The 57,671-nt window shown below is 44.8% G+C and carries 58 protein-coding genes and 1 riboswitch (1 of these 59 running past the window's edge); of the genes, 33 read left to right on the top strand and 25 right to left on the bottom strand.

Annotated features, from left to right (window positions below; translation table 11 throughout):
* Both J7E38_RS11695 and J7E38_RS11690 read left to right on the top strand, forming a co-directional pair.
* Positions 1–540: the 3' portion of a 5-oxoprolinase subunit C family protein gene (locus J7E38_RS11695; RefSeq protein ID WP_214707492.1), read on the top strand. The gene continues 396 nt to the left of window position 1, outside the view; 540 of the gene's 936 nt are visible here — the last part of the coding sequence; its start codon lies off the left edge, out of view; it ends in the stop codon at positions 538–540.
* A 109-nt stretch (positions 541–649) separates the two neighbouring features.
* Complete coding sequence (locus tag J7E38_RS11690; protein WP_214707490.1) at positions 650–1,165, top strand: CBO0543 family protein; 516 nt, start codon at positions 650–652, stop codon at positions 1,163–1,165.
* 220 nt (positions 1,166–1,385) lie between these two features.
* Here the strand turns inward: J7E38_RS11690 and J7E38_RS11685 are convergent, their stop codons facing one another.
* From J7E38_RS11685 to rluF, 6 genes are all read right to left on the bottom strand, one after another.
* Positions 1,386–2,588, bottom strand: a complete 1,203-nt coding sequence (locus J7E38_RS11685; protein WP_214707488.1) for an MFS transporter — start codon at positions 2,586–2,588, stop codon at positions 1,386–1,388.
* A gap of 14 nt (positions 2,589–2,602) precedes the next feature.
* Positions 2,603–3,049 carry a MarR family winged helix-turn-helix transcriptional regulator gene (locus J7E38_RS11680; protein WP_214707486.1) on the bottom strand — a complete coding sequence of 149 codons (447 nt, stop codon included), beginning with the start codon at positions 3,047–3,049 and terminating at the stop codon, positions 2,603–2,605.
* Positions 3,050–3,176: 127 nt separating this feature from the next.
* The gene (locus tag J7E38_RS11675; RefSeq protein ID WP_214707484.1) at positions 3,177–3,938 is read right to left on the bottom strand and encodes an RQC-minor-1 family DNA-binding protein; all 762 of its coding nucleotides are present in this window, start codon (positions 3,936–3,938) and stop codon (positions 3,177–3,179) included.
* A 91-nt stretch (positions 3,939–4,029) separates the two neighbouring features.
* Positions 4,030–4,926: an ABC transporter permease gene (locus J7E38_RS11670; protein WP_214707482.1), complete on the bottom strand. Its 897-nt coding sequence runs from the start codon at positions 4,924–4,926 to the stop codon at positions 4,030–4,032.
* Between the two features lie 12 nt (positions 4,927–4,938).
* On the bottom strand, positions 4,939–5,847 hold the full coding sequence (locus J7E38_RS11665; RefSeq protein ID WP_214707480.1) for an ABC transporter permease subunit: 909 nt from the start codon (positions 5,845–5,847) through the stop codon (positions 4,939–4,941).
* Positions 5,848–6,006: 159 nt separating this feature from the next.
* Positions 6,007–6,735 carry a 23S rRNA pseudouridine(2604) synthase RluF gene (gene rluF / locus J7E38_RS11660; RefSeq protein ID WP_214707961.1) on the bottom strand — a complete coding sequence of 243 codons (729 nt, stop codon included), beginning with the start codon at positions 6,733–6,735 and terminating at the stop codon, positions 6,007–6,009.
* Positions 6,736–6,900: 165 nt separating this feature from the next.
* Here rluF and J7E38_RS11655 point away from each other — a divergent pair, with 165 nt between their 5' ends.
* From J7E38_RS11655 to J7E38_RS11645, 3 genes are all read left to right on the top strand, one after another.
* A complete protein-coding gene (locus tag J7E38_RS11655; protein WP_214707478.1) occupies positions 6,901–8,205 on the top strand; it encodes a DUF2254 domain-containing protein in 1,305 nt (434 codons plus the stop codon).
* Positions 8,206–8,347: 142 nt separating this feature from the next.
* Positions 8,348–8,800: a DUF1259 domain-containing protein gene (locus J7E38_RS11650; protein ID WP_251030305.1), complete on the top strand. Its 453-nt coding sequence runs from the start codon at positions 8,348–8,350 to the stop codon at positions 8,798–8,800.
* Positions 8,801–8,927: 127 nt separating this feature from the next.
* Positions 8,928–10,052, top strand: coding sequence for an NADH-dependent flavin oxidoreductase (locus J7E38_RS11645; RefSeq protein ID WP_214707474.1), 1,125 nt, complete (start codon positions 8,928–8,930; stop codon positions 10,050–10,052).
* A 242-nt stretch (positions 10,053–10,294) separates the two neighbouring features.
* Here the strand turns inward: J7E38_RS11645 and J7E38_RS11640 are convergent, their stop codons facing one another.
* Entirely contained in the window at positions 10,295–11,281 is a 987-nt protein-coding gene (locus J7E38_RS11640) for an IS3 family transposase (RefSeq protein WP_214707959.1), read from the bottom strand.
* Between the two features lie 504 nt (positions 11,282–11,785).
* Between J7E38_RS11640 and J7E38_RS11635 the strand changes: the two genes are divergently transcribed.
* The 3 genes from J7E38_RS11635 to buk are packed head-to-tail and all read left to right on the top strand — an operon-like array spanning position 11,786 to position 14,877.
* Positions 11,786–12,862, top strand: a complete 1,077-nt coding sequence (locus J7E38_RS11635) for a Glu/Leu/Phe/Val family dehydrogenase (protein ID WP_214707957.1) — start codon at positions 11,786–11,788, stop codon at positions 12,860–12,862.
* 18 nt (positions 12,863–12,880) lie between these two features.
* On the top strand, positions 12,881–13,801 hold the full coding sequence (locus J7E38_RS11630) for a bifunctional enoyl-CoA hydratase/phosphate acetyltransferase (protein WP_214707472.1): 921 nt from the start codon (positions 12,881–12,883) through the stop codon (positions 13,799–13,801).
* 17 nt (positions 13,802–13,818) lie between these two features.
* A complete protein-coding gene (buk, locus tag J7E38_RS11625) occupies positions 13,819–14,877 on the top strand; it encodes a butyrate kinase (RefSeq protein WP_214707470.1) in 1,059 nt (352 codons plus the stop codon).
* A gap of 61 nt (positions 14,878–14,938) precedes the next feature.
* Here buk and J7E38_RS11620 read toward each other — a convergent pair whose 3' ends face one another.
* From J7E38_RS11620 to pepT, 8 genes are all read right to left on the bottom strand, one after another.
* A complete protein-coding gene (locus J7E38_RS11620) occupies positions 14,939–15,862 on the bottom strand; it encodes a ketopantoate reductase family protein (RefSeq protein ID WP_214707468.1) in 924 nt (307 codons plus the stop codon).
* Between the two features lie 61 nt (positions 15,863–15,923).
* Entirely contained in the window at positions 15,924–16,079 is a 156-nt protein-coding gene (locus J7E38_RS11615) for a hypothetical protein (RefSeq protein ID WP_214707465.1), read from the bottom strand.
* A 2-nt stretch (positions 16,080–16,081) separates the two neighbouring features.
* Positions 16,082–17,533, bottom strand: a complete 1,452-nt coding sequence (locus J7E38_RS11610) for a carbon starvation CstA family protein (RefSeq protein WP_214707463.1) — start codon at positions 17,531–17,533, stop codon at positions 16,082–16,084.
* Between the two features lie 189 nt (positions 17,534–17,722).
* Positions 17,723–18,454, bottom strand: a complete 732-nt coding sequence (locus tag J7E38_RS11605) for a LytR/AlgR family response regulator transcription factor (RefSeq protein ID WP_214707461.1) — start codon at positions 18,452–18,454, stop codon at positions 17,723–17,725.
* Positions 18,455–20,191 carry a sensor histidine kinase gene (locus tag J7E38_RS11600; RefSeq protein ID WP_214707460.1) on the bottom strand — a complete coding sequence of 579 codons (1,737 nt, stop codon included), beginning with the start codon at positions 20,189–20,191 and terminating at the stop codon, positions 18,455–18,457.
* A 134-nt stretch (positions 20,192–20,325) separates the two neighbouring features.
* Positions 20,326–21,012, bottom strand: a complete 687-nt coding sequence (locus J7E38_RS11595) for a DUF421 domain-containing protein (RefSeq protein ID WP_214707458.1) — start codon at positions 21,010–21,012, stop codon at positions 20,326–20,328.
* 301 nt (positions 21,013–21,313) lie between these two features.
* A complete protein-coding gene (gene liaG, locus J7E38_RS11590; RefSeq protein ID WP_214707456.1) occupies positions 21,314–22,177 on the bottom strand; it encodes a LiaG family protein in 864 nt (287 codons plus the stop codon).
* A 177-nt stretch (positions 22,178–22,354) separates the two neighbouring features.
* Positions 22,355–23,587: a peptidase T gene (gene pepT, locus J7E38_RS11585; protein WP_214707454.1), complete on the bottom strand. Its 1,233-nt coding sequence runs from the start codon at positions 23,585–23,587 to the stop codon at positions 22,355–22,357.
* 133 nt (positions 23,588–23,720) lie between these two features.
* Between pepT and J7E38_RS11580 the strand changes: the two genes are divergently transcribed.
* The 9 genes from J7E38_RS11580 to J7E38_RS11540 all read left to right on the top strand — a co-directional run bounded on the left by J7E38_RS11580 (position 23,721) and on the right by J7E38_RS11540 (position 30,288).
* Positions 23,721–23,858, top strand: a complete 138-nt coding sequence (locus J7E38_RS11580) for a hypothetical protein (RefSeq protein ID WP_214707452.1) — start codon at positions 23,721–23,723, stop codon at positions 23,856–23,858.
* Entirely contained in the window at positions 23,851–24,006 is a 156-nt protein-coding gene (locus J7E38_RS11575) for a hypothetical protein (RefSeq protein WP_214707450.1), read from the top strand. The genes J7E38_RS11580 and J7E38_RS11575 overlap by 8 nt, the downstream gene beginning before the upstream one ends.
* Before the next feature lie 57 nt (positions 24,007–24,063).
* Positions 24,064–24,173: riboswitch (TPP riboswitch) on the top strand.
* Between the two features lie 74 nt (positions 24,174–24,247).
* The gene (locus J7E38_RS11570) at positions 24,248–25,009 is read left to right on the top strand and encodes a 3-oxoacyl-ACP reductase (RefSeq protein WP_214707448.1); all 762 of its coding nucleotides are present in this window, start codon (positions 24,248–24,250) and stop codon (positions 25,007–25,009) included.
* A gap of 90 nt (positions 25,010–25,099) precedes the next feature.
* Complete coding sequence (gene thiM / locus J7E38_RS11565) at positions 25,100–25,909, top strand: hydroxyethylthiazole kinase (protein WP_214707446.1); 810 nt, start codon at positions 25,100–25,102, stop codon at positions 25,907–25,909.
* Entirely contained in the window at positions 25,910–26,752 is an 843-nt protein-coding gene (gene thiD, locus J7E38_RS11560) for a bifunctional hydroxymethylpyrimidine kinase/phosphomethylpyrimidine kinase (RefSeq protein WP_215038493.1), read from the top strand.
* Positions 26,725–27,375 carry a thiamine phosphate synthase gene (gene thiE, locus J7E38_RS11555; protein WP_214707442.1) on the top strand — a complete coding sequence of 217 codons (651 nt, stop codon included), beginning with the start codon at positions 26,725–26,727 and terminating at the stop codon, positions 27,373–27,375. Before thiD ends, thiE begins: the two co-directional genes overlap by 28 nt.
* A 3-nt stretch (positions 27,376–27,378) precedes the next feature.
* On the top strand, positions 27,379–27,882 hold the full coding sequence (gene thiW / locus J7E38_RS11550; protein ID WP_214707440.1) for an energy coupling factor transporter S component ThiW: 504 nt from the start codon (positions 27,379–27,381) through the stop codon (positions 27,880–27,882).
* 103 nt (positions 27,883–27,985) lie between these two features.
* Positions 27,986–28,600: an exonuclease domain-containing protein gene (locus tag J7E38_RS11545; protein WP_144475109.1), complete on the top strand. Its 615-nt coding sequence runs from the start codon at positions 27,986–27,988 to the stop codon at positions 28,598–28,600.
* 296 nt (positions 28,601–28,896) lie between these two features.
* Positions 28,897–30,288, top strand: coding sequence for an amino acid permease (locus tag J7E38_RS11540; protein WP_214707438.1), 1,392 nt, complete (start codon positions 28,897–28,899; stop codon positions 30,286–30,288).
* 260 nt (positions 30,289–30,548) lie between these two features.
* On the opposite strand, the gene trhA is transcribed toward J7E38_RS11540, so the two are convergent.
* A complete protein-coding gene (trhA, locus tag J7E38_RS11535) occupies positions 30,549–31,196 on the bottom strand; it encodes a PAQR family membrane homeostasis protein TrhA (RefSeq protein ID WP_214707436.1) in 648 nt (215 codons plus the stop codon).
* 133 nt (positions 31,197–31,329) lie between these two features.
* Here trhA and J7E38_RS11530 point away from each other — a divergent pair, with 133 nt between their 5' ends.
* Positions 31,330–31,914 (top strand): DUF1836 domain-containing protein, encoded by a 585-nt coding sequence (locus J7E38_RS11530; RefSeq protein ID WP_214707434.1) that lies wholly within the window; start codon positions 31,330–31,332, stop codon positions 31,912–31,914.
* A gap of 6 nt (positions 31,915–31,920) precedes the next feature.
* Positions 31,921–32,151: an excisionase family DNA-binding protein gene (locus tag J7E38_RS11525; protein ID WP_214707432.1), complete on the top strand. Its 231-nt coding sequence runs from the start codon at positions 31,921–31,923 to the stop codon at positions 32,149–32,151.
* A gap of 34 nt (positions 32,152–32,185) precedes the next feature.
* Here the strand turns inward: J7E38_RS11525 and J7E38_RS11520 are convergent, their stop codons facing one another.
* A complete protein-coding gene (locus tag J7E38_RS11520) occupies positions 32,186–33,847 on the bottom strand; it encodes a PAS domain-containing sensor histidine kinase (protein WP_214707430.1) in 1,662 nt (553 codons plus the stop codon).
* 171 nt (positions 33,848–34,018) lie between these two features.
* Positions 34,019–34,390: a hypothetical protein gene (locus J7E38_RS11515; RefSeq protein WP_214707428.1), complete on the bottom strand. Its 372-nt coding sequence runs from the start codon at positions 34,388–34,390 to the stop codon at positions 34,019–34,021.
* Between the two features lie 135 nt (positions 34,391–34,525).
* On the opposite strand from J7E38_RS11515, the gene J7E38_RS11510 reads away from it, so the two are divergent.
* On the top strand, positions 34,526–35,020 hold the full coding sequence (locus J7E38_RS11510; protein ID WP_214707426.1) for an NUDIX hydrolase: 495 nt from the start codon (positions 34,526–34,528) through the stop codon (positions 35,018–35,020).
* 43 nt (positions 35,021–35,063) lie between these two features.
* On the opposite strand, the gene J7E38_RS11505 is transcribed toward J7E38_RS11510, so the two are convergent.
* Positions 35,064–36,008 carry a Gfo/Idh/MocA family protein gene (locus J7E38_RS11505; protein ID WP_214707424.1) on the bottom strand — a complete coding sequence of 315 codons (945 nt, stop codon included), beginning with the start codon at positions 36,006–36,008 and terminating at the stop codon, positions 35,064–35,066.
* 298 nt (positions 36,009–36,306) lie between these two features.
* On the opposite strand from J7E38_RS11505, the gene J7E38_RS11500 reads away from it, so the two are divergent.
* On the top strand, positions 36,307–38,637 hold the full coding sequence (locus J7E38_RS11500; RefSeq protein WP_215038524.1) for an immune inhibitor A domain-containing protein: 2,331 nt from the start codon (positions 36,307–36,309) through the stop codon (positions 38,635–38,637).
* A 45-nt stretch (positions 38,638–38,682) separates the two neighbouring features.
* On the opposite strand, the gene J7E38_RS11495 is transcribed toward J7E38_RS11500, so the two are convergent.
* The 5 genes from J7E38_RS11495 to J7E38_RS11475 form a co-directional block, all read right to left on the bottom strand.
* Positions 38,683–39,033, bottom strand: coding sequence for a hypothetical protein (locus J7E38_RS11495; RefSeq protein ID WP_214707420.1), 351 nt, complete (start codon positions 39,031–39,033; stop codon positions 38,683–38,685).
* Positions 39,034–39,120: 87 nt separating this feature from the next.
* Positions 39,121–39,618, bottom strand: coding sequence for a GNAT family N-acetyltransferase (locus tag J7E38_RS11490; protein WP_214707418.1), 498 nt, complete (start codon positions 39,616–39,618; stop codon positions 39,121–39,123).
* A 1,084-nt stretch (positions 39,619–40,702) separates the two neighbouring features.
* On the bottom strand, positions 40,703–42,361 hold the full coding sequence (locus J7E38_RS11485; RefSeq protein ID WP_214707417.1) for a glutamine--tRNA ligase/YqeY domain fusion protein: 1,659 nt from the start codon (positions 42,359–42,361) through the stop codon (positions 40,703–40,705).
* Between the two features lie 159 nt (positions 42,362–42,520).
* A complete protein-coding gene (locus J7E38_RS11480; RefSeq protein ID WP_214707415.1) occupies positions 42,521–44,173 on the bottom strand; it encodes a M20/M25/M40 family metallo-hydrolase in 1,653 nt (550 codons plus the stop codon).
* Between the two features lie 148 nt (positions 44,174–44,321).
* A complete protein-coding gene (locus tag J7E38_RS11475) occupies positions 44,322–45,653 on the bottom strand; it encodes a S8 family serine peptidase (RefSeq protein WP_214707413.1) in 1,332 nt (443 codons plus the stop codon).
* A gap of 268 nt (positions 45,654–45,921) precedes the next feature.
* Between J7E38_RS11475 and J7E38_RS11470 the strand changes: the two genes are divergently transcribed.
* From J7E38_RS11470 to J7E38_RS11450, 5 genes are all read left to right on the top strand, one after another.
* Entirely contained in the window at positions 45,922–46,521 is a 600-nt protein-coding gene (locus J7E38_RS11470; RefSeq protein ID WP_214707411.1) for a DUF421 domain-containing protein, read from the top strand.
* 334 nt (positions 46,522–46,855) lie between these two features.
* On the top strand, positions 46,856–48,007 hold the full coding sequence (locus tag J7E38_RS11465; RefSeq protein ID WP_215038522.1) for an MFS transporter: 1,152 nt from the start codon (positions 46,856–46,858) through the stop codon (positions 48,005–48,007).
* Between the two features lie 113 nt (positions 48,008–48,120).
* Positions 48,121–48,879 (top strand): threonine/serine exporter family protein, encoded by a 759-nt coding sequence (locus J7E38_RS11460; protein ID WP_214707407.1) that lies wholly within the window; start codon positions 48,121–48,123, stop codon positions 48,877–48,879.
* A 15-nt stretch (positions 48,880–48,894) separates the two neighbouring features.
* Positions 48,895–49,338: a threonine/serine exporter family protein gene (locus J7E38_RS11455; RefSeq protein WP_214707405.1), complete on the top strand. Its 444-nt coding sequence runs from the start codon at positions 48,895–48,897 to the stop codon at positions 49,336–49,338.
* A 112-nt stretch (positions 49,339–49,450) separates the two neighbouring features.
* The gene (locus J7E38_RS11450; RefSeq protein ID WP_214707403.1) at positions 49,451–50,080 is read left to right on the top strand and encodes a histidine phosphatase family protein; all 630 of its coding nucleotides are present in this window, start codon (positions 49,451–49,453) and stop codon (positions 50,078–50,080) included.
* A gap of 170 nt (positions 50,081–50,250) precedes the next feature.
* On the opposite strand, the gene J7E38_RS11445 is transcribed toward J7E38_RS11450, so the two are convergent.
* Entirely contained in the window at positions 50,251–51,240 is a 990-nt protein-coding gene (locus tag J7E38_RS11445; RefSeq protein WP_214707401.1) for an NADPH:quinone oxidoreductase family protein, read from the bottom strand.
* Between the two features lie 471 nt (positions 51,241–51,711).
* On the opposite strand from J7E38_RS11445, the gene J7E38_RS11440 reads away from it, so the two are divergent.
* The 7 genes from J7E38_RS11440 to J7E38_RS11410 all read left to right on the top strand — a co-directional run bounded on the left by J7E38_RS11440 (position 51,712) and on the right by J7E38_RS11410 (position 57,657).
* On the top strand, positions 51,712–52,881 hold the full coding sequence (locus J7E38_RS11440) for a hypothetical protein (protein WP_214707399.1): 1,170 nt from the start codon (positions 51,712–51,714) through the stop codon (positions 52,879–52,881).
* Positions 52,862–54,991, top strand: coding sequence for a formate dehydrogenase subunit alpha (fdhF, locus tag J7E38_RS11435; RefSeq protein ID WP_214707397.1), 2,130 nt, complete (start codon positions 52,862–52,864; stop codon positions 54,989–54,991). Before J7E38_RS11440 ends, fdhF begins: the two co-directional genes overlap by 20 nt.
* A gap of 14 nt (positions 54,992–55,005) precedes the next feature.
* The gene (locus J7E38_RS11430; RefSeq protein WP_144475087.1) at positions 55,006–55,557 is read left to right on the top strand and encodes a 4Fe-4S dicluster domain-containing protein; all 552 of its coding nucleotides are present in this window, start codon (positions 55,006–55,008) and stop codon (positions 55,555–55,557) included.
* Between the two features lie 275 nt (positions 55,558–55,832).
* Positions 55,833–56,573, top strand: a complete 741-nt coding sequence (locus J7E38_RS11425) for an Mrp/NBP35 family ATP-binding protein (protein ID WP_214707395.1) — start codon at positions 55,833–55,835, stop codon at positions 56,571–56,573.
* An 18-nt stretch (positions 56,574–56,591) separates the two neighbouring features.
* Entirely contained in the window at positions 56,592–57,119 is a 528-nt protein-coding gene (locus J7E38_RS11420; RefSeq protein WP_214707393.1) for a Rieske 2Fe-2S domain-containing protein, read from the top strand.
* Positions 57,112–57,309: a hypothetical protein gene (locus J7E38_RS11415; RefSeq protein ID WP_214707391.1), complete on the top strand. Its 198-nt coding sequence runs from the start codon at positions 57,112–57,114 to the stop codon at positions 57,307–57,309. The genes J7E38_RS11420 and J7E38_RS11415 overlap by 8 nt, the downstream gene beginning before the upstream one ends.
* A 54-nt stretch (positions 57,310–57,363) precedes the next feature.
* Positions 57,364–57,657: a hypothetical protein gene (locus J7E38_RS11410; RefSeq protein ID WP_214707389.1), complete on the top strand. Its 294-nt coding sequence runs from the start codon at positions 57,364–57,366 to the stop codon at positions 57,655–57,657.
* Positions 57,658–57,671 lie beyond the last annotated feature (14 nt).

Raw genomic sequence — 57,671 nt, 5'->3', positions numbered from 1 at the left:
TCTACCTTTATCAATGGTCAGCTCGGCGGTTTTCACGGCCGGGCATTGGAAGCGGGTGATTTATTATCTGGGACCCCGTTTGTCAGGCAAAAACGGTTTTTACATAAAGATTTAATCCCTTCATACCAAAAACAGCTGGACATAAGAGTGATTCTTGGGCCTCATCTTGGTAAATTCACTCAAAAGACCATGAATCAATTTTTAGCCAGCGAGTATACAATGTCAAGCCAATCCAATAGGATGGGATACCGGCTTGAGGGGCCGAAGCTGGAGACAATTGGCGGCTCCGATATTATTTCCGATGCCATCCCGCTCGGAGGCATCCAGGTGCCATCTAACGGGCAGCCAATCATCCTGCTGTCAGAACGTCAGACGACCGGGGGCTATGCCCGTATTGCCACTGTTATTTCTGTTGATATTCCACTTCTCGCCCAGGCATTGCCAAGGACAAAAATCCGCTTCCAGGAAATCACGATCGAAGAAGCGCAAAAAGAATACCAGAAACAGAAAAGACTGTTTAAGTTTTTGTTTATCAATTGAATATCCAATCGCGTGACCTGCTCATTTTATGGTGCAGGTCTTTTTTTGTATAAAAAACTGTCCACCGGAAATAACTGATAAAATCAGGATTCACGGGGAGAGAAGCAATATGTATCTATTATTAGTCATAGCAGTCTGGATTTTTTTCGCTTATAAGTTTGTTGATTGGTCCCAATGGAAGAAGCAGTACTCGACGATTCTTTTTTTTATGATGATTAATCTGCTCTACAATACGCTGTATTATAATTACACTTTATGGGCTTTCCGCGGAATTACCGCTGAGTGGCTGAACCACTCGATCATTAATATCGCATTCACGTTTTTCATATGTCCGGTCGGATTGATGATCTATCTTCAGCGGTTTCCGTCAACAAGGAGAAATCAGCTGATCTACCTGGGAACCTGGGTGGTCTTTTACTCCATTATAGAAGCATTATTTGCCCATAAAGGGATGTTCGTGTACGACAATGGCTGGAATAGCTGGCATAATATTTGGCTCAACCTGATTTTATTTGTTTTCATATGGGTTCATTACCGAAAACCAGTCATCGCCTGGATCATTGCCATACCGGTTGCCGTGATCTTCTACTTATTATTTCCGTTCCCACTGGATAGCCTAAAGTAAAAGAGGTGGATGAATTTGTTGATCCAGAATGTATTATCTGTGCCGGTATTCCTTGTTCTGCTCTTTTTGACCTATATCTCGATGTGGATTTATATCCGCAGGCATGAGGTCAGGAATGGGGATAGGGATTAAACAGCAGGACCTAAAGCCCGCTTTCAGAAAATCAGATATGAATCCCATGAAAGCCAAAAACACGGTGGAAATGATTCCACCGTGTTTTTTAAAAGCCAATTTCTTCTGTTGTTTCAGCAAATTGTTTCTTATGTTTCTTTTTCATCACGAAAATCAAGGTATAGGCAAGCATGAGCCCAGCTAGAAAGATAACCGAGAATCCGTATATGAAGTGATAGCTCGTGTAGGAAGCAAGCAGGCCAAGCCCGGCCGACCCGAGAGCCATGCCCAAATCCATTGAGGAAAAGTACATCGCATTTGCGGTACCTTGTTTCTCTTTTGATACTGAGCTTACCGCAATTGCCTGAAGTGTAGGTGCTACCGTCCCATATGCAGTACCGTAAAAAACGGCCGCGACTAAAAGGGTTAATGTATTTTGAGTGACAGCTAAAAGTGTCAATCCAATGATCCCTGAAGCGACTGCAGGGTAGATGATAAATTTATGTCCGTATTTATCGTACATTCTTCCTGATACCGGCCTGATGACGACCATCACAATCGTCAGGACAAGAAAGAACAGGGAGATGGTTGCCCCGAGGTTAGCCTCTTTGCCTAGTTCCCTTAGGAAGCTTACGACTCCGCCAAGCGTAATCGAAAAGAAAGCGGTCAGGATTGCCGGCGTAAAGGCGTCCTTGTCAAAGGCATGCTCACGGAAATTGATTTTCTGTGGCTTTGCTGGGACAGGTTTTCGAGGGCTTTTTACAAAGATATTCAAGATCATGATCAGCAGGGTCAATCCGACTGAAATCGCGATCAGTATATTAAAAGAAAAAACCTGGAGCAGGGCCAGTGCCAGCATCGGTCCGAGACTTGTCCCTACACTTGTTGCCATCCCATAATAGCCGATTCCTTCACCGAGACGGTGGGCAGGGATGATATTGGTGGCCATAGTCGAAAAGATCGTTGTAATGATCCCAAAACCAATTCCATGAAAAACTCTTAATAAAAGCAATAATGCGACTGAATCCTGGCCGAAGCTTAGGGCAACTGTAATGGCTGTCAGACCGAGAGAAATGAGGCTCAACTTCCTGTAATCCATCTTCTGCATCAAGGAAGCGACAAAGAAACGGGTGACGATGGCCGCAACCATGAATACCGTTGTCATCAAACCGCCCTGCGCCGGATTGTTTTTAATGTCGGTAATGAAAGCAGGGAAGCCCGCAGTCAAAAGCTGCAGGCAAATAAAAAATAAAAAAGCCATCAAAAGAATGGCCATAAACTTTGCTGTCCACAACTTGGATGTAGTGTTCATTATATTCCTTCTTTCTAATTGTTTTCCTCCAGGAGTCCTGCAATATTGTCTTCCAGATTGGATAAAACTTCTTTGAAAATATCAAGATGGGCTGCATCAATACCATGGGTGATCTTCACGTAGATTTCCTCGATATAAGGAGTCACTTCCTCGACAAGCTTTGTGCCCTTTGGAGTGATTTCCACCAGAAAAGAACGCCGGTCCTGTGGATTAGGGACCCTTTCAACATTTTCCTGTTTTACAAGGAGATCAAGGATTTTAGTCAGTGTTGCCTGGTCCTTGTCTGACCTGATCGATAATTCTTTTTGTGAAATCTTATCAGACTCGTTCAGTGTGCGCAGGACACTCCACTGTTCAGTCGTAATATGGTAAGGCTTCAAATGATGATTGATGATTCGTGTGAGCTTCTTGCTTAACCGAACCGAAGCTGAGCCGATTGCTTTATCCAAAGACATATTCATGAGCGTGACCTCCTCAATTACCTTAAATCATTTTAGCACGATAAATATTTTGTGTAAATATAATTTGTATACAAACTATATTTCGGCCAAAAAGAAACCTGGCATCTTATAAGCCAGGTGACCGGAATTAATCTATTACTCTTGCCACATCATTGCCGCAGTTCTTGCATTTTCCTTCGAGTATAACTGTGTCATTGAACTCCTTGATCACATATTTCTCGATTTGAACCGGGCCGCGGCAATGTCCACAAAAAACGTTCCGGACAAGCATCTGCCGGATATCCTGAGGAATAGCCAGCCATTTTTTATTGGCTGCAAAAGAGAGAATGCCACTTTGTGCCTGAGGAGCGGTGGAATCTTCTTTAGTCAGTCCCTGGACCACTTCTTTGATTCTTTCAGGAACAGGTTTGAAGGTTTCAAGCTCCAGCCATTCCATCAGCGTGTCGATTAGTTCCTTATCCTTTCTCTCCTCAATGAGATCGAGTAAGTCCATCTTTAATTCTGGATCCTGATTGAGGATAACCTGAACATACTCATATCTGCCGTACTCAGCAGCGAGGGAGAGATCTGTATAAAGCACTTCCGCAAGTTCATCTTTAATAAGGTTCCAGCCTTTGTCTGTGTAAATAAGGAGGGAGAGCTTTTCATCAGCTGAAAGGTAGCCGTTGGCCATCACCCATTCTACCTTTTCCATGATCTCCTTTTGTTTTATGTCTGCGAATGAGCCGTAAAAAGGGGAGAGGTGAAGGTCGCCTGTATAAATCCTTTTGTCTTTTGAACCAGCGAGAATCTTGCCCAGCAGGCCCTTCCCTCCGTACATAATAATTTCGTTTGCAGCGAGCAAAATGATCTTCAGTTCGTCCTGGCTTACCGGGTTTGTCGTATTCATGACTTTAAATAGCTCCTAACTTATAGAACGTTGATATAAGTTATTACAACACAAATTCTTTGTCCGCACCAGCACGCATACCTGCGAATGGTTATAAATTTGAAGACTCTCCTTTTTCAAAATAACGCCGAAGCCCTTCACCCAGTATATTGAATGTCAGAATCATGTACGTGATCGCACTTGCGGTGAAAAAAGGGATCCAAAAGGCTTTTAACAAATCTCCTCTTGCTTCACCCAGAAGTGTTGGCCAATTAAGACTTGTATTTCTCAATTCTCCAAATCCGTAGCTTGTCTGGACAAATACTTGGGTCACAAAAATACTGAAAATTCCCAGCTGGCCGAGCAATAAAGCGACCCTGCCCAGGTCAATGCAAAAGTTGACGATGATTTCGGGCAAAAGACTAGGAACATAGTAATTTTTAAAAAAGCGAAACGGTCCATTTCCGATTGTAATCCCAGCCTCGACAAAAGGAGTCTTGGAGATCGACAGGACTTTCTGCTTCATGATATAGCTGACTCTCCCAACTTCAATGAGCGCGAGGATGAAAATGACCCAGACGATCCGATTTGGACTAAAGGTGAAGATGGGGAGAGTAATGAATAAGATTGCGGCAAAAATGATTGGGAGGCCTGCGGAAAGCTGATTCCACCAGTTGATCAGCCAGGTGAATGGCTTTTTCCAAATGAACGCCAATAAAACCAGTACCAGTGAGAAAAGGTATCTGATGATAGTGATGGCGAAGACTAATAAAATGGTATCCTTTGCCCCGGCTATAAGGATGCTTAATAAATCACGGCCGTCATGGTCGGTGCCGAGAAGGTGTTTGGATGAGGGAGCAAAGGGAGCCCTTTGAAATTTGCCATCTTCCATAACCATCCGATTTTCCTCAATACCGCCCTTTACAAATGAAAAATGCGGACCGATAAAGGCAACCAATATAAAAATCGATAACAACATTGTTCCGGTGATGAAATGCCAATTCCTCAATTCGCAAACCTCCTAACGCGGATCAAGCCGGCTGCTGAGCAGATGACTGCAGATTTGGGCAAACAAGACAATGGCCATGAAGCATATCCCAAAGGAAATGATCACGCTCGGTTCATAGAACGACTCTCTGCCAATAAAGATGCGCGGTTCAAAATCAAGCGCCAGCCATAGGCGGTATGCTGCCCCTTTATAGTCGAGCAGATACTCTAAAAATAGTAAATTTGATAATATGTAAATCATCATCGTCGGCACATAATTCAGGATGGTACCACCACAATTTTTTAGGATATGTCGATAGAGGATGTAGTTTTCATTAAACCCCTTGGCTTTCGCGACCTGGACATATTGTTTCCCCGCCTCACTGGAAACCGCACCTGCAGTAATCCTGCTGATGTACATCGCGGGATAGATTGCTGCCAGCAGCGAAGGGATGAAGAAATTGAACCACTGCTCATGGCCAAAGATATCAATCCAATTCACATAGAAGATGATGATCCACTGGAACAGCAGGATGATGAGAAAATCTGGAATGGACAGAAGGAGCCATGTGCTCCAATTTCCCAAAATACTTTTTCGTTTCGTGGAGTTCTTGAAATCATAGATCCCTTTCAGGACTCCTGCTGCTAAACTAAGGAAAAACGCCGTAACGATTATTTTTAAACTGCGGGGGAAATAGATGGCGACTTCCTCCTCGACCGGCTTATGATACCTGGTTTCGCCAAAGCTGCCATTCTTAATGAAACTTTCGGCGAAATGGATAATATTTCCCATATATTCCTCCCAGGAAAAATCGTAGGTATATACGACCTTTACAGCCCGTCCTTCTCCAGTCACCATCGCTTCCCTCGGGAACAAAGTGATTAAAATCAAGCAGATGCTAACAACGATGAAGAAAACAATTTTATTCAGGATGTTTCTCAAAGATTTTGCACCTCTCTGAAAAATTTCATTTGTTTCCCAATTCTATTTTCATATTTTGAAAAAAAGTACTTATTCATTAATTTTTAGTGACAGAGGAAAGAAGCTAATTACTTATAAAAAACGGCCAATAAAAAGGATGAGCCATAAATGCTCATCCTTTTACCATTGCTTCGGTTCGTAATTCAAATCGCTGAAAAGCTGCTGTTTCTCCTTTTTGGTCAAGTCGCGCCATTGGCCGATTGGAAGGCTGCCAAGATGGATATTCATGATCCGGATGCGCTGCAGTCTGAGGACTTCATAGCCAAGAGCTTCACACATGCGGCGGATTTGCCTGTTCAATCCTTGTGTAAGAATGATATTGAATTCGTATTTTGAAAGCTGGACGACTTTTGCCGGCAATGTTTTCGTCCCAAGGATCCTGACGCCTTCAGACATCGCCTTGACGAATTCTGGAGTAATTGGCTTGTCCACGGATACAATATACTCTTTTTCATGCTTGTTCTCAGCCCTGAGGATTTCATTAACGATATCTCCGTCGTTCGTGAGCAGGATCAGGCCTTCTGAATCCTTATCGAGCCGCCCGATGTTGAAAATCCTTAGCGGATGATTGACAAGATCGATGATGTTGCCCTTCACATGTCTTTCCGTCGTACTTGTGATGCCGACCGGTTTATTCAAGGCAATATAAACATAGTTCTGCGACACCCTGATTTCTTCGCCATTGAGCTTGACGACATCGCCAGGCTCGACCTGGCTGCCGATTTTTGCAACCTTGCCGTTGATTGTCACTCGTCCTTCCTCAATGAGGCGGTCAGCGCCCCGTCTTGACGTTTTTCCTGTTTCGCTGATGAATTTATTGATACGCAGGTTAATCCCACCCTTAAACATTTGAAGTATACAATTAAGAATATTCCACTGTGGGTTTATTTTCAAGCCTCGTAACACCCTGTCTTTTTAAAGAGGTAAAACCAGACTGGTAAGGTTAATGATTAAACACGTCCTATTTGGTCTAAATAAATAAGGAAAGAGTTGGCAGCTAAGGAGTTGGAGAGATTGTTGAGAAAAATGGCTTTAAGGATAAGGGAAAGTATGTGGCTGAGACCCGTTATTTATAGTGTGCTCGCATTCCTGCTGGCATTGATTGTGATTTATGTTGACCACAACGGACTGTCTCAGGAGGTCGTTCCATCATTCATGCTTACCAGCGTCGACCTTGCCCAGACGATTTTGGGTTCGCTTTCCGGGGCACTTTTAACGATGACGACGATTACATTCTCGACAATCATGGTTGTATTGACTACATATTCATCACAATTCTCTCCGCGAACGCTGAATAATTTCGTTGAAGATCCTTTGACAATGCGGGTGCTTGGAATCTTTATGGGAGGGTTTGTCTATTCAGTCCTGTCTTTACTCTTCATGAGTGAAAACTGGTACGAAAGTGAGGTGATTTCTGCATCAGTTGGGGTGGTGATCGCGTTCATCTGCCTTGGTGTTTTCGCCTATTTTATCCATAATGTGGCTACGTCCATTCAGGTCAGTACGCTGATCCGAGAAATAACTGAGGGCAGTATGAAGGTCATCAAAAGGCAGGAAGAGACGCTGGAAAGCAAATTTACTAATGTGATTGATGACAGGAAAGATGCCGATTTCACTTATGAATTCGTCAGGGATGTAAAATGCAGGGGATATGGCTATGTACAGCTGACAGACTATCACGGTCTTTTGAAATATGCATCCCAGCATAGAATCGGGGTTGAGGCGAATTTTTTGAATGGAGATTTTCTTACCGAGGACAGTATTGCGTTCAGGGTCCATCATAGTGGTGAACTGGACGAGGACATAGATGGTGTGCTGAATCAGTACTTGAAGCTTGGGAAGGAACGTTCATCGATTCAGGATCCGGAATTCGCCCTGCAGAAAATCGTCGAAGTGGCATTAAGGGCTATATCACCTGCGGTCAACGACCCGAATACAGCAAGAGTCTGTATCTCGTATCTGGGCATGGCGTTGTCACATCTTTGCCGGATTCGTTCGAATGGCCGCTATATCGCCTATTATGACGAAGAGATGCAGCCAAGAATCATTGGCAAACAAAAAAGGACTATGGATATCTTATATTTATCCTTTTATCAAATCATCCATTATGGCAGCGAGGATTTTTCGATTCTAACAGCTCTGATCGATGCGTATCTGTTAATCGGAAGATCAGCAGATGAATCATTGAAGAAAAGCATCTGGGAACTTTATATTTACAATATGGAAAAATTTAATAAAGACGAACTGAAGGAATTGGACCAGCTCTATTTGAATGAGAAGAAACAAGAACTTTCAACCGTATTGGGAATAGCACTTTAGGATGGAAGCGTGCTTTTCCATGTGGGGCAGCATGAAAAAGGCATTCTGCTGAGGCAGAGTGTCTTTTTAATATAGTGCAGGAATATTGAAAAAAGGAAATAGGGATGCTAAAGGAAAAAAAGGAGTGCCTGACGTGAAAAGAATGACGATGGCAGTTTTGTTGGTTTTTTCATTATTTTTACCTGCTGCAGCACAGGCTCAGGGAAATACAGATTGTGAAAAGCTGAAGAATGTTTTCAATACAGATGTTGAATCCGTAAATGGTGTCTGCAAGGTGGAAATCATCCGTGAACATATTAAACAAGCGACGTTTATGGGTAAAAAACTGTCCATGGAAATGATGGAACTAGCCTTCCATTTCAGTTTTGAAAAGGTTGATGGGCAAACAGCCGTGATGGGAGAACTCGCTTTGCTACAGGATGAAGTAAACCCTGTCCTGGAGGAATTGGCAAAGGGGAAGCTGGAAGTCTCCGCTTTGCACAACCATATGCTGTTTGAGAAACCGAGAATCATGTATCTCCATTTTCAGGGAATTGGCGATATGGAGCAGCAGGCAGAGACCATCAAGGCAGCAATCGAAAAGACAAGCAAGTAATGGATGACAGCGGAAAAATAATTTCCCGCTGTTTTTTTCAGGAAAGATACAAATAATAACTGAGATGTTTAGCTAGCAGCAGTTTAGGTAAAATCTTTCGTATATCGAAAAAGGAGGTACATAGTTAATGAACGAAAAATATAAACCGTTATTCGATTCTTTTTCATTCCCCAATGGAGTCAGCCTGAAGAATAGACTGGTCATGGCACCGATGACAAACTTCTCATCCAATGAGGATGGAACCGTGACAGACGCAGAGGTAAAGTATTATGCCCGCCGCTCAAAAGATGTAAGCATGGTAGTGACGGCGTGTACATACGTGACCAGAGATGGGAAAGGCTTCAAAGGTGAGTTTGGCGCAGATACAGATGACATGATTCCAAGTTTGCGTAAGCTGGCTTCAGCTATTAAAGCGGAAGGCGCTAAAGCAGTGCTGCAAATTTTCCATGGTGGCCGCGAATGTCCGCCGGAACTTGTGCCGGATGGAGACATTGTCAGCGCAAGTGCCGTTCAGTCAGAGCGGAACAGTGCAAAGGCACCGCGTGAATTGACAGGAGAAGAAATTGAGAAGATCATTTCTGCCTTTGGCGAGACCACCCGCCGGGCAATACAGGCAGGCTTTGATGGAGTCGAAATCCATGGAGCCAATGGCTATTTGATTCAGCAATTCTTCTCCCCACATTCAAACAGGCGTGAAGATCAATGGGGTGGCTCACTGGAAAAAAGGATGGCCTTTCCGCTGGCGGTTGTCGATGAGGTGAAGAAGGTAACAGCTGAGCATGCCAAAGAACCGTTCATCGTCGGATACAGATTCTCCCCCGAAGAGCCGGAGGAGCCGGGTATTACGATGGCAGACACCCTTGAATTGATTGATGCCCTTGCAGAAAAGAATCTTGATTACCTGCACGTATCATTGAATGATTTCTGGTCAAAGCCAAGAAGGGGTGTGGATGATGACCGTTCACGGATGGAAATCATCCACGAACGAGTCGGAAATAAAGTACCTGTCATTGGTGTGGGATCACTTTACAGTGCGGAAGATGTGATCAAGGCATTCGGAACAGGAGTGCCTCTGCTTGCGCTTGGACGTGAACTGATCATTGATCCAGATTGGGTAGAAAAAGTCGAAACCGGCCGTGAAAATGAAATTGAAACGAAGCTTGATACAGGTGCGCAGGCCCGACTAGTCGTTCCGGATCCATTATGGCAGGCAATCGTCAATACACCAGGCTGGTTTCCGGGTGTACAATAAAAAATTGCTTTTAGAAGAACCAAAGCAGCTGCGCTTTGGTTCTTTTTTTGAGGGAATTTTGTTTTATTGGCGGAGTTCACAATTTTATTGGCGAAAATTTATTTTTAATGGCGATTTCTGGACTTCTGTCAATAAAATAGATTATTTTATGCCAGGGATTGGCGTATTTTTTATTCCGCACTCCGTTTACACTTCGTTTGGATGCCTCAGCCTAAAGGAAAAATCAAAAACCGATTATTCCATTAGGCTGAGGGCAACTCTTTTTTATTGGCGTCTTCTCTTTGCGCCTTTTCGAACGCCAATTCACACTCAACTGGAGTGGCGTATTCAAGTGTGGAATGAATCCGTTTCCTGTTATAAAATTGCACATAAAACTCGACAGCTGCTACCGCGGCTGCCTTTGTGGGAAATACAAATTTATAAAGGTATTCTTTTTTCAATGAAGCAAAAAAGGACTCTACACAGGCATTATCATAAGGAGTCGCTTTCCTGCTCATACTGATTGTGGCTTTAGCTGTCTTAAGGGTTTCGATATAATTGTTCGAACAATATTGTGATCCACGATCTGAATGGTGGATCCAACCCTCTTCGGGGTTTCGTAATGCAATAGCTTCATTTAAGGCACGGAGTGGCAGAGTATGCTCCATATTATCGTCAATGGCGTAGCTTATAACCCGGCGTGAAAATAAGTCAATAACAGGGTTCATGTAAATAAAACCTTCTCCTGTATGGATATAGGTAATATCAGTTACCCATACTTTATTAGGCGCCTTGGGGTTGAAGTTACGGTCTAGTACATTTGGATATGTTCTCTTGTCATGGTTTGAATCGGTAGTATGAACATATTTTTTCGGTGGCGTCGCATAGAGGCTAAGCGCTCTCATACGATTGGCTACTTTCTTTTGTGAGACCTTTATATTATTCTCTGTCAAAAGCTTTTTGTGGATCCTAGGACTACCAAATGTAGAAAGGTTCTCATAAAAGTGAGAAATGATGAGTTCATCCAACTGTCTGTCTTGTTTCTGCTTTTCTGTTTCACCCTGTTCCTGACGCTTTAGCCATGCATAATAACCTGAAGTAGTAACACCTAGTACTTTGCACATCCTCACGATGGTGTGCTCATCCCTCTCTGAATGGATGAAAGCAAACTTTACTTCTTTTCTTGCGTGAAGATGTGCATCGCCTTTTTTAAGATTGTATTTTCCTCCTCCAGTTCCAACTTTCTTAATCTTTCTGCTTCATATAATTTTTTGTATTCTGAAGCGGTTAATAAGCGGTTCTGACGGTCTTTCTCTGCATCCTGTTGTCTTTTCCGATAGGCAGCTACCCATTTCTGTAGGGTGTCATATGAAATTAAATTCTATAGGATATTTCTTATACTTTTCCGCCATGTTTACACGTCCCTTTTATTGTTGGTTATGATTAAAACATGACGCCAATGCCTGTGTCCACTTTTTATACTAACTTCATTTCAACAAGTATTTTGGCGAAAAAAACATTTTATTTGCGATGTTCACAACTTTATTGGCGACCTGGAAATTTTCCTTGGTTTTTTCCAGTTGCTTTGCCACAGAAGTGTAAGATATATCACCGTTAGCGAAAGCGAAACTCTTTATAATGTAACTGTGTAAGGGCTTACATTTTAAGATCTGGATACATCCTGCAGATAAACACAGCTTTGCCAGGTCCGATTACGGGAGGGGATGTTTGTGTTGCTAACGGAGGAACAGAAAATGGTGCTTGATCTTTTTGAAGAAATGAAGAATCAGGGCCATGAACAGGTGATTTTCAATTATGACAAAGCCACCGGTCTAAAATCGATTGTTGCGATCCACGATACGACTCTTGGCCCGGCACTGGGCGGCTGCCGGATGTGGGATTATGAGTCGACCGATGAAGCACTGCGGGATGTACTGCGTCTTTCTAAAGGGATGACCTATAAATGCGGTGTTTCAGGAGTGACCTACGGGGGCGGGAAGGCTGTCATCATCGGCGATCCCAAGTCCGAAAAATCGGATGAGCTTTTCCAGGCTTTTGGCTCGTTCGTCGAAACATTGAAGGGACGTTTTTACACCGGGACAGATGTGGGAACAGTTGGCATGGATTTCGTGTCTGCTTCAAAGCAAACTTCCTATCTGGTTGGCCTGCCGGAAGAATATGGCGGCAGCGGCAACTCTGCCATCATCACGGCCTATGGAGTGTGGAAGGCAATCAAAGCGACCGCAAAAGAGATCTTCGGTACAGATTCACTGGCGGGGCGCAAAATTGCCGTGCAGGGACTTGGCAAGGTTGGTCGCTTCCTGGTGGGGCATCTTCATGGAGAAGGAGCAAACCTGGTCGTCACAGATATTTTTGAGGAAAATGTAAAAGAAGTTTTAGAGCAATATCCGGATATTGAGACAGTTGAACCTTTGGACATTTACACCGTTGAATGCGATGTTTTTTCGCCGAATGCTCTTGGTGCTGTGATCAATGACATCACGATTCCAAAGCTGAAATGCCTGGGAGTCGCCGGTGCTGCGAACAATGTACTGGCGGAAGAACGGCACGGCGACATGCTGCATCATAAGGGAATCCTGTATGCACCCGACTATGTCGCAAATGCTGGCGGGCTGATCCAGGTTGCGGATGAATTGCATGAGTACAGCAAGGACCGTGCATTCAAGAATGCAAGCATGATCTATGACATCCTCGGGAAAATCTACAAAATCGCCAAAAATCACGATATACCAACGTATAAAGCTGCAAATATATTAGTAGAAGAGAAGATTGAAAAGATCAGCAGGATCCAGAGCAAATACAGAGGATAAGCAACAGGAGGTGAGAAGATGCGCTATCGAAGCTTTAAGGAGGTCATTGCCGCAGCACAGACAAGACCGCCGGTAAAAATGAGCATCGCGGCTGCCCATGACAGCGATGTGCTAGTCGCTGTCAAGGAGGCCTTCGAGCTGGGAATCATTGAACCATACCTCGTCGGCGACCCGCAAAAAATCTTTGAGCTGGCAAGGGAACTTGATTTTTCAGTAGAGGACTTTCCTGTCTATCCTGCCTATACAGAAAAGGAGAATGCCTACATCGCTGCTAAGCAGGCGAGCGATGGGCATGTTCAGGCAATCATGAAAGGGTTTTTGAACAGTACGCCATTTTTAAAAGGAGTGCTGGACAAGGGTCTCCATTTAAAAACAGACCGAGTGATCAGCCATCTTTCAGTGTTTGATATACCGGGAAGTGAAAGGTTGATTTGCATGACAGATGGCGGCATCAATATAGCCCCAAATTTTCAGCAAAAAAAGCAGATCATCCTGAATGGAGTCGAGTTTCTCGCGAGGATTGGCGTGGACCAGCCGCGTGTTGCCATTCTGGCAGCGAATGAACGTGTCAGCGAGACAATGCCTGTTACCGTGGAGGCAGACGAACTGGCCATCCTGATAAAAAAAGAATCCAGCCAGCCGCTGCTGATCGAAGGACCGCTTCCATTGGACCTGGCGATCAGCAGGGAATCACTTTTGCACAAAAAGCTGGACAGTGAACTTGGCGGGAGGGCAGACTTGCTGATTGTACCAACCATTGAGGCGGGCAATTTCCTTGGAAAGGCGATAACGTATTTCGCCAGGGGAACGATGGCGGGAATCGTACTTGGCGCCAGGGTGCCATTGGTCTTGAACTCACGGTCAGATTCAGCTGAGGCAAAATTAGCTTCTATTGCCCTGGCAGTTGTTGCTGCTTCAAATTCAACGGTCAGCGTATGAAGGATAGGTGAAGATCAATGAATGTTTTAGGTATTAACCCTGGATCGACCTCTACGAAACTGGCTGTTTATGAATATGAAAAATTGCAGTTTGTGGAGAATATTCGGCATGACGATGCTGAACTCATGAAGCTGGCGGATCTGACAGCGCAGCTTCCATATCGGCTTGAAGCCATTATGAGGGTACTGGGAAAACGGGATTTCAAGCTTTCCTCACTGGACGCTGTCGTTGGCCGGGGAGGAATGCTGAAGCCGATGAGCAGCGGGACCTATCTTGTGGATGATAACCTGTTGGAAGATGCGCGTTCAGGAAAATATGGCAATCATGCATCCAATCTCGGGGCCATCATCGCTGCTGAAATAGCCAGAGAATATCATCTGCCCGCCTTTATCGTCGACCCTGTCGGAGTGGATGAATTGATTGATGAAGCGAGGGTTTCCGGTCTTGCAGATATTGAAAGAAAGAGCCACGTCCATGCGCTCAACATCAAGGCAGCATCACGCAAAATTGCAGCTGGGCTAGGGAAGGAATTAGCTGATACAAGTTTTATTGCCGCGCATCTCGGCGGTGGCATATCGGTTGCAGCGTTAAAGGGCGGCAGGATGATCGATGTGAACAATGCTGAAAACGAGGGTCCATTCTCTCCGGAGCGGGCTGGCGGACTGCCGGCAAAGCAGCTTGTCCAGCTTTGTTTTTCAGGGAAATACAGTGAAAAGGAACTGATCCAGCGGATGACCAAGCAGGGCGGGATTTTTTCCTATCTGGGTACAAAAAACGTCATTGAAATACAAGAGCGAATACAGACAGGGGATCCGGAAGCGAAACTTGTATTGAAGGCAATGGTCCATCAGATCGGCAAAGAAATCGGGGCAATGGCAACCGTTTTGGATGGGAAGGTAGACGGCATCATTCTTACAGGAGGCATCTCCCAATCAGGAATGATCACAGATTGGATCCGCGAGAAAGTGAGTTTCATAGGTGAAGTATTTGTCATCCCGGGTGAAGCAGAAATGGAAGCCCTGGCATTGGGTGCCTTGAGAGTGCTGACAGGGCATGAAAAAGCAAAGATATATTAAAAAAATGCCTGAATCTATGAAGTTACCAGGGGAAACTCATAGATTCAGGCATTTATGTTTTTCATGAGGTGAGCATACTATCGTAAATATCAACATTCGCATAAACAGCAGCCAGTGTAGGTGCGTCCATCCGAAGCTCGGCTGCCTTCTTCAGCAAAAAGCCAAACAGGTGGTCTCCTTCTGTCGGGAGTGATTTTTCCATATCACGCTGTAGGGAGGACTTCATGCCGTGGCCAATTTCGTTCAGCCTGTTCCATGTCGCATCCGTAGCCCCTTCTGAAAGTGGGGCACCAATCGCTGTCATAATTTCGACCGTCTCATGCAGCAGGCGTTTGACCGTTTCCGCTCCCTGCGTTTGATCTCGAATGGGGCCGATCGGGGACCTGAAAAGTGAGGTAATGCCGCTTAACGATGTGATGAATAAATATTTCTGCCACATTTCCTGTTCGATTTTTTCAGAAAGACGGAAGTTAGCCTTCGTGCCATCAAAAGCAGCATGGAGCTGTAAGATTCTTTCTGAACGCTCCCCATTTCGTTCCCCAAAAACCAAATCCTGAATCGGGCTGGTTTGAATCACCTTGCCGCTTTCATCCAGCGTTGTTTCGATAAAACATAGCCCTCCGATCACCTTTTCCGGTCCGAAAGCTTCGGTTAAAGCTTCAAGATGGGCAATTCCGTTCAGCAAAGGGAGAATCATCGTCCTGTCGCCAACAAATGGACGAATGCTTTCAATCGCGCCACCCAAATGATAGGACTTGGTTGAAACGAGAATGACATCATACGGCTCAGCTTGCGATTCTGATCCAATTGTCTGCGGGTCAGGAAAATGCAGATCGCCGTGGATGCTGGAAACAACCAGACCGTTTTCCTTAAGCTGCTTCTGCCTTCTTTCACGCACAAGAAATGTCACGTCTGCTCCTTTTTCAAGGAGCCTTCCGCCGAAATAGCCGCCGATTGCGCCTGCACCAACAATTAATATTTTCATATTTTTTAACCTCCTGACTAAATAAAAGTGCACGCCTAATGTAAGCGTGCACTTTTTTGACCTAATTTGCAAGGATGGCTGCCAGCAGACCTCCTGCAATAATAAGGACAATGATGATTTTGGCAATAAGGGGAAGCTGTTCTTTCCCTTTACTGTTGACTTGTTCTTCTTTCTCATTGACTGTCTTGCGGTATTCAGGACTGCAGCATCCGCTCATCGTTACGCCACCCTGTTATAGTTGGAGATGTCTTCATCAAGCGGGATGTTCTTAGCTCGTGCTTTTTTCGCAGCGTTGAAGAACATGACCGTGATGACAGCTGTGACGATTAGCGCACCGATATTGGAAATTGTCAGAGACAGACCGAATCCGATTTGTGCATTAAGGATATAAGATGTGACAGCCGCTGTCATGAACATGCCAGGAATCATTGCGATCCAGTAGTTCTTCTTGGCGATGAACAGGTACATGGCACCAACCCACAGCGCGATGACTGCAGTTGACTGGTTAGCCCAGGAGAAGTATCTCCATAGTATTGTGAAATCTACTTTTGTCAGTGCGAAAGAGATAACGAATAACGGAACAGCGATCCAAAGACGGCTAGTGAATTTCTTTTGAGAAAAATTAAAGTAGTCAGCAATGATCATACGTGCACTTCGGAATGCAGTATCACCAGAAGTGATAGGCAGTACGATTACACCTAGTACAGCAAGTGTTCCGCCGATTGCGCCAAGCATCAATGTGGAAGCTTCGCTTACGATCGCAGCAGGTCCGCCGTTTGCCAACATATCGTTCAGGCCATTGTAGCCATCGAACAAGCTCATTGCAGCAGCAGCCCAGATCATCGCGATCACACCTTCAGCGATCATCATGCCGTAGAAAATCTTGCGTCCTTGTTTTTCATTTTGTGTAGTACGTGAAATGATTGGTGTTTGTGTTGCATGGAAACCTGACAGCGCTCCGCAAGAGATTGTTAAAAATAACAGCGGGAAAATCGCTGCATTATCAGGATGGAAATTCGTTAATGATAATTCAGGAATTGGTGCACCTGTAATCACCAGCATGGCGCCTACTCCAACCGCACTGATCAAAAGCAATGCGCCGAAGATTGGATACAAGCGGCCAATGATTTTATCTACAGGAAGCAAAGTCGCTAAAATATAGTAAACAAAAATTGCAGCAACGATGATACCCATTGTTACCTTACCGTCCATCAAAGTATGAAGCAAACCAGCAGGAGCTGTGACGAACACGGTACCAACCAAAAGCAAAAGAAGCACCGCGAATGCATTGACAACGTGTTTCATCACCTTGCCAAGGAATTTTCCTGCAAGTTCAGGAAGGTGGGCACCTCGGTTGCGGATGGAAATCATCCCTGTGAGGTAGTCATGGACAGCACCGGCGAAGATTGCGCCAAGAACGATCCAAAGGAAAGCGACCGGTCCATATAAAGCACCCATGATCGGTCCGAAAATCGGTCCGACACCAGCGATGTTGAGAAGTTGGATCAGTGAGTTCTTTGCTGTCGACATTGGCACATAGTCAACATCATCCTTATGTGTATAAGCCGGAGTGGAACGACCCTCGTTCACGCCGAAAACCTTTTCTACAAACTTTCCATACGTAAAATATCCAATGATTAAAAGTGCAATACCAGCTAGAAAGGTATACATAGGAAACCTCCTTGAGTTTTAATGTATGCGTTTGCAATCATTATAAAAGAAAACGGTTTCATGTGGCGGTTTTGTGAACAAGATGCAGGAATATGGGCTTGAAGTGCAGAATTTGTCGATTTAGATGCATCCTGATTCTATTAAAATGCAAAAAAGCATCTGATCTGATGCTTTTTGAACAGTGCGTGTTTATAGTTCAAGCTGGGTCCTTAATGCCTTAACATAATTCCGGCTCACTGACAGCATTTCATTCCGGCCCTTGATTTCAAGCTGATAGGCGCCGTTGAACCAGGGGGTGAGCCGGGTGACATATTCCAGGTTCACAAGATAGCTTTTATGGATACGGAAAAAGGAATAGGGAAGGAGCCGGCTTTCAAGATCCTTTAATGGAGTCTTTGTTTCATACTCTTTTGCTTCCGTTACGATTTTTGAAAATTTCTCTTCCCGGGAAATATAAAGGATATCTTTTGGCTCAAGATAAAAAATTTCGCCATCTCCTTCAACGGCGAGCTTGCCAGATGGTTTTCCTGCCTCTTGCCCGGTCGGCTGGAGGAAATGCTTCTCGATTCTGAGGATGGTTTCGTTCAGCTGGTTCTCGTCATACGGCTTCAGCAAGTAATCAACCGCTTCATATCGAAACGCCTCAGCGGCAAATTGCGGATATGCGGTAGCAAAAACGATCAATGGCGCTTTTTTTAAAGCCATCAGCGATTTAGCGGCTTCCATTCCGGTCATCTTTGGCATTTCAACATCAAGGAATACCACATCGGGGTGGAGGTGCAGGGCTTTGACGACTGCGGCTTCACCGGTCTCTGCTTCTCCGACAACCTGGATGGAAGGAAAGGACTTCAGTAAATGCTTCAGTTCATCCCGGCTGTACATTTCATCATCTGCTATCAATGTCCGAATACTATTGTCCATCTATCGTTCCTCCACTTGTGGAATCGTAAAAGAAATCTTTGTGCCTTTTCCAGGTTCGCTGGCGATCCTCAAGGAGGATTCTTCCCCAAAGTTCATCGCAAGCCTTCTATTGACGTTGAAAAGGGCAATCCCGCTTCCTGTATCAGATTCAATCATCCGCTTTCCCAGTTGCTCCATTCGTTCCTTGTCCATTCCCTGCCCATTATCTTCAACAGACACAATTGTCCCATTCTGCCCTTTTTGGATGGAGATATGGATGTGGCAATCCTGGTCCATATTTTTTATGCCGTGCTTCACTGCGTTTTCGACGATCGGCTGCAATGTCAGCGGCGGGATTTTTACAAGCAGGGCGTCATCCTCAATATCATAAGTAACCTTCAGCTTTTCCACAAAACGAGCCTCTTCAATGGATAGATAGGCTTTCACATGACGCAATTCCTGTTCAAGTGTGGTCGTCGTGACTGTGGTGGCATTCAGGTTCTGACGCAGGAAATGGGAAAGCGAAACAAGAAGCGTCCTCGCTTTATTCGGGTCAATCCTGATCAGCGAAGTTATGACATTCATTGAGTTGAAAAGGAAGTGCGGGCTGATTTGGGCCTGAAGGGCCTTTACCTCGGCTTCCTTGGCAAGCTGATAAGCTTTTTCCGCTTCGGCGGATTCGAGCTGGTTGCTGAGCAGGTTGCTCAGTCCGGAAATCAATTCAATGACAACATTGGTGATTTCTTTTTCCGATTTAAAATAAAACTTAAGGGTGCCAATCGTTTCATCACGATGCTTCAACGGGGCAATCACCGCCGCGCCAAGCGGGCAGCTCTGATCCCGGCAGTGGATCGTCTCATCATTGGCAACGACCATTTTTCCGCTTTTCAGCACATCTCGGGTAATCTGGGTCTGAATCGGGCTGGTTGAACGGTGATGGTCATCCGCCAGGCCGATATGGGCCAGAATTTCCGTCTTATTCGTCATCGCAACCGCGCTTGTCTGGACTTCATTATGTAGTATCTGGCAGACTGCCCGGGCTGAATCCGGATTGATGCCCTTGCGTAAGTACGCAAGTGTCTGATCAGCAATCCGCAGCGTTTTCTGGGCAAGCAACGCTCCTGTCTTTTCTTCTTCGGAAACAACATTCTTTATGACCATTAAAAATAGGGCAGAGCCAAGTCCATTCGCCAGGATCATCGGGACACCAATGATTTCAACGAGAGTTTGCGCCTGATGATAAGGCTTCGCGATCAAGAGGATGATCATCATTTGCACCGTCTCGGCAATGGCCCCGACAAGGAAGGCTGTTCTCAGGTTGATATTGTTTTTCTTTTTTTGAAAACGGCCGGAAATGACGCCGGCAACGATTGCCGCAAGTCCGCAGGCAAGAGCAGTAAAGCCGCCAAGCGTAAAACGATGCAGCCCTGCAATAAGCCCCGCGCCAATCCCAACCTTGTAGCCGCCAAGCAATCCGGCGATGACAATGCCGATGACACGCGAATTGGCAATCGCCTCATCTGAAGCAAGATCCGCAGCCCATGGGTTGAACTGCAGGTTATCAGTAGAGAAGCTCATGCCTGAATATGTACCAATGATTCCGAAAAATCCAAAGAAGATAATCGCAAAATATTGCTGCCGGCGGTTCAGCGAATCATGGTAAATCAAACCCCGGAAAAAGCGGAATCTTGTTAAAATGAAGGCGATTGTCACAATGATGCCGAGACGCTCGAGCATTGTGATGAGTAATTCAAACATACCCGCTCTCCTTGAAAAGTTAATATGATATCTGAACTCATTTTAATAGAAAGAGATGTAAAGTAAAAGAGTATGAGCTTACACGGAACAAAGGCATAGTAAAATAAAAAACCTCCCATCACGTGATGGGATGGTTATTTAGAGCGTTGTTCTGCAACTACTGTTCCATCACTCTCGAGCTCAGCATAAAAGACATCCTCCAGCCGATTGATCCCTTTCTTTTTTAATTCATTTGCCAGCCAGTCTTCACTCAAGCTTAACTCCTTCAGATTCTTTTTAACGATACGGCCGTCGACAACTAATTCCGAAGGCAAGAATGTTCGTGGTGTAAGGGGGATACCAGCATTTTTATTAATAACGTTTTCAAATTCCACTTTCTTTAAAACACTGATTTGTCCATTTGGTTCAAGGATTGCATAATCGACTTCTTTTATCGAAAATACATTTTTGATTCTTAGCAGCATGGTAAGGTCATCCATATTTAGCTTATTGGACTTCATTGCTTTTTCATTTATTTTTCCCTGTTTGATAATGATGGTCGGTTCACCGTCCAGCAAAATTCTCGCTTTAGGCGATTTAAGAGCGATGTATTCAATGGTCAGCGTTAAAAAGGCCCAGAGCGCCAAACCAGTAACACCATCAATTAATTTAATATCTCTATGCACTACCATATCACCGGCTATATTTCCCAGAGCAATTCCGGTGATATAAGTAAAAAAGGTCATCTGGCTGAGCTGCTTTTTGCCAAGTACACGGGTAAGAAGGAATAATACACCAAAGCCTAAAAGGGTTCTCAAAATGGTAGTCAATATGGTTTCCATGATACTCCTTAAAAAAGGTATTTTTGATTATTTTGCCTCTTTTAATGGAAAAAATGTTCTATATGTCAGTTTTGTAAATAGTTAAGGAAAAAATTGAAGAAATGAGGTGGGGAAACCCATATCAATCTGGATATGGTCAGAGTAGGGAATTTTTTTTGGCGAAAAAACTATTTTATTGGCGGAGTTCACAATTTTATTGGCGAAATTTTTTTTTTTGGCGATATCACCTGATTTATTGGCGAAAATGAAAATTTATTGGCGAACTGGTAATTATGATTGTTTTTTTCCAGTTCGCCAATGGTTACTTTATTTTGATATTCCCGCTTGAAACATCAGCGTTGATTTGGAATTTCCCGCTTCCGTATTTCCCGCGAATTCGGTTTTTGGATGCCTCTTTATTTTTGAGCGAAAAATCGCTTGATAGGTTGCCACTGCTTATTTTTCCGTCCAAAGTAAAATCTGCTTCATTAGGCAAATCCAATTCGATATAACCGGAACTGACGTTCAAGTCAACATCATCGATCAACTGCTTCATCTGGATGTCTAGTTCACCGGATGATACGTCTGCATCAAGCTTTCCAGAATAGTTTTTGACATGGACGCTTCCGGAGCTGACATCAAAAGAACCGCTGCTGGCAGAAATCGAATCCATGCTAACCTCTCCGGATGAACTCTGGTGCTCCAGATTTTCAACATCGAAATTTTCCAGGGTCATGCTGCCTGAACCAATATTGATTGCCAGGTTTCTCAGTTTCACAGGTTGGTCGGCTGAGTTGCCTTTAAAAGCAATCTTCCCGGAACCGAGCTCGATGTCCATATCTTTTTCATAATCTTCCGGGATATAGATGGTAAGTGAAGTCTGATCCATCTCAAACCAGTTGAACCAGAAGAAGCCTTTTCGCTTAACAGTTACCTGGATTTCATCTCCGTGACGCATAACTTTTACCGAGCCTTTGCCTTCCAGTTCAGCGTGGACATCATTTCGGTCCTCTTGCACAATCTTCGACGCGACACTCGAAACATCGACCGTGATTTTTTCCGTACCATTGCTTACCTTTACAGAATCTTCCGCTCTTGCAAAGTTAAGTCCATCTCCGTCGAACCAATAATTCCAACCGATATAAGCCCCGGTAATCACCAGGAAAATAACTAAAATCCGCTGCATTATAAAAAATCTCCCTTCCAACTCTTTCTATATTCAGAATAAGGCAAATCATTCCTCTTCCCAATGCACCACGGGTTTAAATCATGATGCGACCTGAGGCTGATTTCGGTGTAAGTCGCTCATGAAAAAAAGCCAGATTCCTTTTAGTTTGGGAATCTGGCTTCATGGTGTAATTAATTAAGCTTTTGCTTCAAAAAGTTTCGCGATTTCCACGATGGTTTCAACAGATTTCATCATGTTATCCACAGAGATATATTCGAACCTCCCGTGGAAGTTCTCTCCGCCGGTAAAAATGTTCGGAGTCGGCAATCCCATATAGCTAAGCTGTGAGCCGTCGGTGCCGCCGCGGATTGGTTTAACGATCGGCTTGATGCCGAGGTTTTCCATAGCCTCATAAGCGATGTCGACGATTTCTTTCACAGGCTCGATTTTATCTTTCATATTGTAGTACTGGTCGTTCATTTCAAGTTCAACGCGGGTTTCGCCGTAAGTAAGCTTCAGTTCATTGGTGATTTTCTGCATCAATTCCTTGCGTGCCTGGAAGCTGTCACGGTCAAAATCACGGATGATATAGCTCAGCGTCGTTTCCTCGACATCCCCATTAATCGAGCTGAGGTGGAAGAAACCTTCATATCCTGCAGTGTGCTCAGGCGCTTCTTCTGCAGGGAGCTTGCTGTTGAATTCCATCGCGATTTTGGCGGAGTTCACCATTTTGCCCTTTGCCGTGCCGGGGTGAACGTTCTTTCCTTTAAAAGTCACTTTAGCGCTGGCTGCGTTAAAGCTTTCATACTCCAGCTCGCCAAGCGGGCCGCCGTCCACAGTGTAGGCGAATTTTGCATTGAACGCTTCAACATCGAATTTATGAGGCCCTCTGCCGATTTCCTCATCCGGAGTGAAAGCAACACGGATCTTACCATGCTCGATCTCCGGATGCTTGATCAAATAAGCCATTGCTGTCATGATTTCAGCTATCCCTGCTTTGTTGTCAGCGCCGAGAAGAGTCGTTCCATCTGTCGTAATCAAAGTGTGGCCTTTATATTGAGGAAGTTCAGGGAAATCAGCTGGCGACAGAATAATATTCTGCTCCTTATTCAGGATGATTTCGTTGCCATCGAAGTTTTCCACTATCTGCGGATTAACATTTTTGCCGGTAAAATCAGTAGCTGTATCAACGTGGGCAAGGAAACCGATGGTTGGGACATCCTTATCGATATTGGCAGGAAGTGTCGCCATCACATAACCATTCTCATCAATCGTGACGTCTTCCATTCCGATTGTTTTCAACTCTTCGACAAGCATATTGGCAAGGGTGAGCTGCCCTTCTGTCGATGGAGTGGTTTCACTGTTTTCATTCGATTGAGTATCAACTTTTACATAAGAAGTGAATCTTTCGATAATCTCGTTTTTCATGTCCTTTCATCTCCTATTACTATGTATATTTTCATATTAGCACAGATCGTCTGGAACACCATTTTAAAAAGAATGAAAATTCCATTTTTTGTATTGGGATTATTGTTTAATAAATAGAAGGAGGCTGGTCATTATGGGATATGTTTTCACGTTCGTTGTATTGTTTGTCGTGTTTTATTTGATTTTCAAAATAATCCGCTCAGGAAAACTGCCAAGCAATCATTACACTCCATTTGACGATTTAACCGAAGGAAAAAAGAAAGATGATTGATCTTGGCGTCATCATTGTTTTGATGCTGTCACTCTGGTCGGTTACGATTACACTGCAAAAATTGGCTGCAAGTATCAACCAAAAGCAGGACCAGCAACTCAAGCTTCTGGAAGAAATCAAGGAAGAACTGAAAAATAGCAGAATATGAACTTCTTACTTTACATATATAGCAGATAGAGCTAGGATAAAGACAACTGAATATTCGATGAACTACTAGGGGTGCCCTGCTGCGGGCTGAGAGGAAGACGCTAAGTCTTTTAACCCTTCGGACCTGATCTGGGTAATACCAGCGTAGGAAAGTAGTGTGAGAGAAGTTTTCTTACTTTGCTTTTAAGCCAGGTCCATTATTTAGGGATCTGGCTTTTTATATTTTAAGGAGGTTTAAACAAATGGAATTAAAAGATCAAGTTGTGTTAGTAACCGGAGGAAGCCGTGGCCTTGGGGCAGAAACGGTTAAAGCTTTTGCAAGGGAAGGTGCGAAGGTTGTCATCAACTATTTTCAGAATGAAGAAAAGGCAAAGATTCTGGCAGAAAGCATTGGTGAAAATGCACTTGCTGTCGGGGCGGATGTAAGGGACCCAGCACAGGTCCAAAGCATGTTCAGGCTGGCAAAAGAACATTTCGGGGCACCGATTACGACCATCGTCAATAATGCGCTTGTCAATTTCAAATTTGACCCGGTGGCGAACAAGGATGCTTTTGCATTGGGCTGGGAGGATTATCACCAGCAGCTTGAAGGAGCGATCCGCGGCGCATTGAATACCATCCAGGCGGGACTGCCGGATATGAAAGAAGTGAAGTTTGGCAGAATCGTCAATATTGGCACGAACCTGTTCCAGAACCCGGTTGTCGCCTATCATGACTACACAACAAGCAAGGCAGCTTTGCTGGGATTCACGAGGAATATGGCGAATGAACTTGGAAAGTATGGCATCACCGTCAATATGCTTTCTGGCGGACTGCTAAAAATGACCGACGCAAGTTCTGCTACTTCGGAGGAAGTGTTCCAGCTCATCGAATCGTCAACACCGCTTCGAAAGGTGACCGATCCGGAAGAAGTAGCAGACTCGATCTTGTTTTTTGCCTCACCATGGTCACGAGCGGTTACCGGACAAAATCTGGTCGTCGACGGCGGCCTGGTGATGGATTAAAGGGGAGGAATTGGCGTCCTGTGATGGATTAACGAGAAGGAATTCTGGTTGTAGATGGCGGCCTGAGGATGGATGAAGGAGGAAATTGGAATGGAAAAACGAGAGATTGCGGGTTTGCTAGAAAAGGTCCGCAGGGAGAATCCGCTTGTACACAACATCACTAATGTTGTGGTCACGAATTTTACCGCTAATGGGCTTCTGGCTCTGGGAGCATCGCCAGTGATGGCCTATGCACAAGAAGAGGTTGCTGAAATGGCAGGCATGGCGGGTAGCCTTGTGCTGAATATCGGAACGTTGCGGCCTGAAGTCGTACAGTCGATGTTGATTGCCGGCAAAGCGGCAAATGAGCATGGAGTGCCAGTCGTTCTTGATCCGGTCGGTGCCGGTGCTACTTCTTATCGGACGGAAACCGCAAGAAGGCTGATGGAAGAATTGGAGATTGCGATCATCAGAGGAAATGCCGCGGAAATTGCTAATGTAGCAGGTGAAGCTTGGAACATACGCGGTGTTGACGCAGGAGATTCGGAGGGGGATGTAACCGAGCTCGCTGAATCGGCTGCTCAAAAATTGAATACAATTGTGGCGCTGACAGGGAAGGAAGACATCATTACAGATGGGGAATCCACGTTTGTGGTCAAAAATGGACACCCAATCCTGACAAAGGTTACGGGTACCGGATGTCTGCTGACTTCAGTAATCGGGGCGTTCACTGCAATTGAAAAGGATTTTTTGAAAGCAGCAACTGCTGCACTGACTATTTACGGAGTAGCAGCTGAAGTTGCCGCTGATAAAAGCGCCATGCAGGGACCGGGAAGTTTTCAGGTGGAGTTGCTGAACCAGCTCTACCATTTGGATGCTGAGGAAATCTACAATAAAAGTTCTTTCGAAAAATGGAGGTAAATGAATATGAAACGAGCACTTACCATCGCAGGCTCGGACAGCGGCGGCGGAGCCGGAATCCAGGCCGACCTGAAGACATTCCAGGAACTGAAGGTCTTTGGCACATCAGCACTGACTGCTGTTACCGCGCAAAATACGCTTGGTGTCCAGGGAGTTTTTCCAATAGAACCAGAGGCGGTAGCGGATCAGATTCAATCTGTTGGTGAGGACATTGGAACGGACGCATTAAAAACAGGAATGCTTTTTAACGCGGAAATCATACAAGCGGTCTCGGAAAAAATAAAGCAGTTTGGCTGGGAAAAGGTCGTTATCGATCCGGTCATGATTGCGAAGGGAGGAGCCTCATTGCTTCAACAGGAGGCTGTATCGGCACTGAAAAAACATTTGCTCCCGCTATGTCTCATCATCACCCCGAATATTCCCGAAGCCGAAGTGCTGACAGGCATGTCTATAAAAAGTATGGATGAGAAAAAGGAAGCGGCAAAACGAATTCATGCCCTTGGAGCGAAAAATGTAGTCATCAAAGGCGGGCATGATGAGGAAACAAACGAATCTGTTGATGTCCTGTTTGACGGAAGGGAATTTTCTTATTTCTTCGCACCAAGGATTGAGACGAAGAATACCCATGGCACAGGGTGTACATTTTCCGCTGCAATCACAGCACAGCTTGCAAAAGGGTCTTCGGTCCATGAAGCGGTGTCTGCAGGGAAGGATTTCATCCAGGCCGCCATTGCCAACCCATTGAATATAGGGAATGGACATGGACCGACTAATCACTGGGCCTACAATTTGAAAAAGGAAAGCGAGGTCATCTCATGGCAAGAATCAGTCCTGAAAAAATGAAAAGCTTGCTGAAGGTTTATTTTATCGCTGGCAGCACGAATTGTCTTCAGGAACCCGTTAAAGTGGTTGAAGAAGCAATCCGCGGAGGGATCACGATTTTTCAGTATCGGGAAAAAGGAGAAGGCTGTCTTTTTGATTCGGAAAAGCTGGAGCTTGGCAAGAGGCTGCAAAAAGTTTGCAAGGAGAACGGAATCCCCTTCATTGTGAATGATGATATTGAACTGGCATTGGAGCTTGATGCGGATGGCGTTCATATCGGCCAGGAGGATGAAGATGCCGCACAGGTCCGAGAAAAAATCGGCGATAAGATACTTGGAGTTTCTGTACACAACCTGGAGGAAGCGGAAAAAGCTAAGCAATCTGGAGCAGATTATTTCGGTGTCGGTCCGGTTTTTCCAACGGCAACAAAGACGGATGCAAGAGCGGTCCAGGGAACAGCTATGATCGAAGAGTTAAAAGCCTTTGGCATACCCATTGTCGGAATCGGCGGTATCAATGCGGACAATGCAGCAGCTGTAATGAAGGCCGGAGCGGATGGAGTTTCTGTGATCACAGCGATCAGCCATGCCGATGACGTCAAGGAAGCCACAGCAAGATTAAGAGAAAACACTACACGGAGGTGAAAAATGAGACACACTCAAAAGCTTACCCTCACCGCCATGATGATGGCGATCGGTACATTGACGAGCCATATGTTGTTTATCCCGCTCGGAATCGTCAAGGTGTTTCCAGTGCAGCATTTTATCAATGTTTTGACCGCCGTTCTGCTTGGACCATACTACGCTGTTGCCCAGGCATTTGGCATTTCCTTGCTCAGGAATTTAATGGGCACCGGATCTGTCTTCGCGTTTCCTGGCAGCATGATCGGCGCTTTTCTGGCAGCCTATTTGTATAAAAAAACGACGAAATTGGGCTTTGCGTTTGCAGGGGAAGTAGTTGGCACCGGCATCATTGGCGCTATTGCCAGCTATCCAATCGCTGCATTGTTCCTGGGTAAAGAAGCAGCGTTGTTTGGTATGGTACCGGCATTTCTCACCAGTTCACTTGGTGGTGCAGCAATCGGCTTCGCGCTTCTGAAAATTTTTATGAAGAATGCTGCGGGTAGATTGGAGATAACCAATAGAACGTAGTCTGGAAATGATTTCATCCTGCTGCCTTTAGCTGGAAATGGGAGAATTTCTGCTATATGATGATAAATAGAATCATATACTCCAGCTGAAAAGGGTGACATTTTTGAACAAAGAGAACAAGCTTGGATTGGTAGTGGACGTAGAGACAACCGGACTGGGCCCGGATTCGGATGAAATCATAGAATTGGCTTTGAAGCTTTTTTCCTTTGATGAAGAATCAGGAGAAATCATCGATATTCTTGATGAAGATTCTTATTTAAGGGAGCCGCTGTCGACAACAGCGCAAAGAAATTATGACAGGGCATACCGGATTCATGGCATTCATTATGATATGGTGCGCGGGAAAACATTTTACGATGAAAAAATCATGGAATACTTCAATCGCACTGATGCGATTTTTGCCCATAATGCTTCCTTCGACAGAAGCTTCCTTTTCAGGATGTATCCCGAAGTCAATGAGATGCAGTGGTATTGCACGATGAAAAATGTGCAATGGAAAAACCATGGGTTTCCAAACAGCAAGCTGCTGACGCTGCTGCAGGCGCACAACATCTCGAAATTCCAAACCCACAGAGCGATGGATGATATTACATATTTGACGGAACTTTTGAAGCAGCAAAATCCAAATGGCGATTATTATTTAAAAGAAGTGCTGGATTACGGCCCTATGCGAAAGTACCAGCCTGCCGCCAAACAAAGAAGACGAATGTTTTATTAGGTTTTTTATGAAAATGAATTGAAGACCATCTGCCTTTTCGACCATGTGCTGGTTGAAAAGGCATTTTCTTTTTAAGAATATTTACATATTTTTAAAGCGGCGTTTTCATGGTAAAATGGCACAAGGAAATTTTTTAAGAATAGTAATTTTCTAATAAAAAAGGTTTAAGTTTGTTTTTATATGTTTATAAGAAGTAGGTTAAGTTGCCGATCCTCAACTACCGAAGGGATTGGCAGGAGTCGGGAAGATTATTATACCAAATATTAAAATCGGGTTTAGAAACGAGGACAGACACCATGGAGAAAACACAAGAGAATGAACTGCAGCGAGGGTTGGAGCAGAGGCACGTAACACTAATGTCTTTAGGCGCAGCCATTGGGGTCGGACTGTTCCTGGGATCAGCTTCTGCCATCAAACTGGCGGGACCAGGAATCCTGCTGGGATATGCTTTCAGTGGAATGATCATGTTCTTCATTATGAGAGCGTTGGGGGAAATGGCAATCCAAAAGCCGGTTGCCGGATCATTCAGCAAATATGCCAGGGATTATCTTGGTCCGCTGGCAGGGTATATTACTGGCTGGAACTATTGGTTTTTATGGATTGTAACTGGCATGGCGGAGATCACTGCAGTCGGTATATACATGGAATTCTGGTTTCCGGAAACGCCACGCTGGATTTGGGCGCTGGCTGCCCTGGTGATAATGGCATCAGTCAATTTCCTGGCTGTGAAAGCATATGGGGAACTTGAATTCTGGTTTGCGTTGATTAAAATTGTCACGATTTTAGCGATGATTGTTTCAGGAGCCGGCATGATCATATGGGGAATCGGCAATGGTGGCATTCCAACAGGGATCCAAAATTTATGGGAGAACGGCGGCTTATTTCCTAACGGGATTAAAGGTGTTCTGTTATCGTTGCAAATGGTCATGTTTGCTTACCTGGGAATCGAGATGATCGGCATTACCGCTGGTGAAGTCAAGAATCCTGAGAAATCCCTTTCCAGAGCGATTGATTCAGTATTCTGGCGCATCCTGATTTTCTATGTCGGAGCATTGTTTGTGATTATGTCTATTTTTCCATGGAATGAGATTGGGGAAAAGGGAAGTCCTTTTGTTATCACTTTTGAACAATTAGGAATTCCTGCTGCAGCTGGCATCATCAATTTCGTCGTGCTGACTGCTGCACTATCATCCTGCAATAGCGGGATCTTCAGCACAGGCCGGATGCTGTTCAATCTTGCCAACCACGGGGAAGCGCCACAGAAATTCAGCAAGTTGACGAAGAACGGGGTTCCGGGATTTGCCATTCTGGCCTCGGCTGGGGCACTGCTGATTGGAGTCGCCTTGAATTATATTGTCCCGGCAAAAGTATTTGCCTGGGTGACAAGTATTGCGACATTTGGGGCAATTTGGACCTGGGGAATCATTCTCCTTTCACAGATTCGTTACCGCAAAAGCCTGCGCCAGAATGAAGTGGACAAGCTGAAGTATAAGCTGCCATTGTTCCCGTTCACTTCCTATTTATCATTGGCGTTCTTGGCTTTTGTAGTCGTACTGATGGCCTTCAGCCCTGATACGAAAATCGCCCTTTTCATCGGGCCGCTTTGGCTGGCACTTCTTACGGGTTTTTACTATGCTAAAGGTTTTCATAAAAAAGATCAGGAAACAAACATTTCAAATGTAGGGTAAACTAAATACGCCTGCTCTTCCTTGTTGGAGAGCAGGCGTATTTTAATTGTTTTGGAAATTATAAAAGTATTTTTGTGTGGATAACTAAATATGGGAGTCTTAATCCAGCTCCAGCGCCTAGCCCCTCGAGTCGACTGGCTAGCTGCGGCTCCTAACTCCTCGAGACGTTTCGGTCCTGCCAATGAAGTCAAAAAAACGACTTCACTGTCAGGCCCTCCAGCGCTTGTCGGGGCTGACCAAGGCGCTTGCGCTTTTTGTTCTTATAAGACATAAAAATAAACACTGAAAAAATGTGCAAGGCTTCCAAGCATGATGAAGATATGGAATATTTCATGGAAACCGAGATGCTTTGAGCGGAGGAAATCAGGCTTTAACGCATAAATGACGCCTCCGATTGTGTAGAGGATACCACCGGCAACAAGCCAGAAAATTCCTCCGGGATTCAATATGGACGAGAGGGGAGACACCACGAAAATCACCATCCAGCCCATGATGATATAGATGGAGGTCGATAGCCATCTTGGACTCCTGAACCAGATCATTTTAAACAGAATCCCGCACACAGCTGCAAAAGTGATGATGCCAAAAAGCGTCCAGCCTGTTGCGCCATTGAGACTGATCAGGCAAAAAGGGGCATAGGTTCCGGCAATCAGTACAAAAATCATCGAATGGTCGATTTTTCGAAGGAAGGCGATGATGCTATCCCTGCTGATGACCATATGGTAAGTGGCCGAGGCTGTGTAAAGCAGGATCATGCTGAGTCCAAAAATCGTCACGGATGTGATCACAAGTGGTGAACCGGTGGTGATTGAAGCCTTGATGACAAGTGCAAGCAGACCTGCAAAGGATAGTAAAGCACCGGCCAGATGGGTAAGTCCATTAATAGGTTCGCGGATGTAGCTATTCATAATATAACCTCCATGTCTCTATATATAGTTTCAATAACTACTTATTATAATATTATTATTACATCAAGTAGTCAATGTTTACGTCCTTCTTTTTTTGCATTATAATGAAAATAAAAAACATGAGGGATTCATATTGAAAAATTTAGCGAGCTTGCTTGCGGAGCTTAATCTTGAAAATAATATTGCGCTTGAGGACATTCCTGAAATCGACTTATACATGGATCAAGTCATCCAGTTGTTCGAAAAGAATTTCGGCAGCTCGACAAGGAATGAAGATGAGAAAGTCCTGACGAAAACGATGATCAACAATTATGCGAAGGGGAAGTTATTCTTTCCTGTCAAAAATAAAAAGTATTCAAAGGAGCAGCTGATCCTGATCAGCTTGATTTACCAGTTGAAAGGAGGCCTGTCCATCCAGGATATCAAGCAGACACTGGAAGGCATCAACGAGAGGACAGAGTCTGGACAATTTCAATTGAATAAGTTTTATCAGAGCTATTTAAAGCTGCACGAGAAGAATATTGAGATTTTTAATGAGGACGTCCTTAAAACGGAACAGGATGTCAAACAAGAAGTGAAGACGCTTCAGGAAGATGAACCTGAAGAACTCGAAACAGTATTATTGATTGCATCGTTGATCAATATCAGCAATTTTTACAGAAAGACAGCCGAGAAGCTTGTCGATCAGCTTGCGGCCAAAAAAGAAAAAAAGGACTGAACTATTGTGTATTTGACAATAAAAGAAGCAGCAGAATATTTATCGATCCCAGAGGCACAGGTGGAGAACCTGGTCTTTCAGCGGAAAATCAGGGCGATTCATGACGGAGAGCAATATTTGATTTATAAAGACCAATTCAATACCCATCTGAAACAGGTCGAGAATTACAAAAAGCTGGTAGAAGAAATCATGAATGAACCAGTGCCTGAAGACATCGACATTAAAGATGAAGATTAAAAAAAAACGCGAGAGGACAAGTCCTTTCGCGTTTTTACTTGGTTGATTTCTCAAGGTTCTTCATTTTGTCTTCATGCTTGATTGGCAATTGGACAATGACTTCTGTCCCTTTTTCAGGCTCGCTGGTGAACTTGATGGTGCCATTATGGGATTGGACGATTTTGAAGCTGACGGTCATTCCAAGTCCGGTTCCTTTTTCCTTGGAAGAATAAAAAGGCTCCCCGATTCTTTCCAGCAATTCTTTCGAGATTCCGATGCCCTCGTCCTTGACTCTGATTGAGACATTATTATCAAAACTCTCCAGAGTGATGAGGACGGTATCTTCACCAGTAGAAGCCTCAATTGCATTTTTGACAATGTTAATGAATAGCTGCTTTAGCTGGTTTGGTTCACATTCGATCATGACAGGATGATCTTTGACCTGGAACTCAATTTGAATATTATGGAGGCTTGCTTCTGTTTTTAATAGGGAAATCACATCGTGCAGAATCATCTGTATGTCTGCTTCTGTGTATTTGATCTGCTGCGGCTTGGCCAACAAGAGCAGCTCGCTGACGATATGATTGATCCGGTTCAGTTCATCGATCATGATCTGGTAGTAAAGCTGATGCTTCTCATCTTCCATTTGAAGCAATTGGACGAGTCCTTTTAAGGAAGTGAGCGGGTTGCGGATTTCATGCGCGACGCTTGCGGATAACTCGCCGACTACAGACAGCTTATCCGTACGGCGCAAACGCTCCTCTGTCTCGCGGAGCTCTGTCACATCCCTGGAATTGCAGATAATGCCCGCGATTTTTTCGTTCACGATAATTGGAAGTGAAGTGCTCTGGAAAATGAGCGGTTTCCCGTTCTTATGCATTAACTCCAGCTCGAACATTTGCGGACAGCGGTTTTCAACCACACTCGCTACCTTTTCCAAAACCTTCTGCCTGTAGGTTTCTGGAATCAAGTCAGCAAGGTTTTTTCCGATATATTCATCACGGCTGTATCCAGTTATTTTTTCGAACTGTGGATTTAGATTAGTGATTGTCCCATTCAAGTCAAGCATCGACACAATATCCGGACTGTATTCAAACAGGGAACGGTATTGCTGCCTGCTTTCTTCAAGAAGGGTTTCGACATTTTTTCGTTCGGTAATGTCCCGGCCGATGATAACAAGTCCCTGCCGGCTGCCATCATCATTGAAGAGGGGGACTTTAATCGTATCAAATGTCTTGACAGATCCATCAGGCTGGGGCAAAACTTCCTCGACACGAATGATCCCGCCTGCTTTCCAGGCTTCTTCATCGGAAATCTCGCAATATCTCAGCGCATCGCTGAAATAGTTGCTATACTCTGCCAGCTCTGAATCCTTTTTGCCTCTATAGTCAACGTTCTCAATGTCAAATAATTTCAAACCGAAGTCATTGGCTTGTATCCATCGGCCTTCTCCATCCTTGAAGTTGACAAAATCCACCATCGAATTGATCAATGTAGAAAGTCGCTTCTCTTCTTCTTTTGCAGCACTCAGTTCTTCCATTTTCGAGATGAAATAATAGAAAAACCCTCCTGCCAGCAAAACATAAAGAATTTCCTTCGAGTGTTCAATCACCTCAACAAAGTTTGAAGGTGCGTATAAACTCAGCAGATAGTTTGTCCCGAAAATCCAGACAATGCTCAGAATGAAAAAGATAAGGACATATTGCTTTTTTTTCATATCCTGCTCCTAAAGTAAGCGGAAAAGCTTACGTGATTTCAAAATGGGTTATTCATCTATAGTAGCACAATTTTGTCTATTTTAATGAATATTATTTCCATATCATTATTTCTATTAAATGGAAAAAAGATACAAAGGACTGATACGGCTTCAGTCCTTTATTATTCGATATTAAAACTCGCCATCTGTTGCTTGGAATGGTATGTTCAGTCGGTTCTCAACCGTACGAAGCCTCTGGTTCAACCGGTTTAGACGGCGGGTATGGCGCTCGTCATTTTGATTCAAGCGGGAAATCTCATTGTTAAGACGGCTGATTTCCTTATTGATCCTGGCAATCTCCCTGTTTTGGCGGGCAATTTCTTTATTTTGTCTGTCAAGCTCTGTTTTCTGAACCTGGAACTGCCGTTCAAGCTGGTTCACTCGACGTTCCAGGGCAGGCTGTCGGTCAAAGTCGTGAAAATTCTGTTGCTGTGCGTGATAACCAAAGTCATAGTTTGTATACGGGTCGTAATACTTTGGGTTGTAATATTGATAAGGGTTCACTTGGGCACACTCCTTATTTTAAGCTCATGGTAAATACTCTATAAAATATGTAGGTGAACCCAGTGAGTGCAAGGTTTAATCTGAAGAAGGGAAAAAATGGGGCGGCGGCGAATGGATATTCAGGTGGTGAATTGAATGGGAATGTCAGAGTATTATCAGGAGATTAGAAGGAAAGTCGGAAGCGAGCTCATCTTCATGCCCAGCGTGGCAGGGATCATCAGGGATGGAGAAGGGAAGATTTTATTCCAGAATAAAGGCAATGGGGAGAAGTGGAGCCTGCCGGCAGGAGCGATCGAACCAGGCGAAGCACCGGCCGAAGCCGTTGTCCGTGAAGTGTGGGAAGAAACAGGTCTGCATATTGTCCCTGAAAAAATATTGGGTGTCTTTGGCGGGAAAGACTTTCGTTACCAATATCCCAATGGACACAAGGTCGAGTATGTAGTGTTTGTGTTTGAATGCAAGATAAGAGGTGGTGACCACAATCCAATCGACAGTGAGACAGCCGAACTTCGTTACTTCAGCGCGGAAAACAGGCCGGAATTGGCCCTGCCTTATCCAGAGAGCATTTTCACTGAAACGTGTAGTGAGAAGACGGAGTTTCAGTGGGATGAGGGATGGGTGAAGGTATAGGGAAGGAGAATCTGAAAAAAAAGAGAGCGCGACAATCGCGCTCTCAGCCTTTCCGCAGCTGTTCCAATACGACCTGAGCATCATATCCTGCAGCAAAATCAATGATTGTCGCCTCATCGCCTTTTACAGCTTTTACAAGATGATCAATCAATGAATCTGTCAGGGAATCATCGGCTTGCAAAGGCAGGATTTCTTCGCCAAGCTTGCCGCCTTCCAGCTGCCCCCAGTTCAGCAATGATAACGTTCCTTCGCTGCCGTAAGCGGTAAAGGCAATTTCCTCCTTGCCAGCAATTTGGCTCATGCCGTCAATCAATACTGGAGTTCCGTCTGCTAATTCCAAAACAGCTAAAATAGCAATCTCACTAGCGTTCGGATCTTGAGGGAATTGCAATTGAACATTCTTCACTGTAACCTCGCCAAAAACCTTCTGCAGCTGCTGGATGAAATGAACGCCCACCTCGAGCACATAGCCGCCCTGCTCCTTGCTTGCAACCCAGGCATTCTGCTGCCATGGGCGCGGCCATTCAGGGAAATGCATCTTCAGTTGAACTCTTCTCAGCTTTCCAACATAGTTTTCCTTGATTAACTTTTCAAAAGTCCTGCTGCCGGCACTGTAATTAAGCGGAAAATTCATTGCATGGACGATACCCGCTTCCTGTGCCTGTTTTAATAGGCTCTCAGCTTCCTCGATCGAATTGGCCAGCGGTTTCTCACACAAAATATGTATCCCTTTTTGGATGACATCAGACGCCACAGCATGGTGAAACTTCGGCGGCACCGCAACATACACAAGATCAAGTTCAGTAGTTTCAAGCATCTCTTTATGGTTCATGAATGACGGAATTCCGCCCAACTCAGCCGCCACCTCATTTGCCCTTTCTTCCATAGTGTCACATACCGCTGCAATTTCAGTTTCAGCATGACTCTGAAAACCTTTTATCAAACGCTGGCCAATTGCACCAAGGCCGATGATTCCAACTTTTATCATAGGGAGACCTCCAAGTATAATAGTTCTTTTTCTTCATTATACAAATTATTTTAAAAATTAAATAGTTTCGTAAGTCTAAAATTTATAATGTCGAATTATAGGACTATAAATGGAGTGTTTTGGTAGTTTTATGGAAAGTTTGCACGAAAAAAGTTGAATGATTTGATAATTTAAAATATTGTAAATTAAAAGTTTAATTGCTAAAATAGTATTGCACTAAATATTCTGAAATCTATTCAAGGAGAGGGGTAGGAATTTGAAGAAAAATTTAGGTCTTAAGGTCCTATCAAGCATTACGATGACCGCAATGCTTGCAAGCACGCTATCATTCGCGTCTGCTGGACCAGCAACAGTCAAAGCAGTAGAAAAACCAAGCTACCAGGCCAACGGAGGAGCACCAATCGATTTAGGCATCGCGAACGATGAGAGATTGATAGAAATGCTGAAGAAACAAGGAAAGATTTCTAAGGATGCAACGCCTGCTGAGGCTGAGAAGGGGTTGCAGAAGTACTTAAACGCAAGAGCTAAAAGTGGTTTAAAAGTAAGAGATGGATTACCTAAACCAATTGATAATGTGAAGGATGGATCTAAAGACTCCAAAACTACTTCTCTTAAAAATGGTAAAGGAAATAAGTTAGGGCAAGCTAAAAAGAATGCAGTAGATGGAGTAGAAAAAGAACCGTATAACGACGAAGTCCGAAAAGATAATGTCCTAGTTCTTAAAATTGACTTCCCTGATTATCCAAGAAATTCAATTAAAGAAAATGAAACAGATTTTTATTATGACAATTATACTGATGAACATTACCAAAATATGATTTTTGGAGAAAATGGATATAAGGGTCCTAATGGTGAAGACTTCGTTTCCATGAAACAGTATTATGAACAGCAATCCGGTGATAGCTATACTGTAGAAGGAAATGTAGCCGGTTGGTATACTGCAGCCCAGCCTGCGGCATTTTACGGACACAACGATCCTGCTCCAGATGGAAATGATTATTTCCCTCAAATGTTGGTTTACGAAGCACTTAGTCAAGCGGCTCAGGATCCTAACGTAGATTTAAGCGAATACGATCAATGGGACCGAGATGATTATGATGATGATGGTATATATGCGGAGCCAGACGGCATAATTGACCATTTAATGGTTATCCATGCTGGTGTGGGTGAAGAAGCAGGCGGGGGTGCTCTTGGAGCAGACGCTATCTGGTCTCACCGTTCGAAATTAGGTTCTGGTCCAATCGGGGTTCCTGGTGGATTATCTGACAGTGATCGCTGGGGTGGTGTATTAGCAGCTTGGGATTATACGATTGAACCTGAAGACGGTGCAGCAGGTGTGTTTATTCATGAATACGGTCACGATTTAGGTCTGCCTGATGAATATGACACTATTTATAGTGGTACAGGTGAAGCTGTTGCGTATTGGTCAGTTATGGCGAGCGGTAGCTGGGCAGGTAAGATTGGTGGAACGGAGCCACCAGGATTTAGCCCATATGCAAAAGAAAAACTTCAGCAATGGCATGGTGGTAATTGGTTAAGTGGAACCACATTGAACTCTAATGACATTACAAGTGAAGGTACAACTATTCTACTTGATGAAGGTGTTACTAAGGGTACTAATAATGATGCAGTTAGAATTGACCTGCCTGATAAAGAAAATACGGTTAATACTCCAGCAAGTGGTAAGTATGAGTATTTCAGTGGTAGTGGAAATCTATTAGACAATTCTATGGTTGCAACAGTTGATCTAACAAATGCGACTAATGCTACACTAAACTTCAAGGCATGGTATGATATTGAAACAGAGTGGGATTATGCTTCTGTAAAGGTAAATGGTGAATCGGTTGCTGGTAATATTACAACTGCGGATGATCCTAATGACCAAAATCCAGGTAACGGTATTACCGGGTCTTCAAATGGAGATTGGGTTGATGCAGAATTTGACCTATCAGCTTATGTTGGGGAAAAGGTCACAGTTGAATTTAACTATTGGACAGACCCATATGTAGCAAATCCAGGTTTTTATGTTGATGATATTACCGTTTCAGTTGACGGTAATCAGGTTTTAACAGATGATGCAGAAGGTGACTCCAAGTTTACCCTTGATGGTTTTAAAAAGGATATCGGTAAATTCTATTCTAAAAACTACTATTTACTAGAGTGGAGATCCCATAACGGTGTTGATGAAGGACTGAAAAACATCCGCCGCGGAGATAGCATAATGACATACGATCAAGGCTTAGTCGTATGGTATGTCGATGAGACTTACGATAACAACTGGACAGGAGTTCACCCAGGGGAAGGTTTCTTGGGGGTAGTAGATGCAGATCAGCATACTAACTACTGGAGTGATAAAGCAGCCGGTTCTACACGCTACCAGTTGCATGATGCTGCATTTGGACTTGAAAAATCCGAAAAAATGTTCTTGGATTATTCAAATTATCCAACCGTTGCTGCAACAATGAAGGATAACTTTACAAAGCGTAATCCATTATTTGATGACAGTGCTGATTACAGTAATGTGGGAATGGTCGACGCAGGTCGCAATGTTCCAAAACAAGGTTTGAAATTCCGTGTAGTAGGACAAAGTGCTGACGGTACTGTGGGTAAGGTATTAATCTTTAAGTAAAAATGAAGAAACGCTGCCGGATCTTCGGCAGCGTTTTTGTACCTTCTAATCAATATCAGGCTGGAACCCAATAAGCTTGGCTTTTTTGTCAGCCTTAGGATCAGAGTCAGGGAAGGTAATGATGGATGCAATGTACTCCCAGCGAAGGAACATGTGCGTGGTGCAGGTTTCTTCGACCTGGTCTTCTGAAGGAATCGCGGTACCATCTTCCTTCTGGACTGGCGTCCGTTTATAGCAAGGGTTCTCAACCCAAATTCCCATACTCTCGGCATGGACCAGCTTTACCAGGTACCATTCATCAGGCTGAAAGATACCGGTAATTTCGCCAATCATATTTTCGGGGAAATTTTTCAGTTTAACTTGCACCTTTTGATTAACATAAGCATCTAAAAACATGAGCATTCTCCTTTCCAAAACCTTATCCTTTACCTACTTCCTTTTTCAGCGAAAAATAAACATGAAAAAAAGGCCAAGATTGGCCTTCTATAAAAATAACACCATTAAATCTTCATCATAATATGTCCCCTCAATCCGCATCGCGTTCTTTTCGACCCCATATTCTTTGAAACCAAGAGAAGCATAAAGTTTTTTTGCCGGTTCATTGCTTGAGGTCACTGTGAGGTGGATCTGTTCCACACTGTTTAATTCTGCCGCTTGTTGAATGGCGGTTTTTACAAGTTCCTTGCCAATGCCTCTACTGCGTTGTGAGGAAGTTACATACATGGCAAAAATATTTGCCCGGTGCTTCAGCTTGACCTTTCCTTCTGGTACGAGCGTGACGACCCCAACAAGCTGATCTTCGTCAAATGCGCCAAACGTATATGTTGATTTATTATCTAGCCTTTGCCCGTAATGCTCCGCTTCGTTGCCCTTCTCATCTTCATAACTGGAGCTGAACGCCTCAGGATTCTTTAGCAAAGCTTCATGGCGAAGGGCACGATAATTCTCTGCATCCTCGCTTGTTAATTTTCGGATTTCCATAATACTCACCTCTGAAAAATTGGTTGCATAATTAAATTCTAGATTAAAAGCAGATTTCCTTTAAAAGGAGAGCATGTTGTCTGAATCAGGTATAAAGGGTGAAGCAGGCAGCTGTTATAAGTTGTCCGTTATTTTGACGGATTTGAAGGGGGCAGGTGCAAGCTGTCAAGAATTGATCGTTATTATGACAGGTTTAAAGTGAAGTACGGTAAAGCTGTCAAGAATCCATCGTTATTTTGACAGGTTTGAGGGGAAGCAGGTGAAAGCTGTCAAGAAACCGTTGTTATTTTGACAGGTTTGAGGGAAGCAGGTAAAAGCTGTCAAGAATCCATCGTTATTTTGACAGGTTTGAGAGGAAGTACGGAAAAGCTGTCAAGAAACCGCCGTTATTTTGACAAGTTTGAAAGGAAGTACGGTAAAGCTGTCAAGAATCCATCGTTATTTTGACAGGTTTGAGGGGAAGCAGGTGAAAGCTGTCAAGAAACCGTTGTTATTTTGACAGGTTTGAGGGGAAGCAGGTGAAAGCTGTCAAGAAACTGCCGTTATTTTGACAGGTTTGAAGTGATTCAGGTGAAAGCTGTCAAAAACCAGCCGTTATTTTGACAAGTTTGAGGGGAAATACGGTAAAGCTGTCAAGAATCCGCCTTTATTTTGACAGGTTTGAGAGGAAGTACGGTAAAGCTGTCAAGAATCCATCGTTATTTTGACAGGTTTGATGGGAAGCAGGTGAAAGCTGTCAAGAAACTGCCGTTATTTTGACAGGTTTGAAGTGATTCAGGTGAAAGCTGTCAAAAACCAGCCGTTATTTTGACAAGTTTGAGGGGAAGTACGGTAAAGCTGTCAAGAAACCGCCTTTATTTTGACAGGTTTGAGAGGAAGTACGGTAAAGCTGTCAAGAAACCGCCGTTATTTTGATAGGTTCGAAGAAAATTAGGTGAAAGCTGTCAAAATCCAACCGTTACCATGACAGCTTTGGTGTAAGACCTACCGCTATACCAGCTCGCCGTCCACCGGCAACCGAATAACCACAAAAAAACCTCCCCGGAATCAAACACTCATTCGGGGAGGCCAAGTCATCTACATATTAAAGCTTAAACGAGCTCTTAAGCGATACAATCCGGTTAAAGACTTTCTTGTCTTCTGTTGTGTGCTTCGGATCGACGTTGAAGTAGCCGTGGCGGAAGAACTGGAATTTGTCCTGCGGCTGGGCGTCCTTCATGTTTGGCTCGATAAAGCCGTTCAGGATTTCCAGGGATTTTTCATTCACCTGATCCAGGAAGGATTTGTTCTCGGCTTCATCTTCGCTTTCTTCTTCATCATCAAGAATCAGCGGCTCATACAGGCGGAATTCTGCTGGAAGGGCATGTGTTGCGTCAACCCAGTGCAGTGTTCCTTTTACTTTGCGGCCAGTGAAGCCTGATCCGCTCTTAGTCTCAGGGTCATATGTGCAGTGCAGTTCCACCACTTCGCCATTTTCATCCTTGATGACGTCATCGCATTTAATGAAGTAAGCATGCTTCAGACGGACTTCATTGCCAGGGAATAGGCGGAAGTACTTCGCTGGCGGGTTTTCCATGAAGTCGTCCTGCTCGACATAAATCTCACGGGAGAATGGAATTTTACGTGTGCCCATTTCTGGGTTCTCAGGATTGATTTCTGCATCAAGCCATTCGACTTCGCCTTCGGGATAGTTCGTAATAACAACTTTCAGCGGACGAAGTACACCCATCGTACGCGGAGCCTTCAGCTTAAGGTCTTCACGTACAAAGTGCTCAAGCATCTGCTCGTCAACCACAGAGTATCCTTTGGAAACGCCAGCTGCTTTCACGAATTCACGAATCGCTTCTGGTGTGAAGCCCCGTCTTCTCAATCCGGAGATTGTTGGCAGGCGTGGATCATCCCAGCCATCGACATACTTTTCTTCAACAAGCTGCTTCAGTTTGCGCTTGCTCATAACCGTATTTGTCAGGTTCAGGCGGCCAAACTCGATTTGCTGCGGAGTTGCTTCCATTTCGGTTTCACGTACAACCCAATCGTATAGAGGACGCTGGTCTTCGAACTCGGTTGTGCACAAGCTGTGGGTAACGCCTTCGATTGCATCCTCAATCGGATGGGCAAACGCGTACATCGGATAGATGCACCACTTATCCCCAGTGTTATGGTGTGTCGCATGCGAAATTCGGTAGATGACCGGATCACGCAGGTTGATATTTGGTGAAGACATATCAATCTTTGCGCGCAATACTTTTTCGCCATTGGCAAATTCGCCGTTCTTCATGCGTTCGAACAGTTCAAGGTTCTCTTCAACCGAACGATTGCGGTACGGACTTTCCTTGCCAGGCTCAGAAAGGGTGCCGCGATATTCACGGATTTCATCGGCGGATAAATCATCGACATATGCCAATCCTTTTTTGATCAAAAGGACAGCGCGGTCGTACATTTCATCGAAGTAGTCAGATGCGAAGAACAAGCCTTCCCATTCGTACCCAAGCCATTCGACGTCTTCCTTGATGGAGTCCACGTACTCCTGGTCTTCCTTCAGCGGATTCGTGTCATCAAAGCGGAGGTTTGTCTTGCCGCCGAACTCATCTGCTAGCCCGAAGTTGATGACAATCGATTTTGCGTGACCGATATGTAAGTATCCGTTTGGTTCTGGAGGGAATCGGGTCAAGACTGTATCACGCTTGCCGCTCTCCAAATCTTCCTTAATGATCGTTTTTATAAAATTCGAGTTTTCTTCCAATTAAATCAGCCTTTCCTTTGATCAGTCTCTTATGTTTATTTTAATGATTACTATAATATATTTCCACTGAACTATATAGTAATAAGAAAAAAGCTGAAAAACAAGAGGTGTTCGGCTATGTTTATACAAAAAAGGTGCCCCTGACAAGGCACCTGCAAATTATTTTGCCAATAGATTCTTGATGACCTCATTGGTGAGATTCGGGACAATTCTGACAGAATAGTCTATTTCCATCCGTTCATAGCGTTTATGGGCATCCAGCCCGTATGGCCCGATATTGACCACTGGGACATTCAGTTCACGGATTTCCTGGTAATCCACAAAAAATTTCGTTCCCCAGCTTGGGTTATTGCGGGATGCAGCATCCAATGCTTCGTCATCATCGCTCAAAGCGACAAAACTCATATCGGATATATAAGGAAAGAAATTGCGGACGACGATGGATTCGTCATATTCAGGCTGAACACTTTTAACAGCCGCATCGAGTGCTTCTATCAAATTCCGTTCATCCTCGGTCTCACCATTCACTTCGATTCTTGGCGAATAAAGCGAGGAGTAGAAGACGATGATTGCCGGACTCTGGTCGGGCATCCACTTCCATGCTTCCTCAACAACTCTCGCAGCGTACATCCTCAGGTCAAGTGTAGCGTCCAGAAGCAGGTTTTCCTTGAACTCGACCATATGGGCTGTGTATTCAGTACCATGCACCTTAATCAATTCAGATTCCATCTCTTCATAAGTCATTACCCTGGGCTGCCATTGAAGATCCCTGCAAGGCTCGCCGCTGATTTTACAGAAATGCTTGTAGCGCTCCTCGTACAGCTCCAATCCGTTGGCAAAAGCAATGCGGGCCTGCTCCTTCAATTTTTCGAGTACATCCTTTGGGGTCCAGGAATGAATGAAGAAATTGTAATATACATACGCGGCCAGCGCTGTTTGCACGGTGTAGTTCGGCTTGAGGTCCATCTGTTTCAGGGAGACTGGCGGCATGGTCGTTTCCCCGAAAGCTTCGTTGCAGAGTTCAGGATTATAGTCGATTTGCCTTGTCAACTCAGCGGCGATCAGATTTGGATCCAGGCCTTCAAACGCTGACCCGACATGGGTTTCGGCCCCCGTTATAAAAAATGAAGGCAAAAGCTTCCCGACAGTTCCTTTATAAATATAGCGATTCCTGTCACCGGGAAACCTTGGTGAAACGAAATCACTGTTAATCAGGGCAATATACTCAAAGCCATGCTCTTCCTTCCAGGCATTCAGATCTTTGACTCCTGAAAGGATGCCGTATGAACTGTCTTCCTCATCACATTCTGCCAAAAAGACAAGATTTCCCTCGAGTTCATCCGGATGCTCGGAATAATACTTCAGCAGATAAAGATTGGAGGCCACTCCGCTTTTCATGTCCAGCACTCCGCGTCCAAACATCCAATCGCCTGATTCAGCCTGCTCCTTCACATGAGGAGGCAATTTTTCTTTTTTAAGCTCAACAAGAAGTTCATCAGGATTGAACGCCAGGCCAGTAAGTTGTGTGAAATCATCTATCCCGACCGTATCCAGATGCCCCATCAGAATAACAGTCCGGTTGCTGTGGCCTTTGGTTCCTTTTACAAAAGCCAGTACATTGTACCGTTCAAGCACATCATTCTGAGTTTGCGGTTTAATGACGTGGGTTGGGTTCTCTATAAAATAAGGAAACGATGAAATCATCGTATAAAGTGCCTGAGCAATTTCGTTCTCTCCAGTTGTATTGACAATGCTCCCGATGTTCACAAGCTGTTTTGTATAAAATAAAACCTCATCCTGGCAATCAAGCATCTAAAGCAACCCCTTTCCGAATATTCAGGTTTTTTATTCAAACCTAACTCAAAAGTGGGGGAAATACAAGAGGGTCCTTCTGCCATAGGAATTTGAAGGAAGAAAAAATCCTCCCCGTTAACGGGAAGGATTTTAAAAAGTCGGATGCCTACTGGATAAGAGCGGCCTGGACTGCTTCATAAGCGTTCACATAGCCTGAGCCGGCTTCATGTAGCTGGTAACCAGGCATCGGGTCAGCTGTTTGGATCATCAGATCAAGTGCCTGATCCGGGCTAAGGGAAGGGTTGGCTTCCTTCATCAATGCAGCTACACCAGAGATATGTGGCGCGGCCATGCTTGTGCCGCTTGAAGTTGTATAGAAAGGCAGGTGAGTCGCTTCTATATATGAGACATCGGTTACTGTACCTAATAGATTCATGACAAGTCCAGTGGAAGATCGGGTTGCCACGATATCGACGCCTGGAGCCGTGATATCAGGATGCAGGAATTCGTCTCCTGCAACACCGCGTGAGGAGAAGTCGGCTAGTTGCTTATCCTTGGTTCCAGCCGCCACACTGATGACCCAGGGAGCAGCTGAGTATGGGTTTAGCGTATTATCTTCAGGACCTTCATTTCCAGCGGCAAACACAACGGTCATACCTGCGTCATGCGCTTTTTTGGAAGCGACATTGATAGGGTGATCAGGAGAATATTCCCCGGTTGAGCCCCAGCTGTTGCTGATGATGTCGATTCCGTACTTTTCTTGATTCTTAATGGCATAATCAAAAGCTTCCAGTGACCAAAGGATGTTGATGGCTTCGCCAACGCCAAGACCGACTAATTTTGCATCGGGAGCAATTCCTTTATACAATCCGTTGCTAGAGGTCCCGCTACCGGCAATCGTTCCGGCAACATGGGTGCCATGGCCAGAGGTGGTGTCTGTGTTCAGCTGGTTCTCAAGGTATAGAGGCTGATTGCCAAAAAGGTCTCCGGCAACGAATTTTACATTCTGAACGACCTTTTCACCATACTGCAAATCTGGATGGGTGGCATCAATACCGCTGTCGATTACCGCTACAGTTACTCCTTTTCCGGTAAAACCAAGGTCATTCCAAACCGCTTCTGCGCCGATGAGAGCCCTGCTGTCTCGAAGGAAATAGTGCAGATCATCATTCGCATAAATTGAGAGGATATTGCTTGCCGTAAGAAGCAGCTCATTGACAAGGCCAATCTTCCCTTTAACCGCTACAATTGGAAGCTCGCTGAAGGGGTTCACTTCGAAACCTAATAGTTTCAGAAGCTTGATATCCGAGAGTACTGGCATGTCTTTATAAGTAATGATAAGTTCAACTTCTTCATTGCTCAAAGGATTAGCCAGCAGGCGTTCGACCTTTGGATCCAGTTCTGCTGTAAGCAAGGATGCCTTTGGGCTGGAGAATGAGGGAGATAAAACCAAACTGAATAACATGAGTGCTAACGCAATGACACTGAATTTTTTCATAGTTCCTCCTTAAATGTTTGAAAATTCATACATTTTCATTTATCCAGAGCACGTTAGCAAGAAACCTTAAATGGGTTGGGAAAATTTAAACCTGTCTATCCCGTGAAATTGCAAATCCGGGGAATGTATCAAGAATTAAGATTGTTATTGAGGATCCGGAGAAACAAGCATTAATGTCCCACTTCATTCTAGAGGAGTGCTGTTTTGTGCCTCATAATATGTCCGTCAATGGAGAAAAATAAGGTTAGCATTTTTTTAGGAGGCGCTTATGAATTTCACTTTTATCTGGGAAACGGCATTCTTGATCCTTTCTGGAATTTTATTGTTGAGAATCGCGGGGAGGAAGTCGATCTCGCAAATGACGCTGGCACAGACGGTCGTGATGATTTCACTTGGAACCATCATCGTCCAGCCGATTGTAGATAAGAGTATGTGGAAGGCAATTGCCGGGGCAGCCATCTTTGTTGCAGCAATTGTAATAATTGAATATTTGGAACTGAAGTTCAATGCTTTTGAAAAATTCATCACCGGAAAATCGAAGGTCATTATCCAGAATGGCCAGTTGAATATCAAAACGATGAAGAGGATGCGGCTGACGGTCGACCAGTTGGAGATGAGATTGAGGAATAATGGGATTACCAAAATGGAAGACGTGAAATTCGCAACAATTGAACCGAATGGCCAGCTGGGGTATGAGCTCACCGATGACGCGAAGCCATTGACGGTCGGTGAGTTCAGAAAAATCCTGAATGATTACCTTCCAGCAATGGTGATGAAGATGGAAAGCAGCCAAGAACCAGCAAAGCCGGATATTTTTCAGGAGTTGAACCAGTCGACCATCAAGGATAATCCGAAATATCTTCAGTAAAGGCTATTTTCGATGGCGCTTGTTTTGCTTATCAGTTTTGGATGAACAAAGTACTGAGACCAGTAATGTTAAGAAAAGTTATATGTTAGTAAAGCAACTGTCAAAAACAAATTTCCCCTTTCAATCATGCTATGGAATGTGCTATTATTTAGAAATGCGAAATACATGGAAAATCTTCTCGTGCGGAAGATTTTTTGTTTGTTTAAGGGCATTTTTTGTAAGGCAGAGTGATTTTCACGGTTAAGATGCCTGCATTCGAAGATACAAAGTAAAGGGGAGAAACAATTTGCCACAAATAAAAGAGCCATTATGGACCTCTTCATTCATAAAGCTGATGGTTGGAAACCTGTTTGTATTCATGTCCTTCCAGATGCTCATTCCGACATTGCCGCCTTATATAAAATCGATTGGTGCGAATGGAACGGAGATCGGTTTGGTTACCGCCTTATTTTCCATTGGGGCCGTGCTGAGCAGGCCGTTCATCGGATTTATGCTTGAATATAAACACAGAAGGCCGCTCGTTTTGATTGGAGCCGTTATGCTGCTGCTCATTACATTCCTATATCCGCTGTCCCAGGTGGTGGTCATTTTCCTTGCCGTCCGGCTGCTGCACGGGCTTGCATGGGGATGGTCGACGACTGTCAACGGCACGGCAGCGGTTGACGTGATTCCGAACTCCAGGCTTGGAGAAGGGATGGGATACTACGGCCTGTCCATTACAATAGGGATGATCATTGCGCCGAGCCTAGGGATATTCTTATTTCAAGTAACGTCATTTGAAAATCTGATTTACATTTCTGGTGCGCTTGGTGTCATTGCCCTTGTGCTGCTCGGAACCGTTCATTATCACACACCTGAACAGGTAGTGAAAACGAGCAAGGAAGATTTAAAATTCTCTTATCTTGGTTCGCTTGTTGAAAAGTCAGGCTGGTTCCCGGCCATGCTGACATTGCTGATCAACCTTGGATATGGAACGATTGTAACCTTCATCGTTATATTTGGTGAGGAACGCGGGATCGACCAAATCTTTTTATTCTATCTGTGCAACGCGATTCTTGCTTCATTGTCACGTCCGGTAGCCGGAAAATGGTTTGACCAAAAAGGACCTGTCGGGCTTGTTATTTTAACGATCAGCATTACATTTGCGGGCATGTGGGTGCTTTCATTTGCTCACTCCAATATGATGATCGCTTTAGCAGGCGTATTGTTTGGAATTGGATTCGGTTCATTGATCCCAACCTTACAATCATGGACGTTATCAATGACACCGCCAAATCGTCGAGGAGTAGCCAACGGGATGTTCTTCTCATCCATTGACCTTGGGATTGGTTTGAGTGGACTGTTTTTCGGGGTTCTGGCGCAATATGTTGATCTGGGAACCTTGTTCCAGATTTCAAGTGGTTTTGTCGTACTCGCCCTGATTCTGACGATTGTGAAAGGCAAACCGAAAAAGGAAGTTTGCCAGCCGAAGGAAGCTGTGTCCTGAGGCCTTAGCCAGCCGTATCATGGCTGGCTTTTTCTATGGTTGCTAATATGCACTCTTTTGATTTAAACTGATAAAGAAATTTACATCGTACGGATTGGTATGTGAGGATCATTATGGATAATCAGGATCAAACATTTGAAGTGATGCGGGCCTGTTTGCTGGCCGGGAAAATCATGCTACGAAGCGGCGCAGAAACGTATCGCGTCGAGGATACGATGTCGCGGATGGCTTCTGCTCTTGGCATCGATAAGACCCATAGTTATGTGACGCCGACCGGGATCATTTTTTCCGTGGAAGGTGTCGGCCCGGAGAGGACGAAGCTTGTAAGGATTTCAGACAGGACGACGGACCTCAGGAAAGTGGCCATGGTCAACGCTGTTTCACGAAAAATAAGCAGCGGCGAGGTAGGGCTTGCTGAAGCGTGCCGGCTCCTTGAGGAGATTGAGGAAGCGAATCTAGCCTACTCGTTTACGATTCAAATCATAGCGGCTGCGATTGCAAGCGGCTGTTTCACCATCATGTTCCTCGGCAGCTGGCTCGATTTCCTTCCTTCTATGGCCGCAGGAGGGATCGGCTTTTTCCTGGTCGTTTATTTTCACAGGATTGTTCCGGTAAAATTCTTTGCTGAATTCCTGTCGTCTTTCTTTATCGGGATGATTGCCTTTTTCTTTGTGAAATTCGGGCTCGGCCAGGAGCTTGATAAAATCATCATTGGTTCAGTGATGCCGCTAGTGCCCGGCCTGCTGATCACGAATGCAGTCAGGGACCTGATGGCCGGCCATTTGGTTTCAGGATTGTCAAAAGGAGCAGAAGCGCTGTTGACGGCGTTTGCGATTGGTTCAGGCATTGCGGCTATTTTATCTTTCTTGTAGACTGGAGAAAAAGCGATGGTTTATATAGAGCAGCTAATTACGAGTTTTATTGCCTCGGCAGCGTTTGGGATCATTTTTAACGCACCGAGGGAGTCCCTGGTCAAGTGCGGGATATCCGGGATGGTCGGCTGGATTGTTTATTTTGCCCTGGATACAAATGGATTCGGCACCATTTTTGCGACATTGATGGCCTCGTTTTTAATTGCGGTTGTCAGCCAGATGTTCGCGAAGGCATATCGGACGCCAATCATTATTTTTAGTGTCGCCGGAATTATTCCACTCGTTCCGGGCGGACTGGCGTATGATGCGATGAGGAATTTTGTGGAGAATGATTATGGCGTTGCCCTATCTTTAGCAGCGAAGGCATCGATGATATCCGGAGCGATCGCAGTTGGCCTTGTCTTTTCTGAAGTGATCAACCAGGTAATCAGAAGGTCAAGCCTGGGACCGGTAAAATAATCAAGGAAAAGATTCGCACAATGAGTGCGGGTCTTTTTTTCTTTTGATGTAAAAGGGGTTTTGGCGAGCAGTGGAGAATTGATTAGGTAAAAGATTAACAAAGGGTGAGGGTATGGAAATTCTTTTGATCAGGCATGGTGAATCTGAAGGGGATATCTTGCAGGTGCATGAAGGGCGAGCCGATTTGCTCCTGACGGAACACGGCCGCAGGCAGGCAAGGGAGATGGCTAAAGTCGTCAAAGAAAAATATATGCCGGAAGTGATCTGGGCGAGCACATTGAAAAGAGCAAGGGAGACAGCCGAAATCCTCAGCAGCGAAACCGGGATTGCGGTGATTGAAGATGATGAATTAAGAGAATTCAATAATGGAGTTTTGGCAGGGCTGCCCTTTGCCGAGGCCAAGCTGCGCTATCCCGAACCGGAGGGCGGAAGGAAGCCGCATGTTCCGATCGAGGAAGGAGAATCCGAGCTTCAATTCCGCTTCCGGGCCCAGACGGTTTTTTCCAGGATTCTTGCTGAGAGTGAGGGCAGGGAGCGAATCGCGATTGTCTCCCATGGCGGTATGATCTCCAATCTTCTGAGGTCATTTTTGAACCTGCCTGTATCCAATGATATTTATTTCCCGACAGGAGACACAGGAATCCATTTACTGAAAGTGAATGAAAACGGGAAAAAAGCAGTGCTGTTCCTGAATGACTGTGGTCATCTGGCAAAAGTCAGTTCAGAGGAGCTTGCGATATAAAATTAAAAGTAGATTCAGAGGAGCTTGCAGCACAAAGTTAAAAAGTAGAATCACAGGAGCTTGCAGCACAAAGTTAAAAACTAGATTCAGAAAACTTGCAGCACAGTACTAAATTAATTTGGATGAAAGACAGCCCGGACCCAGTTATTGACTGGATTCGGGCTGTTTTTTTACATCTTCACAACCGTTCGGCCGCGGTTCTCGCCTTTTAAGATGCTGGTAAGGACGCCTGGCAATTCTTCTAATGATACTTCATTTTTGATGGCTTCCAGCAGTCCCTCCGGCTTCAAGTCCGTGGCCATTCGCTGCCATAGAAGCTTTCTCGTTTCCATCGGGCAGTAAACGGAATCAATGCCAAGGAGATTGATTCCCCTGAGGATGAACGGGAACACCGTTGCTGGGACATCTGTTCCGCCAGTCAAGCCGCTGACTGCGACTGAACCGTTGTATTCGAGCTTGCTGAGGATTGCCGACAATGTCTTGCCGCCAACCGGGTCGACGGCCGCTGCCCATAGCTGCTTATCTAAAGGCTTGATCTTTTCCCCGACTAACTCTTCGCGGCTGATGATATCTGAGGCGCCAATTTTTTGAAGGTATTCATGCTCTGATTCTTTCCCTGTGCTCGCTACGACGTAATAGCCACGCTTTGCTAGCATCGCCACGGCGACACTTCCAACACCGCCGGTTGCTCCTGTCACAAGGACTTTCCCTTTTTCAGAAGTCAGGCCGTTTTCTTCCAGTCGGTGGACAGATAAGGCTGCCGTAAAACCGGCAGTTCCGTAAACCATCGCTTCCTTCAATGAAAGACCTTCAGGCAGCGGGACAATCCAGTCCCCCGGAATCCTCGCATACTCGCTGTATCCGCCATAGTGGGAAACCCCTATCTCATAGCTGGTCGCAATCACTTCATCTCCTTCATTGAAGCGGCTGTCATCAGAAGAGACAACTGTACCGGCAAGGTCGATTCCAGGGATGAAAGGATAGGATCTGACAATCTTGCCATTCGGAATGCTCGCCAGCCCGTCCTTATAGTTGACACTGGAGTACGCCACCTTGATCAGCACATCTCCTTCAGGAAGATCCTCCAATGTGATCGTCTTCACTTCGGCCGAAAAATCTTGTTCCGTTTTGTTCACCATAAAAGCTTTGAAATTGTCCATAACTCCCAACCTTTCTTGGCTTGATAGTTCTAGTATAAGGAAAACTTTGCCTGGCTACTAATAACTCAACTTAGATTAGCAATCCATTTTGGCAATTTTTAAATGGGGTGGGTATGGCACTCGTTACTGCTATTACCTCGACTGAACTAGCAGAACGGTATATGTCCATTAAAACAGATTCTTCAAATCGCCTTCCTGCCATCTTGCTGGTGCCAGATTGTTAACTCCCGCACAAATTTATTACGATTTTGTGTCCACTTATATTGGTGTGACGGACTTCACATATCTTTTAATCTTGCTCCCTTAAGATTTAGGTATGAACGGTTATACAGTGATGATTAGGGCTGTAAAACATTATCAAATCAATTTTTCACTATTCACAAAGTGTTTACAATTTAAGCCTTTTTTGACTGTTTTTCCATGATAAGATGATTTTTGAAATCGGAAACGATTTATAGGGAGGTAGCAAAGTTGTACAAATTCGAGAAATCCTTTTACTCCAAAACAAGCATGTATTCCTTTGTCGCTGTGATGATATTATTTTTCTCAATGTGGTATTCGACTTCGAAGTTTGTCCATATTGACATGGCGCTTCTGGGATATGCAATTTCTTCAGCAGTATTTGCCATCGGGCTTTCAATCAGGATGAGCTTCTGGATGTGGCGTAAAGCGACGAACAGAGTGGCTAAGCGAAGTGTTGAGAACCTTTTTAATAAAGAAAGAATGAAACGCAATTCAAAAGCACTAGTCAAAACATTGATCGATAACATTATCTTACAGAAATTCATTTTTCAGCGCGGATTATACCGCGGAATTCAGCACTTGATGATTTCATGGGGCTGCATCATTTCCTTCGGGATCACCTTCGGGCTTACATTCGGCTGGATGCGATTCGACTTGATCGATTCAGAAACGTACCAGATCATCGTGTTCGACATGCCAACCATCACAATGGCGGCCCACGGACTTTTTGCTGAAATCGTCTATAACGGATTGAATATCGGGGCAATCATGGTTTTGATTGGAGCCGGAATGGCCCTTTATCGACGGATCACGAACTACGATGTTAAAGTAACCCAGCGATTCGAATTCGATATCCTGCCATTGATCATTTTATTATCGGTAACAGTTACAGGTTTGATTTTAACAATCATGTACACATTCCTTGATGGCTGGATGCATCATTACATGTCGCTGATCCATCAGGTTACAGTCATCATCATGCTGATGTACTTCCCATTCGGAAAACTGTTCCACGTGCCAATCAGGCCGCTGGCTACAGCCGTACCAATGAGTTATCAAGAGGTGATCAAAGTGGATACGAAATCATGTAAGAGCTGCGGACAGCCATACAGCAATGACGACCAGATCGCCGATGTCCAGGCCATTTTAAAAAGCCAGAATTTTGATCTGCAGTTAGCGGACGGATCCTATCTTTCGGATTATTGCACAGGCTGCCGCCGCAGGATGAGGGCAATGAAGCAAATGAATCTTGAATCACCAAAAGGAAACCCATACGGACCGGTCAGTACAAATAACGGAATTCATATATCAGGCTTCAGTAAAAAACGTTCGGAAGAGTTTTACGGAATCGACCAGGATTTGAAGGAGGAAAAAATCGATGAGCCAGTTTCTCGTTAAAGAAGGCGTAAAGAACCAGATTCGCAAAGGAGAAAAATTAGTTACAACACATTGCTGCTACTGCGGAATGCAGTGCGGGATGCACATCCGCGTTGATGAAAAAACGAATAAGGTCATGGGTGTGGAACCGCGTTATGACTGGGTTTTGACCAGAGGGAAAATGTGCCCTAAAGGGGTTACGGCGTACCAGACGATCGACCATCCAGACCGCATCAAGACACCTTTGATCAAAAAGAATGGAAAGTTCGTTGCTGCAACCTGGGACGAAGCGCTTGATCTGATTGAAAGAAAGTATAAAGAGATCCAGGGAACATACGGCAAGGATGCGCTCGCTGTGTATGGCGGCGTGTCGATGACAAATGAAAAATGCTACCTTGTAGGAAAGTACGCACGTGTCGGACTGGGCACTCGTTATATCGATTATAATGGCCGCTACTGCATGAGTTCTGCTGCCGGCGGATTCAATAAGACGCTTGGAATTGACCGGGGATCATCGCTTCCATGGACGGAACTCGAGCATAGCGACTGCTTCTTCATGGCAGGCTCTAACACGGCAGAATGTCACCCGACTAGTATCCAGTGGTTCTGGAAAGCGAAGGACAAAGGCGCAAAGCTCATTGTTGCCGATCCGCGTGAAACCGCAACTGCAAGGGTTGCTGATGTTCACCTTGATCTTCTTCCTGGAACAGACTCCGCGTTAGCAAACGGAATCATGCACTTGCTGATCAAACATGATTATGTGGATCACGAATATGTCCAGGAGCGCTGCAATAATTTCGAAGAATTGAAAGAAATGACGGCTAAATTCACGCCAGAATATACATCGAAAATTACTGGTGTCGCAGCTGAAAAGATCATCAAAGCTGCACACATCTTTGGAAAGTCACCTCGTTCAGTCGTAATGTTCGCTCGCGGAGCGGAACAGCAGACAGCAGGTGTTGATAACGTAAGTCTTTACACATCCATGGCATTATTGCGCGGCCAGATCGGCAAATTTGCTTCTGGAGTAGCCACTTTTACAGGACAGGGAAATGGCCAGGGTGGTCGTGAACACGGCCAAAAAGCAGATTTGCTTCCAGGATACCGCAAGCTTACGGATCCTAAGGCGGTTGAGTATATTTCAGGAGTTTGGGGCATCAAGCCGGAGGAAATGCCGCAGCCAGGTGTCTCTGCTTATGAAATGTTCCACCTCATGGAGGCGAAGACGATTCGCGGACTTCATGTCATTTGCTCGAACCCGGTTGTATCATCGCCAAATATCAACTATGTGCAAGAACAGCTTGAAAACCTCGATTTCTTAGTCGTAAATGATTTCTTCCTTTCTGAGACTGCAGAGTTGGCAGATGTAGTCCTTCCTGCAACAACATGGGCTGAGGATGAAGGAACAACGACGAATACCGAAGGCCGGATCATCCACATCCGCAAAGTAGTGGATCCGATCGGTGAATCCAAACCAGACTGGGAGATCATGAGCCTGATTGCTGAACGTCTTGGTAAAGGCCAGCACTTCCAATATAACGAGCCAAGAGAAATCTTCGATGAACTTCGTCTTGCATCAAAGGGCGGCAAAGCCGATTACTATGGTGTCACATACGAAAAGATCGATGAACAGGACGGTGTTTTCTGGCCGGCTCCTGCACTTGACCATCAGGGAACTCCTTCGATGTTCAAAGAGAAATTCGAAACACCAGACGGCAAAGCGAATCTCGCCGTTTGTGATTACAGAGGACCTGCAGAAGTGCAGTCAAAACAATATCCACTTTGGCTTACTACAGGCCGTGTTGTATTCCATTACCTTTCAGGAAACCAGACAAGACGCGTCGACTTCCTGAAGGAGCAATGTCCTGAGCCATTCGTTGAAATGCATCCTGAACTGGCCAGCCAGTACCAGATCGAGAACGGCGAAAGAGTGAAGCTTACCACTCCGCGAGGCGATATGATCGCTCCGGTAAAAATAACGAAAGCAATCCGCAAAGATACAATGTTCGTCCCTTATCACTGGGGCAAAAAGCTGGCGGTCAACCAATTGACCAGCCCGGCACTGGACCCAATCTCACGGATGCCTGAATTTAAAGTCTGTGCTGTAAAACTTGAAAAACTGACTAAATAGGAGGAACGGCCATTATGAATAAAATAATGTACCTTGAATTTGAACGCTGTATCGGATGCCGTGCCTGCCAGGCAGCCTGCCGTGAGTGCGGAGACCATGATGCAAAAGAACGGAACTATGTAGAATATGTTGATTTTACCGAATCACGCCAGACCTTCCCGATGCTGTGCATGCAATGTAAAGACCCGGCATGTGCCCGCGTCTGCCCGGCAAATGCGATTCAAATCACGGATGAAGGCGTCGTGCTTTCCGCGATGGAAGAGAAGTGCATCGGCTGCCGCAACTGTACATTTGGCTGCCCATTCGGTATCCCTAAATTCGACTTCGAGAAAAACAAAATGTATAAGTGCGATATGTGCTATGACAGAACACGCTACGATATCGCGCCAATGTGTGCGTCTGTTTGCCCGAGTGAAGCGATCCGCTTCATCGACTTCGACGAAATGCAGCAGCTGCGCAGAAAACGCACCCAGATGAACCTTGTCGAAGGCAAAAAGCCTCAAGAGGGCAACAAATGGGACTACGTGCCTGAATTCTTCGGTGTTTATACTGATTCACAGTCCTAATTAATAAGAGCCGGCCGGAAAAGAGCGCTAAGTTCATTAGGGCCGGCTCTGTTTTATTCCTCCGATAAGGATAATAGCGAAAAACAGATTTTTATAGCGAAAAAATTATTTTAATAGCGAAAATCCAAATAATATAGCGAAAATGAGATTTTTATAGCGAAAAACCAAATTATATAGCGAACTGGAAATTTTCAGCGATTTTTTCCAGTTAAGGTTTCAACCAATTTTATATAAGGTAGGGAATAATAACCCATCCAAAAAAGAGGTGCTTTTAAATGTTAAAAGGAAATGTGCTGGCGGTTACGAGCGGAAAAGGCGGAGTCGGCAAGTCTTCATTATCAGTAAATCTTGCGCTTGCACTGCAAAAGCTCGGCAAATCAGTGGCGATCATCGACCTTGATATATATGGATTCAGTGTACCGAAAATCCTGAATATAAATACAAAGCCAAAAACGTTTAACGGAAAAATCATCCCGGTTGAAGCGAACGGAATTAAAGTGATGTCCATGGGTTTTCTCGTGAAGGACAATGAGCCAATCGTCTGGCGCGGCCCAATGCTTGGAAAAATGATTCAGCATTTTACCGAGGATGTGCTGTGGGGAGAAATGGATTATTTCATTCTTGATATGCCGCCTGGAACGGGGGATGTCGCGCTGGATATGCATCTGATGCTTCCAGAGAGCAAGGAAATCGTCGTGACAACGCCACATAAAGCAGCATCATTCGTTGCGGAACGGGCCGGCGCGATGGCGATCAAGAGTAAGCATGAGGTCATCGGCGTGGTCGAGAATATGTCTTACTTCAAGCCTGAAGACAGCGACCAGAAGTACTATATTTTCGGAAAAGGCGGCGGCGAGGAACTGGCTTCCCAGCTTGACACGGAATTGCTGGGCCGGCTGCCGATCCAGGAAGCGGATGAGAACAGCGAGACGCCTGCGATTGCGGCGGAAAATACTGCGCTATTCAAGGAATACTTGAACCTGGCAAAAAAAATCGATGCGAGGTTTCAGCTCTAGGAACAGGAGGATTTGGCCATGAGTGATGATAAAAAACAGAACCATCATGAAGATGATAAAGATATGATCAAGCTGATCGAAAACCTGAACAGGAAAGACGACGTCCATTTGAACAGAAGGGCGTTCCTGAAGGCTTCCTTTGGTGCAACCGTCGCGATCGGGCTGGCGACGACACCGTTCGGAATTTTCACTTTCCTGCGGGATGAAAACGGTGAAGTGAAGAGAGTGGAAGTCACCGATGTCAATGACCTGGCAATCGGTGAATCCAGGAACTTCAACTACCCGACGAAAAATGAACCGGCGATTCTGGTCAGGACACCGGACGACAAATTCGTCGCTTACAACAATAAATGTACACACCTGCAATGCCCTGTTTTTTACGAGCATAAGGAAAATGTCCTTCTTTGCCCATGCCACAAAGGTTATTTCAACGTAGACAGCGGGCAGCCGATGGCGGGACCGCCGCAGCGCGAGCTTCCAAAAATCCTGCTTGAAATCAAGGATGGAAAGGTGTTTGCAGTTGGGAGGGAAGTAAGGCATGGATAAAAAAAGAGCAGCATTTTTCTCGATTTTCCTGTTCCTTGCGGTCAATGTCGTCTCCCTCTCAAACGCGATTGAGGGTTATTATGGCCAGGAAGATGAGCGTGTATATGGTGCGGTGATCGTCGCTTTGATTTCCACGATTTTGGCGACAACAGCTTTCTTCATCTGGAGGAAAGCAGAGTATAAAAAGTAATCTGCCGGCGAAGATAAAAGGAGAGTTTCTTTCAATCTAAAAGGGAGGATTGAGATGAAGAATCCTTTTCACCAAGACAGCAAAAAGGAAACCATTGAAGAAATATTGGAAAACTCGGTCCAAATGGAAGAGGATTTGATGAGGACCTACTTGATCACGGCCGAGCGCATCCATGGTGACCCTGAACTGAAGGACCGTCTGGAGAACTTCGCCGAAGGCAATGCAAAACGGACGAAGCAGCTGATCGATGAGCTGCAAAAGAAAAAAATAAAAACCACCCGTGAGAACGGGTGGTTTTCTCTGCGGCTGAAAGCCTTTGTTACTGACCAAACCCTAAAGGGCTACTGAAAGGTTCGCCAATT

It is taken from the genome of Bacillus sp. ISL-35, assembly GCF_018613355.1.
Lineage (GTDB): Bacteria > Bacillota > Bacilli > Bacillales > Cytobacillaceae > Mesobacillus.
Note: the sequence above shows the minus strand (reverse complement) of the source record. Positions and strands in the feature narration are given on the sequence as shown.

Coding starts and splice junctions, on each gene's coding strand:
- J7E38_RS11690 (WP_214707490.1), top strand. CDS start 650: ATGTATCTATTATTAGTCATAGCAGTCTGGATTTTTTTCGCTTATAAG.
- J7E38_RS11685 (WP_214707488.1), bottom strand. CDS start 2,588: ATGAACACTACATCCAAGTTGTGGACAGCAAAGTTTATGGCCATTCTT.
- J7E38_RS11680 (WP_214707486.1), bottom strand. CDS start 3,049: ATGAATATGTCTTTGGATAAAGCAATCGGCTCAGCTTCGGTTCGGTTA.
- J7E38_RS11675 (WP_214707484.1), bottom strand. CDS start 3,938: ATGAATACGACAAACCCGGTAAGCCAGGACGAACTGAAGATCATTTTG.
- rluF (WP_214707961.1), bottom strand. CDS start 6,735: ATGTTTAAGGGTGGGATTAACCTGCGTATCAATAAATTCATCAGCGAA.
- J7E38_RS11650 (WP_251030305.1), top strand. CDS start 8,348: ATGACGATGGCAGTTTTGTTGGTTTTTTCATTATTTTTACCTGCTGCA.
- J7E38_RS11645 (WP_214707474.1), top strand. CDS start 8,928: ATGAACGAAAAATATAAACCGTTATTCGATTCTTTTTCATTCCCCAAT.
- J7E38_RS11635 (WP_214707957.1), top strand. CDS start 11,786: ATGGTGCTTGATCTTTTTGAAGAAATGAAGAATCAGGGCCATGAACAG.
- J7E38_RS11630 (WP_214707472.1), top strand. CDS start 12,881: ATGCGCTATCGAAGCTTTAAGGAGGTCATTGCCGCAGCACAGACAAGA.
- buk (WP_214707470.1), top strand. CDS start 13,819: ATGAATGTTTTAGGTATTAACCCTGGATCGACCTCTACGAAACTGGCT.
- J7E38_RS11620 (WP_214707468.1), bottom strand. CDS start 15,862: ATGAAAATATTAATTGTTGGTGCAGGCGCAATCGGCGGCTATTTCGGC.
- J7E38_RS11615 (WP_214707465.1), bottom strand. CDS start 16,079: ATGAGCGGATGCTGCAGTCCTGAATACCGCAAGACAGTCAATGAGAAA.
- J7E38_RS11610 (WP_214707463.1), bottom strand. CDS start 17,533: ATGTATACCTTTCTAGCTGGTATTGCACTTTTAATCATTGGATATTTT.
- J7E38_RS11605 (WP_214707461.1), bottom strand. CDS start 18,454: ATGGACAATAGTATTCGGACATTGATAGCAGATGATGAAATGTACAGC.
- J7E38_RS11600 (WP_214707460.1), bottom strand. CDS start 20,191: ATGTTTGAATTACTCATCACAATGCTCGAGCGTCTCGGCATCATTGTG.
- J7E38_RS11595 (WP_214707458.1), bottom strand. CDS start 21,012: ATGGAAACCATATTGACTACCATTTTGAGAACCCTTTTAGGCTTTGGT.
- liaG (WP_214707456.1), bottom strand. CDS start 22,177: ATGCAGCGGATTTTAGTTATTTTCCTGGTGATTACCGGGGCTTATATC.
- pepT (WP_214707454.1), bottom strand. CDS start 23,587: ATGAAAAACGAGATTATCGAAAGATTCACTTCTTATGTAAAAGTTGAT.
- J7E38_RS11580 (WP_214707452.1), top strand. CDS start 23,721: ATGGGATATGTTTTCACGTTCGTTGTATTGTTTGTCGTGTTTTATTTG.
- J7E38_RS11575 (WP_214707450.1), top strand. CDS start 23,851: ATGATTGATCTTGGCGTCATCATTGTTTTGATGCTGTCACTCTGGTCG.
- J7E38_RS11570 (WP_214707448.1), top strand. CDS start 24,248: ATGGAATTAAAAGATCAAGTTGTGTTAGTAACCGGAGGAAGCCGTGGC.
- thiM (WP_214707446.1), top strand. CDS start 25,100: ATGGAAAAACGAGAGATTGCGGGTTTGCTAGAAAAGGTCCGCAGGGAG.
- thiD (WP_215038493.1), top strand. CDS start 25,910: ATGAATATGAAACGAGCACTTACCATCGCAGGCTCGGACAGCGGCGGC.
- thiE (WP_214707442.1), top strand. CDS start 26,725: ATGGCAAGAATCAGTCCTGAAAAAATGAAAAGCTTGCTGAAGGTTTAT.
- thiW (WP_214707440.1), top strand. CDS start 27,379: ATGAGACACACTCAAAAGCTTACCCTCACCGCCATGATGATGGCGATC.
- J7E38_RS11540 (WP_214707438.1), top strand. CDS start 28,897: ATGGAGAAAACACAAGAGAATGAACTGCAGCGAGGGTTGGAGCAGAGG.
- trhA (WP_214707436.1), bottom strand. CDS start 31,196: ATGAATAGCTACATCCGCGAACCTATTAATGGACTTACCCATCTGGCC.
- J7E38_RS11520 (WP_214707430.1), bottom strand. CDS start 33,847: ATGAAAAAAAAGCAATATGTCCTTATCTTTTTCATTCTGAGCATTGTC.
- J7E38_RS11510 (WP_214707426.1), top strand. CDS start 34,526: ATGGGAATGTCAGAGTATTATCAGGAGATTAGAAGGAAAGTCGGAAGC.
- J7E38_RS11505 (WP_214707424.1), bottom strand. CDS start 36,008: ATGATAAAAGTTGGAATCATCGGCCTTGGTGCAATTGGCCAGCGTTTG.
- J7E38_RS11500 (WP_215038524.1), top strand. CDS start 36,307: ATGACCGCAATGCTTGCAAGCACGCTATCATTCGCGTCTGCTGGACCA.
- J7E38_RS11495 (WP_214707420.1), bottom strand. CDS start 39,033: ATGTTTTTAGATGCTTATGTTAATCAAAAGGTGCAAGTTAAACTGAAA.
- J7E38_RS11490 (WP_214707418.1), bottom strand. CDS start 39,618: ATGGAAATCCGAAAATTAACAAGCGAGGATGCAGAGAATTATCGTGCC.
- J7E38_RS11480 (WP_214707415.1), bottom strand. CDS start 44,173: ATGCTTGATTGCCAGGATGAGGTTTTATTTTATACAAAACAGCTTGTG.
- J7E38_RS11475 (WP_214707413.1), bottom strand. CDS start 45,653: ATGAAAAAATTCAGTGTCATTGCGTTAGCACTCATGTTATTCAGTTTG.
- J7E38_RS11470 (WP_214707411.1), top strand. CDS start 45,922: ATGAATTTCACTTTTATCTGGGAAACGGCATTCTTGATCCTTTCTGGA.
- J7E38_RS11465 (WP_215038522.1), top strand. CDS start 46,856: ATGGTTGGAAACCTGTTTGTATTCATGTCCTTCCAGATGCTCATTCCG.
- J7E38_RS11460 (WP_214707407.1), top strand. CDS start 48,121: ATGGATAATCAGGATCAAACATTTGAAGTGATGCGGGCCTGTTTGCTG.
- J7E38_RS11455 (WP_214707405.1), top strand. CDS start 48,895: ATGGTTTATATAGAGCAGCTAATTACGAGTTTTATTGCCTCGGCAGCG.
- J7E38_RS11450 (WP_214707403.1), top strand. CDS start 49,451: ATGGAAATTCTTTTGATCAGGCATGGTGAATCTGAAGGGGATATCTTG.
- J7E38_RS11445 (WP_214707401.1), bottom strand. CDS start 51,240: ATGGACAATTTCAAAGCTTTTATGGTGAACAAAACGGAACAAGATTTT.
- fdhF (WP_214707397.1), top strand. CDS start 52,862: ATGAGCCAGTTTCTCGTTAAAGAAGGCGTAAAGAACCAGATTCGCAAA.
- J7E38_RS11430 (WP_144475087.1), top strand. CDS start 55,006: ATGAATAAAATAATGTACCTTGAATTTGAACGCTGTATCGGATGCCGT.
- J7E38_RS11425 (WP_214707395.1), top strand. CDS start 55,833: ATGTTAAAAGGAAATGTGCTGGCGGTTACGAGCGGAAAAGGCGGAGTC.
- J7E38_RS11420 (WP_214707393.1), top strand. CDS start 56,592: ATGAGTGATGATAAAAAACAGAACCATCATGAAGATGATAAAGATATG.
- J7E38_RS11415 (WP_214707391.1), top strand. CDS start 57,112: ATGGATAAAAAAAGAGCAGCATTTTTCTCGATTTTCCTGTTCCTTGCG.
- J7E38_RS11410 (WP_214707389.1), top strand. CDS start 57,364: ATGAAGAATCCTTTTCACCAAGACAGCAAAAAGGAAACCATTGAAGAA.